The sequence below is a fragment of the Rhodococcus tibetensis genome, from assembly GCF_024438035.1.
GTDB classification, from domain to species: Bacteria; Actinomycetota; Actinomycetes; order Mycobacteriales; family Mycobacteriaceae; genus Rhodococcus_F; species Rhodococcus_F tibetensis.
Window position 1 is genome coordinate 1 of sequence record NZ_JANFQF010000003.1, and the last position, 57,671, is coordinate 57,671.

Consider the following 57,671-nt stretch of genomic DNA (forward strand, 5'->3'; position numbering starts at 1 on the left):
ACGGGCAGGGGCACGATCTTTTTCAGGACTCCAGGTCCAGGGGGGAAGAGTGCTCACCTGCCCGCCGCTACCGGTGACGAGTCTGCCGTATGAGCGGACTCGCTGACTCTCATTAGGGGCCTGCCCATCTTTTCGATGGGCAGGCCCCTTGTTTCGGTGACGATCAGCGGCGGGCGCCGGAGCGTCCGGTGACCAACTTGACCAGGAACAGGAGAATGACGGCCCCGAGGAGGCAGGTGAAGAAGCTGAACCAAAGACCGCCCCCTTCGACGTCCACGTCGAAGAACTTGAGCAGGAAACCGCCGAGGAGCCCGCCGATGATGCCGACGACGATGTTGAGAATGATGCCCATCTGAGCATCCGTCTTCATGATCTTGCTGCCGATCCACCCGGCGAGACCGCCGATGATGATCCAGCCGATAATTCCCAGTCCTAGCACGGAAGTGTCCTTTCAGAAGCGAGCGATCCCGGTGCTGGGATCCCTCGGTCAGGTGTAGCTCGAATGGGTGACGCTTGTTGAGATCGGACAGAACCGTCGACGGTCAACGGGCCTGCGCCGCGGCCTGTTTCTCCGAGTGTGCGCCTTCGTTGGCGAGCGACCCACCCGAATTCTCGAGATGAGCGCGAACGAACCACTGGAACTTCTCGAGTTCCGCGGTCTGCCCGATCAGCAGGTCCTCGGTGATGGGGTCGAGATCCCCGAATTCGTCGATAGCCTTGCGGTTGTCCTCGATGACACCGGTGTAGACGAGGTCGAGTGCGGCCAGGTGTGCCTGGGCGGTGTCGCGGCCGACGGAGTAGTCGTCCCACGTGCGGTCCCGGCCGATGGCGGCGGGAGTGCCGTCCGGCGAATTACCCAGAGCGGCGATGCGCTCGGCAACTGCATCCGCATATCCGCGCACCAGTTCGACCTGCGGGTCGATCATCTCGTGGACGCCGATGAAGTTGGGGCCGACCACGTTCCAGTGAATGTGCTTCAGCGTCAAGTGCAGGTCGTTGTAGGCGCTCAACCGCTTCTGCAAGACATCGGCGACTCGTGATCCCTGATCCTCGGACAGGCCTGGCACGGTGAATTTCGACATTCTCGATCCTCTCGTTCGCTACTGCCTTGTACGGGCAACGGTGTCGGTCGCGGTGGCCGCGACGTTCAGGACCACGATTCGGCAGTCTCGGTGGCGGTGTGCTCGAACATCCACTCGAGACGGTTCGTCAATCCCTCCCGTCGGCAACGTCCAACTGCCGGCCCAGGCCGATCCGGCGATGTATCCACGCGTACCCCAGGTAGTGCACTCGAACCAACTGTGTGGGCCCGCCAACCGTGGCTACCTCACGCCATCACGCCGTCGCCCTTTCCAATCTCTGGAACCTCTTTACGCAAGAACCGGGGTTCTTCCCTGCTCCCTTCAGATTCGAACGATACGACCGTACAACAAAATCTATATCTGTCAAAACAGATCTTGTGTGGGCGCGCCCGCTCATGTGTTCTGGCGGGCACTGCAACATGATGACGCCCCGAAGATTTCGATTCGGCAACCTCTGTGTCCAAACATCGCTCGTGCCGGGTTTCGAGAACCTATCTTCGGGGGAAATCGACAGCACACGGTCGTGTCCGGCGCTCGGAGGAGGAGCAATGCTCAACGTAGCTTTGTTGGTGGCCCTGCTGGGATCGAGCATGTGGGGAGCGGCCGCGCTGCACGGCCTGGCCGATCGGAGGTCGATGCGATGAGCACCGGAGACACACTGGCCCGATCGACCGACCGGGCTCTGCGCACAGGGACCGTGCGATGGTTCAATACAGATCAGGGGTTCGGGTTCATCGCCCCCGATGACGGATCCGAGGATGTGTTCGTGCACATCTCCGAGATCGTCGGGGACGGCCATCGCCGCCTCGTCGACGGGCAGTATGTGCGATTCGAGGTGTGCCGGACGGCGACGGGGGACCAGGCACGCAACGTGCAGATCCGCTGACAGTTGATCTCCGCGACGCACACCTTCGGTTATGTTGCGCTCGGACCGGTCTGGGCACCGATGTTCCGGCCACCATGGACGAGGAGAAAGTGGCGGACTTCGGACAACGGGCCTCCTGTGCACAGGCCGCGCAACCGGACGAGATCGCCCCCTGTTCCGTGTCCGTCGCGGCGGGCCTGCTGTCGTCCTACTACAGCGGGGAGGTTCTCGCGCCCCTCGGCGACGAAACGACGTCCGGCCGAACCGCCCGGACCGACGATCCCTCCTTCTCTGCGTTGTGCACTTGCGTCACGCCGTTGTCGTCCTTGCCGGAGCAAGGCAGACTGTTATCGATGCCGGCCTGCTGACCCGCGGGCAATTGAGGAGGCGATCATGGAGTTGCACATCGTGGCGGTCGACAAGCCCGACGACATGAATGTGATCGTCGGGCAGGCCCATTTCATCAAAACCGTCGAGGACCTGCACGAAGCACTGGCTGGAGTGAGTCCGCACCTCCGGTTCGGCGTGGCCTTCTGCGAGGCCTCCGGGCCTCGCCTCGTGCGCTGCTCGGGCAACGACGACCGTCTCGTCGAGTTGGCCACGCGTAACGCGGTCGCGGTCGGTGCGGGCCACTCCTTCTTCGTGTTCGTGGAGGAGGGCTATCCGGTGAACGTGCTGAACACCCTGAAGCAGGTACCGGAGGTCTGCGGCATCTTCTGCGCTACAGCCAATTCCGTCGAGATCATCGTGGCCGAGACGGAGCTCGGCAGGGGCATCGCCGGAGTGATCGATGGGTACCCACCTGCCGGGGTCGAGGCAAGTGCCGATGTAGTCGACCGCAAGGCTCTACTCCGCACAATCGGCTACAAGCTCTGAGCGTGGCGACGCTTGTCGTCGAGGTGGACGGGCAACCAGCAGGACAAGCCCCTCAATGGTCAATCGGGCAATCTCGTGGTCACTCTCGAGGAGATCCCCCCAGACCTGCCCGAACACTTGTCCGCTCGCCGGCGCTGCGGCGGGCGGACAAGTGCTGCCGGTGATGGGCAGCTCGCTTTCGTGGGGGAGACCCGCTCAGGTCAAGCTCGGCGTCACCGGCGGAGAGCGCTGTGTCGGGCGCTCGCTGCTTTCACTTCACTGCTGCCGTCGTCGCGGATGCCTCTGTAGCCGTACCCTGCAGGCGCTCGGGCCCCTTGGCTTCGTGAGCGTCGAGCTTGTACCGAAGGGGTTTGCCCGATTTAGCCAAACGACGTCCTGCGACAGTCAGCATCGGTCGCGGAATCCCGATACCCATGACCGGCACGCCTGTCACATACCCCTCCTTGAAGAGAAAGTTCGAGGCCTCGGACACTTCGTCGTGGATGAGAGGCGAAGCCACCCAACCAACTTCGACTCCGATAGCGTCCGCATCTAGAATCGGGCTGCGATACCCCTCCGTTGTCTTTGCAAGAAGCCATCGCAAAACAGCGTCACGAACCGCCCACTGACGATCGGTAGCTGCACTCACATTTCAGTCCTCCAGTAGATGTCATTGATTGATGCTGCCATGCACCATAGCTCTCGGTCAGGAATAAGCAAGTCTGGCGAAATTTACTGCGTACCTTGCACCTCGGGGCATCCCGTCTGTCGGTGTAAGACGATCAGGGAGGTCGCAACAGGGGTGCTGCGAATGTCGGTTGGGTGAACCGTTCGGCGATCGCCTTCCGTCGATCTCGTCGAGGCACGCACAACCGAGCTGCCCACACTCGAGCCCCCGCGCAGCGGACCTGAGCTGGACTTATTTCTTTTGTTGGGTATGGTCGAAGGTCAGTTCGCGGTTGCCGATTCGGAAAGGACCGACAATGGCTGACAAGTCCGCTGTCAAGAGTTCAAAACAATCTGCACGTGCGCTCAAGGAGCGCCGAGCGGAGAAGCGAGAGAAGGCCCTCGAGTCCACTCACATCACTCGTAAGCGTAAGAGCTGAAGGGCTGTTGGGCGCTCACGGGCGTTCGAATGAAGGCCTATCGAATGCGAGAATTTCGGGAAGAAAGACTCCTTTCGATTTCTGCTTGGTGTGGAAAGGGCGGAAAAGATCCTGAAGAAATGGCAGTTGTATCCATCTGCCTTGCGTGACCACCTGATCGGGGGGGCACCTTTCGGCCCCTGTAACGTCGTCCCGGCCTCTCCGCGGTCGGGACGACGCTTTTCCCGGAGTTCCGGGTATGCGATACCGTGACTCGGCAGCGTTGCTGAGTCGATGGGCGCATCGCCGAACGCCCACGCCGACAGTATGATTCATCGACGCGGTGACGGTAGGCGGTGTGTTTCAACGTCTTTCGATGGTTTCGAGCGCGACTTTCGGGGACGCGTCCTTTTCGAGGTTTGACCGCGTCTGCATCACTTGTGGCGCCTCCGAGCCAGTTGAATTGCCGGGCATTCCGGAATGGATGTATCCCGTGTTCGGTGCGCGATTGTTGCCTTCGTGTACCGCAACCAGAGCGAAACGCGGATGGACCAGAGTGTGTCGCTCAGCGTATCTGGGTTTCTGTCCGAGTGCCCAGGAGCTGTATCTCAACGCCGCTGCTCCTGCACCCGGCGCGCGCATATTTGCCGGTGTGCGGCGGGGCCCCGCCGCGCACCTGGCCCGATCTGATGTCAGGCGTTGCACGCCTCGGCGTGCCTGGTGTTTCGCGGTGGCCGAGCTCTGAGTCGAGTGCTTCAGAGCCGGCGGGGTCGGAACCGTGTAGGTCCAGGCCCATACATCCATGGAACCGGTGAAGGCGGTAGAACACGTCGCTCCGACCAAGCTCCGGTGGGACTCGAGTTCCGTCTCCGTGCTGACGGGAACGTAGTCGGCGACCGCAACGAAATTCATCACACACGGGGCGCGATCCCCGTGAGCGGTTCGTTACCGGCCGGACAATCGTCGGGTTCAGATAGTTAACGCGTCGTTCCTACTGTCGCTCGAAATGCCGAACATCCGGTTCGGCAAGTCCGTCGAGGAGAGCTACGTTGTCCTACGTCAAGCCACCCGACTTGGTCACGGCGATGATCGACGCCGGTGCGTCGAAGGTGTTGATGTCAACACGCGACACCTGGTCCGCGCGTACATGGGCGGTGCGATACTTGCCCTCGGCGCGGTCTTCGCAGTCACGGTCGGCGTGCAGACCGGGCAACCTCTCATCGGGGCTCTGCTCTTTCCTGTCGGTTTCTGCATGCTGTACCTGCTCGGCTACGACCTCCTCACCGGTGTATTCGTGCTTGCCCCGATGGCCTGGCTCGACAAGCGGCCGGGAATAACTGGTTTCGGGGTGCTGCGGAACTGGGGCCTGGTGTTCCTCGGGAACTTCCTCGGCGCGTTCACCGTCGCTGTGATGATGGCAATCGTCTTCACCTATGGATTCGCGACCGACCCAAACCAGATCGGCGAAGCCATCGGCCATCTCGGCGAGTCGCGCACGCTCGGTTACGCCGAGTACGGTGCCTCGGGCATGTTGACCCTCTTCATCCGCGGCGTGCTGTGCAACTGGATGGTGTCGACCCGCGTTGCGGGCGCGATGATGGCCACCGATATCCCCGGCAAGGTCATCGCGATGTGGATGCCCGTCATGCTGTTCTTCGCGATGGCATTCGAACATTCTGTCGTCAACATGTTCCTGTTCCCCTCAGGCCTGCTGCTCGGTGGCGACTTCACACTCCTCGACTACCTGATCTGGAACGAAATTCCCACCGTGCTCGGCAACCTGGTCGGCGGACTGGCATTCACCGGCCTGGCCCTGTATCTAGCGCATCGCGCACCTCCCAGACACCTGTTGTCGCTCGAAGCAGAACTCGAGACCATCTGAAGCAGTGCGATGACATGCGCCGACGTGGAATGCGCTGCGTCGGCGCATGTCATCGCGGTGTGCGCGGGGTTGCGACTCCCTTCATCCAAGGGCCTAAAGGACCACCGTCAGGGGTCGCACACAACCGGTCGACTGGGCAACTCGACTGGACGGCTGCCGACAAATAACGGTCGGAACCTCCCTGGGCGACGACAGTCTGCGCCTAGAATCCTAGTGACCAGCGATTCTCACTCGACCCTGCGCACGAAGGGATCGACCTCATGGGTTTGTCGACTCATAGCTGGCTGCGCCGAAGTGCGGCTGCCGGTCTCAGTATCGCTCTTGTCTTCGCCGCCGTTTCTTGTGGATCGGACGATCGCAGCGGCCAACGGCAAGCAACGGAGCACGGAACGGACGTCATGCGCACGGACGATCCCGATGCCGACAAGATCGTCGATATTGTTCGCCACAAGCTGGCCGAGCTCGATCTCAGCGGCGCCGTATTCGGCGTATGGCGCGGTGACGAGGAGATCGTCGCCGGAGCAGTTGGAGAGTCGCCGCTCGGCGTTCCCGCTACGCGTGACATGCAGTTGCGAGTCGGCCAGCCGATGGAACCGATGCTGTCGACAGTTCTGTTGCAGCTCAACGAAGCCGGAACGCTGAGCCTGGACGAGTCGATCGACAAGTGGGTGCCCGACTTTCCGCGCGCTGACAAGATCACCCCGCGGATGCTCGCAAACAGCACGACAGGGATTTCGGATTATGTAACCAACCCTGAGTTCTTGAAGATCTTCTATGCAAATCCAATCAAAGGATTTACTTCTCAGGAGATTTTCGACTTGGCGAACTCTCGCCCACCACTGTTTGAGCCGGGGACCAGCTTTGCCTACGCGCACAGCGATTTGTGTCTGCTCGGCGTGGTACTCGAGAAGGCGACGGGAAAGCCCCTGGGTGATTTGCTGAAGGAGCAGATTCTCGAGCCGCTCGGGATGGGCGCGAGCAGCGTCGTGCTGACACCCCAGATGAGTGAACCGATTCTGCACGGCTATACGAACGAACGTGGCGTCTTCGAGGACTCCACGTTCTGGAGTCCAACAGCGTTCCTCAACAGCGGCAACATGAACTCGACGGTGGCCGACGTCGCTCGTTGGGTTCGTGCGCTCGGCACCGGCGAGCTCCTGTCCGACCCGGCGCACAAGGAGATGATGGCGGACAAGACCGCCGGGCTGGGCCCGCTGACTGCGGACAAGTACTTCGCATTCGGAACCGTTCACTTGAGCAGCTGGCTGTTGATGAACCCGGCATTCGGGGGCTACAACGGCGTCGCTCTCTACGAAACGGACTCGAAGACCACGATCGTCGTATACGTCACGCTCGGACCGACGGCTAACGCAAATACCAATAACGCGGTGCCGATCGGCAACGATATCGGTGCCCTTCTCCTCCCCGACAACCCACCAAACGTGCCCTGACCGATCCGACACCTGCTCGGTCGGCCAGACACTCCCGGCGGTTGCGAAATGCGATGCCCTGTATCTTTGCCGCCGAAAGCACAGCTAGACTCCTCGGCCTCTATGCGAGGTGGGCGAATCCCGCTGAAAGTCGTCGCGGAGATACATGCCCGGACCATGATCGAAGACTCCAGCCAAGATGGTCGGGTCTTCGTCCCACAGCGCCTCTTGCCGGACACCCTGGAAACGGGCGGTGGCGGCCTCGAGGTGCGCTTCGAACGCGTCACGTGCGCTGGGAAGCCGGAGGTCGACCGAACCGACAATTCCCGCTGCCACCCGTATCCCGTGGTAAAGACCACTTACGCCCATGGCCCCTGGCCGTTGAAGAACTCGGTTTGTCCTACAGTGCGAAGCTCCTCCGGTCCGTCGGTTCGGTACATGGCCTGGGACAAAGCGACGCCGAATTGCCTGACCTGGTCCTCGCTTACGGCACGAACGGCGAAACCGGCTACGTCAAGTCCTCGGCGCTCACTACTGCCCCGGCGACGGTCGAGGAAGTGACGAAGCTGCCGACCACGACCCTGGCGGACGGCACCACCGTTTTCTCCGCCGGCCCCTCCACCGTGCCGCTCTATGCCGAAGACGGAGTGACCGTCATCGGCGAGTTCGCGTTCAGCTGGGTTTCCTCCGGGTGCTCTGGCTCCAGCTGGCTTCTCAACCGGAGCCAGAGCATTCCGCACGTTCCGCACTAATTATGTTGACGCTTCACCGGCAGATCCGGTTACGACTAGCTCTTGGAGGAGGGTCCCGACATGGGAAAAGCATCGAGTGCAACGCGCAAGAGTGCGGTCTTGGCGGCGTCAGTGCTCGCGTTCTGCGTAGCTGGGGTCGCCAATCCCACCATCGCCGGCGGCCAGCCGACGGGATCCGCAGAAGAGCCGACAGTGGTGGAGACGATGACAGCACAGACCCTCACCACTACGAAACCACAGCCTGACGGCAGCGTCATCGCCACCCTCGACAACGGTGCTCAGATCACGATGACTCCGGACCAGTTCCGCGTCTGGCAGGAAGCAGAGTCCCGGCCCCAGACGCGCGAGCGCGGAAAAGTATGGGTGGCGTGTCCAGGTGGTCGAGTCGGTCGAGTTCGGCGAGGAGGGCCTCTCGGCTGGTGTAGGTCTCGGCAGGGGCGCGAAAGTCCTCATCTGGGGCGGGATGGTGGACCTCCCACCGGGGTCCATCGGCAGCGGTAAAGCCGACCGCGATGTGTAATGGTTGGGAACTCACCCCAGGCTGTCGCGACGTGTTCCCGGGTCGGAACGTGATCCCACGTCCCGTCTTCGTAGCTCTCCCACTCACGGCGACGGGTGAGCATGCGCGTGAGGGTGGGATCGACAACGTCGTACTCATCCGGCTTCGGGTTGTCGCCGGTGTCCCGGAGTTTGTGGCAATCCTCGACGGGCAGCTTCGGTGCCAGTTCGATGAGCGCCCGCTGTGCGGTCGCGTCGAATGGGTTGCTGAGGACCATTGCCCTGGAGTCGGGGAAGCTCACGGTCGCGATCGGGTTTGTACCGCGGGCTGTCGTTGGCCTTGTTCCGCCTCTTTTTCGCAGCCTGTGTGGCCTGCGTTGCTTTCTTCGAGCGTCCCATGGATGTCCCTACGCGGTCTCTCACGGCGTCGTTGATAGGCAGGGAACAATACTGTACTGACGGTTGGCTTTTCATGGGCTTGTCTCTCACACCCAACACCGGTGACAGACAGTGGGAGATCGACGTAGACGCTTAGATGACGGTTGCGTTGTATTTTGCGAGATGGGATCTGACCAGCTCCATCCCGGCTCGGTCATCGAGCACGATCGGGCCCCGGGAGACGGCCATCAGATCATGCAGCCCCACACCGGCATCAGGCTTGATCGCCATGACGACAGAGAACCTGTCCTCATCTTTACGTGCCCGGTACTTGATCCCGAGAACCCCGCAGGTCCCGTGCAGGATCGATGCCGCCCAGTCCCGGGTGATCCGGTAGTCGACGGGGTCGCATTTCGTCAGCCAGGTGTCCTGACCGATCGCCGCCAGATGTGAGCCGTGCACCAGGGCGACGGGGACGTCGTCGGTGACGGTGACCTGGGACAGGACTCGACCGGCCAGCTTGGCCTTGCGCAGGATCCTCGGAACGTGACCATCGAGCGGCAGCGACCGGCAGTAGGTCTCCGCGATGCAGGTGGAGATGTCCTCCCCGAAATAGCTGTAGTGGTACGACCCGTCGGAGGAGTCGAACCGTCCGCCTCCCGCTCCCGCCGGGGTCGGATTCAGGGTCAGGACGCCCCGGTTCGGGTCGCCGGAGTGGATGCGCCAGAGCTTGGTTCCGGCGGTGAGCGACCCGACGTGCGCGGTCACCGAGGCCGGTGGTGGGCGGTTAGGCAATGTCGTCGGCGATCTCGGCGCGCAGCAACGCGCGCACGGCGTCGAACGATCCCTCGCCGAGCAGCTGGACCGGGGACTTGCGGTCGTCGGTCGACGGGTTCGGGGAGAGCCACCACGACGCAACCCCCCACGGATCGTCCCGGGCACCGAGCGCCACGTTGCCTTCCCGCACGACCTGACTCGCCTCGTCGGACAGGGAAAACTGAAACTCCGGATACCGGAACTTCCCGGCCCGCTTGAGCCCGATGACCTCTCCTTTGGCGCTGAGTTTGCGCAGCGCATCGCTGGGATTGGCCCAGTTCTTGTCGTAGTTGTCCGCGACCTCCTTGGCGGAGAGATGCGGGAACGACAGGATGCGTTCGACGGCGTCACTGAGCACCGTCTTCTCGTCGAGGATGTCGTCCGATTCGATGAGCTCGAGAATCGGGTCGTCTCGATCGATCCGCCCGGCCAGCAAGATGTGGGTGACCCGGTCGGCGACCAGTCGCATGCTCGGCCTCTTGTACAGCTCGGCTCGCATCCGGGCGATGAACTCGTGGTCGCTCACGCCGCCGCGCTGCTGTTGCGGATCTGCCTCGTAGCTCGAGGCCGCGGTCTTGTGCGCCATGTCCCCTCCTCGGTGCCGGGGCCGGTACCCCCGACTCGCTTCTATATAGAATTCTACCGTAGATATGCGCTCGCCGGAAAGGGGGCTCCGATGTCATAGCCCGCCGAACCGGCCCGCACCTGGGCCGCTGCCGGCAGACGCCTTTCGTGCGCAGTGCGGGCGCCATGCCCCCGGGACCGGCGAGATCGGCGCGGCCGAGATCCGACGTGCCGCCCGAACGTCCCCGCCCCCGCTGCTACCACCGCTTCCGGTCGACCTCGACGAACTCTCGTCGCTGCTCGAAGGCGACCCCGTCTACGGCGGCGGCCGCATCGACCTGCGGACCGCGACACCTGGCCGACAATGATCGCGGACGATCTCTTCGCCGACGACGACCCCGAGTGGTTCGGCACATTGCATCTCGGTCCTCGTCGGAGTGAGGTCGGTGTTCGTTCACTGCGTCGGATTTTTGCGACAACGCAGTCGGTCACGCTAGTCGTGCAGCCGGATCACCCCCGAGTGCTCGTGGTCCACGAACAGCAAACTCTCGTCCCGGAGAACCCGGGTGGCGATACGATCGCACCGATAGGCGAACACCCCGACATGTTCGGATGCGGTGACGTCCTCCGCAGCCGCAGGGGAAGGCGCGCAATCCGGTAGCCGAGTCTCAGCGCGCTCAGCGGTAGCGACATCATCGTCGTCATTTTCACGATGTTAGGCCGGGGCTGCGGCCAGTGGACGAATCAACCCGCCGGTAGGCGGGACCAGCGGGAAGCCTTAGTTGTGCTTGCGTCGCACGCCGCAGGGGGACGCTGGGATGCGGTGGAATCCCATCTGCGTTCCGCGGCCAGTGCTCCGCTGTGATCAATGCCCGCTCGCGAGATGCCTTCTCACGGGCGGTGGGCCCGCCTCAGTTTGTGCTCGGGGTCATCGTCTTGCCCCTCCTTCGATCGAGCGCTGGTGTGCAAGCAGCATTGTTGTGGCTTGCTCCGAGAGCGCGCGAACTGTGGGCGCATCGAGTAGCCATGTCCATCGCCGGTAGCCGAGCAAACACATGATGCGCTCCCAGAATTGCGTTCGATCGATCCCGAATTGAACCCAGATGTCTTCTGATGAGGGTCCATCGAACGGTAACCATTCGACGGCGAGTTCGAGGATCAGTTGATCGTCGCAAGGGCGGGCGGCAGCCTTCGCCCCTCTACCGACGCCGCCGCCGCGTCGATTTTCATTGCTCATGCGGATGTTCAATCTGTGAGTGCCCAGAAGGGATCGATGGCCGCGAATGGGAGGCCTGCGCGGTTGTTCCGCAAGGAGCGATTCTCGGTGTCGTGTGTTCTGGGGTGTTGCTCCGCGGGAACCGAACCCGCTCACTGAGATGGGTTCGGTTCCCCTCCAGACCGGTGGGGTGCCAACGCGTCGGCGGCTGAAGCAGGTCGTTGGGGGGCCTACTGTTGGGTGGCGTACTCGGCGAGATTCGTTCGAACCCTGTTTGTGTTCCGAGGGCCAAGACTTGACCGTTGTCGATATCTTCTTGCCATACGAGCGATCCCGTCGAGGTGTGCAGGGGGTGGTCTTGGACGGTGAGGATGCGGGCCCCTTCGCCGCTGATGGTGTGTGCGTGCGCGGCCCATCCGGGTGCGGACAGCATCAGGTCGCCTGCGGACCAGTCGAAGCGTTGTCCTTCGACGATGCTGTAGCCGCTGCCGGCGAAGACGGCGGGGTGCCGAGCCGGTGGCCAGGACGGTGCTGTCGTAGCGGAGGACGCTCCCGTCGCTGAGGGACACGGTCGACGCCGCAGTATCCACGGCGACGGCCGGTGTTCCCCGGCGGTAGTCGATGCCTTGTCCGATGTGGTCGGTCAGGGACAGCGACGGAAGGGTGGTGCTGGACAGCACTGCCTTCGACAGTGGCGGCTCGTCGTACGGATCTTCGTCTTCACCGTCGACGAGGACGATGCGGCAATGAGGGTCGTGGTGTCGTAGCGCCGCCGCCGCTCGGATTCCCGGCGACGGAGGCGCCGACGATGACGGTGGTGGCCACGGCGTTCATGGTCAGGACTCGGAGACCGCTTTTACCGTCACCGTCGACCACACGGGCGCCGGAACCGGAGTGTCCGCCAGCAACCGCGCGATGACCGTGCGCGCCCTCGCCCGCTCGACCAGTGCGCCCGGTGATTTCCGTCGCCCCGGACATGTCTTCCCGCTTCGCGCGCGACCGGGGGGCGTCCGCGAAAGGCCTGGACACACGGAGGCCGCGATCGACTTACTCACCCTCGCTGACCGTGCTCCTGTCGGTGTGATCGGGGAGATCGTGGCAGAGGACGGCTCGATGCGGCGGGGGTCGGATCTGCGCGGATTCGCGGACAGCCACGGGCTGCCGGTAGTCACCATCGCCGACCTCACAGCATTCCTGCATCCCGAACCAGGACCCGTGCAAAGACTCTCGACCTCGCGCATGCCCACCGCCTTCGGAGAGTTCCAGGCAATCGCGTACCGGTCGAACGATGACGGAGTCGAGCATCTGGCGTTGGTGATGGGAGACGTGGCAGCGGCCGCCGAAAGTGAACCCGGTGCCCTCGTCCGCGTGCACAGCGAATGCCTCACTGGGGACATCATCGCCTCGACCCGGTGTGGCTGCGGCAGCCAGCTCGAGCAGGCACTGTTGGCGGTAAGTGAAGAGCGATGCGGTGCGGTGATCTACTTGCGGGGGCACGAGGGCCGCGGCATCGGGTTGGCGCACAAGATTCATGCCTACGCGCTCCAGGACCGCGGGATGGACACCGTCGACGCCAACCTCGCCCAAGGACTCGCCGCCGACGGACGCTCGTATGCGGTCGGCGCCCACATCCTCGAGGAACTCGGCATAGGGAGAGTGCGCCTGTTGACCAACAATCCGGCCAAATGTACGGCATTGACCAACTTTGGGCTCGAGGTCCTCGCCCGCGTCGGGCTCGCGACCAACGCGACCACAGACAATGTCCGTTACCTCCGCACCAAACGCGATCGCATGGGCCATGAACTCGACATCCCCGACCCCACCGACCACGAAAGAAGCGTGCTGTGACCGCTCATCTCGGCGACCAGGTCCTGACACCCCTGAACTTTCTCGAACGCGTGGACGCCGTCCACGCCGATCGCACCGCTATGACGTACCACTCGCAGTCGTGGTCGTACGGCGAGTTCGCGGTCACCGTCCGCCGCATTGCCGGCGTACTCGCAGGCCTCGGAGTCAAACCAGGTGACCGCGTTGCCGTCCTGGCCTCGAACACCCCGCTGATGCTGCTCGCACACTTCGCCGTTCCCTTGGCAGGCGGTGTGCTCGTCACCCTCAACCACCGCCTGGCCGCACCGGAACTCGAGTACATCGTCCAGCACTCCGGCGCATCACTCGTCTTGTTCGACACTGAATTCAGCTCCGCTGCACACTCCTTCGGCATCCAGACACTTGCCGCCGAACAGGTGCTAGAAGCCCACGGACCCGAGTACGCACGCTCGGTTGACGACGAATTCGGCCTTATCTCGCTGAACTACACCAGCGGCACGACCGGCAGGCCCAAGGGCGTCATGTATCACCACCGCGGTGCGTACCTGCAGGCGCTTGCCATGACACACCATGCCAAGCTCGGCCTCGACACTGTCTACTTGTGGACCCTGCCGATGTTCCACTGCAATGGCTGGTGTTTTCCGTGGGCAATCGCCGCCGCTGCAGGAACACAGGTCTGCCTCGACCGCCCAGACCCCGATACCGTATGGGCCCATCTCAGCAGCGGCGGCATCACCCACTTCAACGCCGCTCCCACCGTCCTTACCAACCTCACCCAACATCGTGAGGCGGACAACGGACCACTCGACAGGATCGTCGAGGTAGGAACCGGGGGAGCGCCGCCGTCCCCCACCCTCCTTTCCGAATTGACCGCACTCGGCATCCACACCACCCACCTCTACGGTCTCACCGAAACCTTCGGGCCTGCCGTGGTGAACGAACCGCGCCCCGAATGGACACGGTCAGCCATACCGATCTCTCCAAAGCAATGGCTGTACAGGGCAACTCCAACATCGTCGGCACAGGACTCAGGGTCCTGGACACCGTCGGCAAGACCGACGACGCCCCAGTCGTCGACGTCACCGCCGACGGCACAACTCTCGGGGAAATCGCCGTCCGCGGAAACACGGTGATGTTGGGCTACTACAACGACGACGTTGCGACCGAGGCCGCCCGCATAGGGGAGTGGTTCAAGACCGGCGATCTCGGGGTCATACATCCCGATGGATCGGTGGAAATCCGGGACCGGGCAAGAGACATCGTGATCTCCGGCGGAGAGAACATCGCCACGGTCGAAGTCGAACACGTACTCACCTCCCAGCCCGCGGTCGCCGAGGCAGCCGTCATCGGCGTCGCTGATGCGAAATGGGGCGAAGTCCCGGTGGCTGTCGTCACAGCTACGGCCAGGCGTGGACGTGTCCACCGAAGAACTCATTGCCTACACACGGACCCAACTCGCGGGATTCAAGACCCCCAAACACGTGTACTTCCGTGAACTGCCCAAGTCCGGGACGGGAAAGATACTCAAACACCGGCTCCGTGAGCTCATTTCACCGGAATCTCCGCAAGCACTGTCAACGACCATCAACTAGCGCAGCCCGTTGGTATGCGTTGTTGAGCGCCACGGACTCCTACGTCGATGGTCTCCCGAGTGGACCACCCGGTCGGTGACACCGGGTACTCGTGGGGGTAGTGCCTTGCCTCGTGATCTACGCGGTGCTGCGCCGACCATCCTGACCATTTGTAGCGGTCATTCCCGCAGGTAAGAGGACTTCTGCACGTTTTGTCAGGGGTTGGGTCCCCGTTGGTCGATCGAAACTGAGCGGCATACGGATAGGAGCCGCGCAATTAGGATAGCCGCCACCTCCCTGGGTCGCTAATGTCGGCGCTCACACTCGAAGGGAGATGTGGTGCAGAACGAAGTCGATGCCATCGTCGTCGGATCCGGGATCAATGGACTCGTCGCCGCGTCAATGCTCGCGCGATCAGGCTGGAAAGTGGCACTCCTGGAGAGTAATCCCGAGATCGGCGGCTTTGTCGGCAGCGGTGAGCGCACGGTGCCCGGCTACGTGCACGACACGTTCTCATCCTGGTACCCGCTGTTCGTGTCGGGCCCGGCGCACACAGTGCTCGGCGACGACCTGGCCCGTCACGGGCTGCGGTTCTGCAACACCGACGAGGCCGTGACCGCGAGCGTTGCCGACAACGGCCGTGTCACCTTGGCGTACCGCGATCCGGAGCTGACGGCAGCGGGCTTCGGCAACGAAGAAGACGGGAATACGTACCTGGAGGCGTTGCAACGCTTCGGCCGCAACGCGCCGGTGATCGGCGGAATGATGGGCAGCGAAATCCGAAGCGCCGGAGTCGTTCCACTGCTGGCGCGCTTCTTCAAAAACAATGGGCGGCGTGGCTCCGAGCAGTGGCTGCGAGACCTCGCTGCGTCCGGCCGCGCCTACTGTTCTCGGGAGTATGTCGGTCCCGAAGTGGATCACCTGTGGGTGCCGTGGCTGCTGCACGCAGGTCTGTCGCCGGACAATGCCTCCGGCGGCTTCATGATTCCGGTGCTGGCGGCAACCGTCCACGGTTTCGGTCTGCCTGTTGTCGAGGGAGGCTCTGCACGACTGCTCGAGGCCTTTCGAGGACTACTCGACGAATTGGGTGTCGAGGTGCATACCGGATCCCGCGTCGAACGCATCATTGTCGAGGGGGGCCGCGCGACCGGTGTGGAGGCAGCAGGGCGGCGTTACCGGGCCCGGCGCGCCGTGCTGGCGTCGGTAACACCGACTGCCTTGTACGGGTCGCTGCTTCCCCGGGACGCCAGTCCTGCCCCGCTGCGTGCCCAGGCACGGCGATACCGGTACGGGCGCGGTGAGATGCAGATCCACATCGCATTGTCCGAACGACCCCAGTGGCGCGATGCCCGCCTCAACGAGGTGCCGCTGGTGCACATCTCAGACGGGTCGGCGAGCACCGGCATTGCCCGTGCCGAAGCGGAAGCCGGTCTTCGTCCCAGGAAACCGACAGTTGTGGTCGGGCAACAATCCCTCTTGGATCCCTCGCGCGTTCCGGTCGGTGCCGCTTCGCTCTGGTTGCAACTGCAGGAAGTTCCGTACGAACCGCTCGGCGATGCCGCCGGCGAGTTGGACACCGCGGACGGTTGGACCCCGGAACTGGCCAAGGCCTACGCCCAGCGGGTCATCGATCGCTTGGGCGCGCACACCCATGGTCTGAAGATCCTCGGAACGGATGTAATCTCGCCCGCCGATCTCGCGGCATACAACGAGAATGCCGTCGGCGGCGACCCGTACGGCGGCAGTTCGGAGCTGGATCAGAGCTTTCTGTGGCGCCCACTGCCCGAGGCGGGGCGGCATCGGACCTGCGTGGACGGTCTCTGGCACATCGGGGCGTCCACTCATCCCGGGGCCGGACTGGGCGCCGGTTCCGGCCACCTCGTTGCCACCAAACTTGCTGCGCAGCGGCACCGTAAATCCAATTAGGAGTTGACATGTCAGTAATCACCGACCTTCTCGCGTCCATCGCCGGCGCACGCATCGAGCTGATCGACCTCACGGCACCACTGACCGACAAGACCCCGGTGCTGGCGTTGCCGGAACCGTTCAAGAACACCCTTCCCTTCCAACTCGAGTTGATCAGCCGATTCGACGGCGACGGGCCGGGCTGGTACTGGAACAACATTCATACCGGCGAACACACCGGCACCCACCTCGATGCCCCGAACCACTGGATCACCGGCAAGGACGGACTCGACGTGTCACAGGTGCCGTTGCGTTCACTGCTCGCCCCCGCGGTCGTCCTCGATGTCACCGACCGGGTGGCCGACAACCCGGACTTCCTCCTCGATGTCGCCGACATCGAAGAATGGCAATGCACGCACGGTGCACTCCCTGCCGGTGGGTGGCTCCTCTACCGCACCGGGTGGTCGAGCCGGTCGGAGAACAGCGACGACTTCCTCAACGCCGACGAGTCCGGACCGCACACGCCAGGATTCACCGCCGAATGCGCACGCTGGCTCGCCGAAGAGACCGAGCTGGTCGGTGTGGGAGTGGAAACCGTCGGCACCGACGCCGGCCAGGCGACGGCACTGGACCCGGCGTTCCCGTGCCATCACCACCTGCTCGGCGCGGGCAAGTTGGGACTGACGCAGCTGCAGAACCTGGATAAGTTGCCGGCGACCGGGTTCGCGATCACGGTACTGCCGCTGCCCATTGTCGGGGGATCGGGCAGTCCGGCCCGCGTGGTCGCCCTGGTCGAGAAGTAAGGAACGAAAAAATGGCTGAACGTTCGTTCGCCGCCGAGGTCGAACAACTCCGCAACGGCGCCGGCACCACTTTGCATGTCGAGGGCATCCTCGCCGTCACCAAGGCGCTGCTGCAATCCGGTGTCGCCTATGTGGGCGGCTACCAGGGCGCACCGATCTCGCATTTGATGGATGTCCTCGGTGACGCCCACGAGATTCTCGACGAACTCGGCGTCTATTTCGAGAACAGCGCGTCGGAGGCCACCGCGGCCGCGATGCTGGCGGCATCGGTGCACTATCCGCTGCGGGGCGCGGTGACGTTCAAGTCCACCGTCGGCTTGAATGTCGCCTCGGACGCGCTGGCGAACCTGGCCAGCGGCGGCGTCACCGGCGGCGCGCTCGTCATCCTCGGCGAGGACTACGGCGAGGGCTCGAGCATCATGCAGGAACGCTCACACGCGTTTGCGATGAAGTCGCAGATGTGGTTGCTCGATCCCCGGCCCAACGTCTCGGCGATCGTCGACGCGGTCGAGGTCGGCTTCGAGCTGTCCGAGGCGAGCAACACCCCGGTGATGCTCGATCTGCGGCTGCGCTCATGTCACCTGCACGGGGCCTTCGAGGCCAAGGACAACAAACGCCCGCCCATGACGGTCACCGACGCCCTCGAAAATCCGCTGCGGGATATCGATCGGATTGTGCTCCCGCCGGCCAGCTTCCTGCACGAGAAGGAGAAGGTCACCGAGCGGTGGCCGGCGGCGGTCGAGTTCATCAAGGACCGCGGTCTCAACGAGGTCTTCGGGAACGACAAAGCCGACATCGGCATCATCGTGCAGGGCGGCCTGTACAACACGCTGAACCGGTCGATGGAGCTGCTCGGCTGCTCCGACACGTTCGGACGCACCCAGGTACCGACCTACGTCATGAACGTCACCTACCCGGTCGTCGACGACGAGATCATCGACTTCTGCCAGGGCAAACGCGCCGTACTCCTCGTCGAGGAGGGCCAGCCGGACTACATCGAGCAAAACCTCAACGCGATCCTGCGCCGGGCGGACATCCCCACCGCCCTGCACGGCAAGGACATGCTGGCCGTGGCCGGCGAGTACACCTCGACTGTCGTCACCCACGGCGTCAACGAGTTCCTCCAGCGGTACCTACCCGATGCCGTCCAGCACCAGCCGGCGCTGCTGCGTGACCCCGACGACCCGACGAGCCCCACAGCCCCCCGCGTATCGTCCGACGTCGTCTCGCCGCGGCCGCCGGGATTGTGCACCGGCTGCCCTGAGCGCCCCATCTTCAGTGGCCTGAAACTCGCCGAGCGGGAGACCGGCAAACACCACGTCAGCGCCGACATCGGCTGCCACCTCTTCGCAGTGAACGCACCGTTCGACCTCGGCGCCACGACGATGGGATACGGCCTCGGATCGGCGGGCGCGTCCGCCCTGAACTCCAAGGACACCGACCGGCGCAGCATCGCGGTCATGGGTGACGGCGGGTTCTGGCACAACGGGCTCACCAGCGGCGTCGGCAACGCAGTGTTCAACAAGAGCGATCAGGTCCACCTCATCGTCGACAACGCCTACGCCGCCGCGACCGGTGGACAGGACGTGCTGTCCTCTCCAGCTGACCTCCCCACCCGGTCGACCCAGCACCCGATCGAGAAGGCTGTCCGCGGTATCGGCGTGAAATGGGCGCGCACGATCAAGAACACCTACGACGTCGGCAAGGTGCGCGACACGTTCGTCGAGGCTCTCACCACCGACGAGGCCGGGCCCAAGGTGCTCGTCATGCAAAGCGAGTGCCAACTCAACGCCCAGCGCCGCGTCAAACGCGACCGGACCAAAGCGCTCGCAGCCGGCAAGCGGGTAGTGCGCGAGCGGTTCGGGGTGGACCCCGAAACCTGTACCGGCGACCACGCCTGCATCCGGATCTCCGGCTGCCCGTCGTTGACGATCGCATCCAATCCGGATCCGATGCGAACCGACCCGATCGCCGAGGTCCTCGACAGCTGCGTCGGCTGCGGAGTGTGCGGGGCGAATGCACACGCCGCGGTTCTGTGCCCGTCGTTCTATCGCACCGACGTCGTCGACAACCCCACCCGTCGCGAACAGCTCCTCGCCGGCGTTCGCTCGTGGTGGATCAAGATCGCATCCCGCGGCCTCGAGCGCCGCGCCGCACAATTCGAGGCTGCATGATGTCCAACTGGTACAACGGTCAACGTCCGATCACTCTGGCAATTGTCGCCCTCGGCGGCGAAGGCGGCGGCGTGCTTGCCGATTGGATCGTCGCTGTCGCCGAGAACGCAGGCCACTACGCGCAGAACACCTCCGTCGCCGGTGTCGCTCAGCGCACCGGGGCGACGGTCTACTACGTCGAGATCTTCCCGCCCGGCGACGAGCCGGATCGTTCATCGGCAGCTGACGCCCGAATCGAGCCGGTACTCAGCGTGTTCCCGAGCCCCGGCGAGGTCGACGTCCTCATCGCCTCGGAACTGATGGAATGCGGCCGAGCCGTCCAGCGCGGGTTCGTCACACCCGACCGGACCACCCTGATCGCCTCCACCAACCGTGTGTACTCCATCGACGAAAAGATGGCCCTCGGTGACGGCCGCGCCGACAGCTCCGAACTCGTCGCGGCGGCCCAGCGCGCCTCGAAACGGCTGATCGCCGCAGACTTCATGGACATGGCCGAGCAGAGCCGCAGCGTCATCAGCGCCGCGCTTTTCGGTGCCCTTGCCGGATCCGGGGCGCTTCCCTTCAGCAGGGAACAGTTCGAGGCCCCGATTCACGTGTTCGGAAAGGGCGTCGAAACCTCTCTGAAGGCCTTCGCCGCGGGTTTTGACGCTGCGGCACAGCAGAAACCACGCCCCGCACGCAAGTCGAATCCGATCCCGATCTCCATCGGACCGCGCCCGGTGACGCCGGAGGAGCGAAAGGCGAAGGAAGAAGCTCGGCGCACGACGGTCGCGGCGACCACGCCATCCGCCCTGGTCGGGGCAGCTCTGCAACCTCTCGCCGACCGCGTCCTGGACCTCCCGCCTGCGGCGCGGTCGATGATCCTGCACGGCCTCGTGCGGGCCGCGGTTTATCAGAATCTGGACTACGCCGAACGGTACCTGTCCCGGGTGACCCGCTTCGCCGAGGTCGATCCGGACGCCGCGGGAGCGGCACGGTTGACCACCGAGGCGGCGCGGCACATCGGGCTGTGGATGTGCTACCAGGACACGATCCAGGTGGCGATGCAGAAGACCCGTCAGGCGCGGATGGACCGAATCCGTAAGGAAGCGCGGGCGGAACGGCACCAATTGATGCAGGTTCGTGAGTATCTCCATCCACAGATCGACGAGATCACCGACACGATGCCCTCCCGGCTGGGGGCCCGCATGCACCGTTCGAAGTGGTTCCAGCGTCTGGTCGGTGCGATCACCCACAAGGGGATGATCCTGAACACGAGTTCGGTGACCGGATACACGATGTTGAGCACGATGGCGCGAATGCGTCCCCTCCGCCCGCGTTCACTGCGGTTCGTTCGGGAGCAGGCGGCGATCGAGGAGTGGATCGACCAAGCCCTCCGGACTGCAGCAGTTGATGCCGACCTCGGACGTGAGATCGTCGAGTGCCAACGGGTCCTCAAGGGCTATGGCGCCACTTACGAGCACGGCGGCGACAGCTTCGGCAAGCTGATGTCCGCGGCCCATGCGTTGGTCGGCTCACCCGATGCGGTCACTTCGCTGGCAGACCTTCGTGAGGCCGCGCTCGCCGACGAAGACGGAGTCCGACTCGACGCCAAGCTAGCCACAATGAAGCTGGGGGACAACCTTGTCCAGGCTCTGGAGGCCACCTCGAACTGATTTGCGGGATGCACGGGTAGCCGCTTCTCTGAGGACGCTGATCGGGTAGGCACCGCAAGGGGGCGACCTGCAACACTCCAGGCTGACGGCGTGCCCTTCGCGAGGAAGACTGCAGGATGGTCGATCCCGCACACCGTGTGGGGACACTACGGCGGCCGCTGCGGGTAACCGACGTGTGACGCGCAGGGCCTGCGATTCAGTGTCGCCTTCGGTTACGGGTGTCCGGCAGATCGGAGTCGTCGCCCACGACTTCGATCGGCGGATCGGCAGGGTAAGTCGGGCGGGCGAGCCCGGCCTCAGCCGGTGCACCGGGGCCCCGTACATCTCGCGGGTGGAGAGTGCATTGCGTCTGCAGGCGGTCCCGACGGGGCAGTGTAGGCACAGCCGCTTCGCTGCTGTTCACGGTCTCGGCGGGTAGATCTGTTCTCGTCCTCGGAGGCGAAAAAGACTCGAGGACCGCATTTTCGGCAGTTGGCGTCCTGTTGCCAGTTCACGTGGCCTGCAGGTCGCCGTAGGGTTGCCTGCGGGGGTCTGGGGTTCTCCATGACAAATGCTCGGTGGCTGATGATGTCGTCTCGGCAGGCCGGTGGGGCACAAGGTGTACCACCGGCTTGCCGACGGGATTCTCGTTTTTCAATGCCGGATGGATTGGCGTGGAGGCTCGCGGCCCTTCTCGGCTGCGGTAGCGGTCAGGGCTGGTGGATGATCGTCATTGCGTGTTCTCTGGCTGGACCGCTGAGGGCGGCGTTCAGTTCGTCGAAGAGCCGGCCGGCAGTGACACCGTTCCATCCAGGTGGAAGTAGGGGAAGCGGGAGGCCGGGATCGAGGTACGGTAGCCGACGCCACTCGGTGAGCATGGGCACGTATTCGGCGAACGCGTGTTGGGGGGTGAGCGTTCCCGCTGTCGACCGTTCGAAGACCGGACGATACTTGTCGAGGAACGCGGCGTAGAGGGTGGTGAGTGCGTCGAGATCCCACCAGGTGCGCACCTTCGTGCGGAGGTCGCCGAAGCCGAGGTGTTGCGCGCTGTACATGTCGACGTATTCGCTGAGTCCTCGCCGTTCCAGCGTTTCCCTGGTCTCGCGAACGAGGCTTCCCGGTGCGATCCATACCCCCGGCGCGGTAGTGCCGAAGCCGAGACGGGTCAGGAACGTACGGAGAACGTGCCGCTTGTCCCGTTCGGATTCGGGGATCGAGAAGACCACCATCAGCCAGCCGTCTTCGATCGCGGCGCGCTTGCGATCGAAAATCCTGACATCGCCCTCGGCCAGAGCATCCAGAGTCGGCTTGGACAGCGAATAGCCCGCTGCTCCGTCGTGACGATGGGCTTCCAGCGTTTCGCGACGTTTGAGCCGGGAAATCGACGACCGGACCGCTGCTCCGTCCACGCCGAGATGGGCCATCAGTCGGACCACGGAGGCCACGGACAACCAATTCGATTCGGCCCGAGCGTAGAGCCCGAAGATCGTCACGATCAACTCACGCGGTTGCAGCTCGTTCGAACGTTCGTTGACTAAATCATCGGTAAGGATTCCCGTCGTCATGAATACACCATAGCGGCTGCCACGTCTGCACTCGGCTCAAGGCGGGATACGTGCCCATCATTGTTTCGCTCGCTTGACGGACGTCACGAATCAAGCATATTATCGACCGCGTTCATATCCATAGTGGGAAGGTCAAATATGACGCTGTCTCCGTCGGCGCACTTGGACTCGTTCTGCCGCGACAACCTCCCGCCGGAGAACCTGTGGCCGAACTTCGAGTTCACCCTCCCGGAGTTGCGGTACCCGGACCGCCTGAATTGTGCATCCTCGCTTCTCGACGACCAGGTCGCGGCGCTGGGCGGTGATCGCCCGGCGCTGCTGTCGCCGTCCGAAAGCTGGACTTACGGGGAGCTTCTTCGCCGTGCCAACCAGATCGCCCAGATACTCATCGAAGACTTCGGGCTGGTGCCGGGCAACCGCGTGCTGCTCCGCGGGCCGAACAACCCCTGGTTGGTGGCCTGCTGGTTCGGGGTGGTCAAGGCCGGCGGTGTCGCTGTGACGACCATGCCGCTGCTCCGCAGCGGTGAACTGAGCAAGATCATCGAGCTGACCAAACCGACACTCGCGCTGTGCGATTACCGGTTCGCCGCCGATCTGATCGACACCGACCAGATCGGCGCGCTGTTCTACGGTAGTACCGAACCCACCGACCTCATCGCCCGCACATCCGCCAAATCCGGGGACTTCACCAACGTCGTCACCGCGGCCGACGATGTCGTTCTACTGGCGACCACGTCCGGAACCACCGGTCCTCCGAAAGCGACGATGCACTTCCACCGCGACATCCTTGCCGTTGCGGACACATTCTCGGCGCGGGTTCTGCGCCCGAATCACTCGGATGTCTTCACGGGAACGCCGCCACTCGCGTTCACCTTCGGGCTGTGCGGTCTGGTGGTCTTCCCCTTGAGGGTGGGGGCCGCGACGTTGTTGCTCGAGAAGGCAACTCCGAGTGAGCTGGCCGACGCGGTACGAGAACACGCTGTATCGGTACTGTTCACCGCCCCGACGGCGTACCGTGCAATTCTCCGCGAGAACAAGGCACAGAGTCTCGCCCCGGTTCGTCGCTGCGTGTCTGCAGGCGAGCATCTGCCCGAAACGGTGTGGGAAGAGTTCTACGAGGAGACCGGAACGCGCATCATCAACGGGATCGGCGCCACCGAAATGCTGCACGTCTTTATCGCGGCCGGCGACGACGACATCAGACCGGGGGCAACCGGGAAGGCCGTACCGGGTTATACGGCAGCGGTACTCGACGACGATGGTCACCCCGTTCCCGACGGCACACCGGGGCGGTTGGCGGTGACCGGTCCGACCGGCTGCCGGTATCTTGCCGATGAGCGCCAGCGCCAGTACGTCCAGAACGGGTGGAACATCACCGGCGACACGTATATTCGCGACTCCGACGGTTACTTCTGGTACCAGGCGCGCAGTGACGACATGATCATCTCGTCCGGCTACAACATCGCGGGCCCGGAGGTCGAGGAAGCGCTGGGCGGGCACCCCGACGTCAAAGAATGCGCGGTCGTGGGCCTGCCCGACCGTGATCGGGGAATGATCGTCCACGCGGCAGTCGTACTGATCTCGGACGCAGTCGGCAGCGACACCAAGGTCCGCGAACTCCAGGACTTCGTCAAAAACGAGCTGGCACCGTACAAGTACCCCCGCAGTATCGAATTCCTCGCCGAGTTGCCGCGCACCCCGAACGGCAAGATCCAGCGTTACCGGCTGCGGGAATCCCGACGGGCCCTGCGCTAGCAGCACGCCCGCCCACAGCCACCCGGTGGTGCTGGTTGCCGTCGGAGCGAGTGCGATCCCGGTACCGAGCAGATCGCAGTACGCAGTACTCGCTACCCCCGGTCACCGGCGACAGACCTGGACACGCGACCGTGGCGCCGAGGTCGGGTTCTCCGCTAGACCTCAAAGACAGGATATTCGGTTTCGTTATCTGAAAAGAGGCGTAACCGATAGCCGTCACCATGGAAAGCCCTCCGGGCACGCGGATCCGTCTCGATGGCTCTCTCACGTTCGGGAACGAAAGGACCGCAATGCTGCCCGTAGGACCCTCATCGCCGCCGCCCGCCGAGGAGATCACCCACGGTGACCGGGACTGGAGGGAGGACGCCGCGTGCCGCGGTATCGAATCGTCAGTATTCTTCTCCCCGGACGGGGAACGCGGTCACGCCCGCGACCGACGCGAGGCGCGGGCACGGCGGATCTGCCAGGACTGCCCCGTACTCCGCCGGTGCCGCGACCACGCCCTGGCCGCGGGCGAATCATACGGAATCTGGGGTGGCATGACCGAAACCGACCGCAGACGACACGCCCACCGGCTGCGTCGCGGCGAGCACCGGCCCCTCACGTCGCGGCACCCGCGACCGGCCACCTCCGGCACCGGGGACGCGGCCCCGCCCCCAGTGAGTGCTCGGGACGAGCCCGGAAGCCCGGCGCCCGGCGGAGTGCACGATGATGATGCGTACGCGGACGAAGTTTACGAGCAGCTCGACGCGCTGATCGACCGGTTGGCGCCGATCTGCCACCTGGTCGGGTAGGCCGTCGAGAGGGCCACCGACGCCCTCATCCGGGCCGACCTGACCATCACCTGGCTCGAACCAGACAACACCGGAACCCTCACCGTCACACACCACTGCGCCGCCTGAACGCCCGTCGGACCCGTGACAGACCTGGCCTGCAACACCACCGTCAACCACGGCATGCCACATCAGCCCCACCGCCGCGGACAAGCGGACATCACACAAGTCACCGTCACGGCGGCAGGTTTGTCCCGTATCCCAGTCTGCGCCGACTGAGGCCGATCGGCCGTCGGTCACTACCGCGGCGCGCCTGCGACTGAAGTACCCGGGAGGGCCGAATCCGGCACCGCTGGCGGACAACCACCGTCAGCGGTCAGGCGCATTTTTCCAGTGCTCCCGTACCTTTCAGCGTTCCGTCGGGGCAGCAAGACTCAGCGTGATCAAAGTGAGCGCAATCTGCACAGCTGACGCGTCCAGCGGATAGATCATCACCCGGAATGTTCGTAGTGTTGCGGATCACATCGTGAGCGAAGTCAGGAGATCTAGACCATGAGCGACTATCTCGGCATCGGCGGCAAGACCGCCATCATCACTGGTGGTGCCACCAAGATCGGGCGTGGTGTCGTCGACTCTCTGCACGAGAGTGGTGTCAACGTCGTTGTCGCCGACATCGACCGGAACGGTGGCAAGCAGGCGGTCGAAGGCAAGGGCCACGCTCTGTTCAGCGAAACCGACATCACTGACGACGACGCGATCGATACGTGCGTGGCCGCTGCACTCGAGTCGTTCGGGTCCATCGACATCCTGGTGAATCTGGCATGCACCTACATCGACGACGGCGCCGAGTCCAGCCGGAAACAATGGACCACCGCTCTCGATGTGAACGTCGTGAGCGCCGCCATGTTTGCCAAGGCGGTGCGCCCGCACATGGCCGCGCAGGGCGGCGGTGCCATCGTGAACTTCGGATCCATCTCCTCGAAGGTCGCCCAGACCGGGCGATGGCTGTATCCCGTCTCCAAGGCCGCGGTTGTGCAACTGACCCGGAACATGGCGATGGACCTCGCCGGGGACAACATTCGCGTCAACTCGGTGAGCCCGGGCTGGATCTGGTCGAAGGTGATGGACGAGCTCTCGGGATCGGACCGCGCCAAGACCGACCGGGTGGCCGGCAAATTCCACCTCGCGGGCCGAGTCGGGGATCCCACCGAAGTCGGCGACGTCATCGCCTACCTGTGTTCGCCGCGCGCCGCATTCGTCACCGGAGCCGACTGGGCCATCGACGGAGGGTACTCCGCAATGGGGCCCGAACAGGCATCCCCGGCCATTCCGCTTCTCGCCCAATAACCTCGACAAAGGATCCTCTTCCCCATGCGCAAAATCACCATTGTTGGAGCTGGCCAGGCAGGACTCCAGCTCGCCATAGGCCTGGTCGACGCCGGATACGACGTGACCGTTGTATCCAACCGCACTCCGGAGCAGATCCGTGAGGGCAAGGTCATGTCCAGCCAGTGCATGTTCGGCGGGGCACTCGCCCGGGAGCGTGCTGTCGGACTGGACCTCTGGAGCGATGAATGCCCCTCAGTCGAGGGCATCTCGTTCACCGTCGCCGACAACGGAAACCAGGCCTTCTCCTGGGCATCGCGGCTCGACCTCCCCGCCCAGTCGGTCGATCAGCGCGTGAAGATGCCCGCGTGGCTCAAGGAATTCGAATCACGCGGCGGCAAGCTGGTCCTCCAGGATGCCGGAATCGGCGAGCTCGAAGAGTTCGCCACCGACTCCGATCTGGTCATCGTCGCCGCAGGCAAGGGGGAGATCGCGAAGATGTTCGAGCGGGACGCCACGCGGTCGGTGTTCGATCGCCCGCAGCGCGCGCTCGCCTTGACCTATGTCAACGGAATGGTGCCGCGGGAGGAACATTCCGCGGTGGCGTTCAACATGATTCCCGGTGTCGGTGAGTACTTCGCGTTTCCTGCGCTCACCACGAGCGGCCCCTGCGAGATCATGGTGATGGAGGGCATCCCCGGCGGGCCGATGGACTGCTGGGCGGACGTGACGACCCCTGAAGAGCATCTCGCAAAGTCCAAGTGGGTCGTCGAGACGTTCGTCCCCTGGGAGGCCGAGCGCTGCGCCGACATCACCCTCACCGATGACAACGGGATCCTCGCCGGACGCTTCCCGCCCACGGTTCGCAAACCGATCGGAGTCCTGCCGTCGGGTGCGAATATCCTCGGTCTTGCCGACGTGGTGGTCCTCAACGATCCGCTCACCGGCCAGGGCTCGAACAACGCGAGCAAGTGCGCGGCCTCCTACCTTGCCAGCATTCTCGAGCATGGCGACCGACCCTTCGACGCCGAATTCATGACCGACACTTTCGAACGGTACTGGGACTACGCACAATACGTGGCGTCCTGGACGAACGCGCTGCTCAGCCCGCCGCCGGAGCATGTGCTGAAACTGCTCGGCGCCGCCGCCACCGAGCCGCGCATTGCTCGTCGGTTCGCCAACGGGTTCGACGATCCGCGTGACTTCTTCCACTGGTTCATGACGCCCGAATCCGCCGCACAGTACCTCACCGACGTCGCGAACTAACACTCGCCCGAATCATCGATTGGAAGCCGTCAGTCATGCGCAGCATCGCTATCGTGGGAGCCGGACAATCCGGGGCACTACTGGCCCTGGCCTTACTCAAGTGTGAATTCCAGGTCACCCTGGTGACCGACCGGACGCCGGAGGAAGTTCGGGTCGGACCTGTCATGTCGAGCCAGTGCATGTTCGACTCTGCACTGCAGATCGAACGGGAGCTAGGGCTCGACCGCTGGGAGGAGCAGTGCCCGCGCATCGACACGATGGCGCTGACTGTGGCGAAAACGCACGGCAGTAACGAAATCGCGATGTCGACCCCGCTGGTCGGCTTCGCGCAATCGGTCGATCAGCGAGTCAAATGCGCGGCATGGATCGATGAGTTCGGAGCACTGGGCGGCAATCTGATCATCAAGAAAGCGGGTCCCGCGGACATCGACATCCTCGCCCAGAGCCACGATCTGGTCATCATCTCCAGCGGCAAGGGCGACCTCGGCAGACTCTTTCCTCCGGATCCGCTGAAATCGCCGTACAACCGACCGCAGCGCGCCCTCGCGCTCGCCTACGTGAACGGTCTCGCGCCCCACCCCGACGGCGCGGACCTCTCACTGAACATCGTCCCAGGGGTCGGCGAGTACTTCGTCCTCCCGGCGCTGACCACCACCGGGCCCTGCCATGTGATGGTCTTCGAAGGCATCCCCGGTGGACCGATGGACTGCTGGGACGATGTCCACACTCCACATGCACACCTCAACCGCGCCAAGGAGATACTGGCCGAGCACTTTCCCGCGGAGTTCGCCCGGACCGCCGACATCACCCTGACCGATGACGCCGGGGCCCTGCTCGGCCGGCTGACACCGACGGTCCGCCGCCCCGTGGCCGAGCTCACATCGGGCCGGGTCGTGTTGGGTATGGCAGACGCGGTCGTCCTCAACGATCCACTCACCGGCCAGGGCAGCAACAACGCTGCTCAAGCCGCCGCCGTGTACCTCGAGGCGATCGTGGACCGGGGTGACCGGCCATTCGACGCGCAGTGGATGCAACGCACCTTTGACAAGTTCTGGCGCGGATGGGCTCAATGGGCCGTGTCGTGGACCAATGACATGCTCCGGGGACCATCCGATACCTTGCTCGGACTGTTTGCGGCGGCGCAGGACTCGCCGGCCCTGGCGTCGGCAATCGCAACCGGATTCGATGATCCCCGCACCGTCCACAACTGGTGGTTCGACGACGCCGAGGCGCAGCGTTTGATCGAGAACGCACAGGCCGCCGAGCAGGCCCAATTCGATCCCCGTGATCTACGGCGTGCGCTCGGGCAGTACGCCACGGGCGTCACGGTGATCACCGCGCGGGCCCCAGATGGTCGGAAGATCGGTGTCACGGCGAACTCGTTCACCTCGGTTTCCATGGATCCGCCCCTGGTGTCGTGGTGCCCGGCGAGTAAGGCACCGAGCCTCCCCGACCTCACGGCGGCAACCCATTTCGCCGTCAACGTCCTGGCGGCCAACCAACACGACCTGTCCCGGCAATTCTCGACGCCGGCCGAAGACAAGTTCGCGGGTGTGGCGACCACCGAAGGAATCGCCGGCGTTCCGCTGATCGACGACGCCATCGCGCATTTCCAGTGCCGAACAGTCCAACGAGTAGAGGCCGGCGACCACATCATCTTCCTCGGCGAGATCGAACAATACGATGCCGACCCCGGCGAACCGCTGGTCTTCCACTCCGGGTCCTACCGCCTGGTGACCAAACATCCCGACTTCTGACCGCTGCCGCGGCTGCACCTTTGACCGAAAGCGATACGAATCAATGGGTAAGTACATCGAGATCAGCAAGAGCTCCGGTGAGTCCTTCGCCGCGTACCTTTCTGAACCGGCCCAGGGCTCCGGTCCGGGACTGGTTCTCCTACAGGAAATTTTCGGAATCAACGATTACATGCGGGACATGGCCGACCGCTACGCCGAGGAGGGCTACGTGGTCTTGGTCCCCGACCTGTTCTGGCGCTCGGGTGCTCGGCAGGAGCTCGGTTACGACCAGGCCGGATTCACCCGCGGACTCGAGCTGCGGGACGAACTCGACGAGGATCTGGCCGTCACAGACATCGGCGACACCGTCACCGCCCTCCGGGGCCTGACCAAACAGGTCGGGGGCGTCGGACTCATCGGATACTGCCTCGGCGGGCTGCTCGCCTACCTGTCCGCGGTCCGGCTCGACGTCGACTGCGCCATCAGCTACTACGGCGTCGGGGTGCACGATCACCTCGATGAAGCAAGTAGTTTGACCGTGCCCATGGTCTTCCACCTGGCTGAACTCGACTCCTACTGCCCAGAGGACGCCCGAAACTCCATCCGAAAGGCGTTCGGCGACAACGACCGGGTGCGCCTCTACGACTACGCCGGCGTCGATCACGCCTTCGCCACCCACGGCCGCGACGTGTACGAGCCGCTCTCCGCCGGACTCGCCTACTCGCGAACCTTCGAGGTTCTGCACGCCACCATCGGACCCAGACACGATCTGTCCGCACTCTGGGACCGGCACATCTATTACGAGTTCGAGGCCCGCGACGTCCCGGCCACCATGGCGACCATGGTCGACGAACCTTACGTCAACCACATCCCGACGCTGACCGGTGGCGTCGGCCAGAAGGACCTCGCACGGTTCTACGCGCACCATTTCGTGCACAACAACCCCGACGACACCAAGACGATCCCGATTTCCCGCACCGTCGGCGCCGATCGTATCGTCGAGGAGCAGCTGTTCTGCTTCACCCATGACCGCGAGATCGATTGGATGCTTCCCGGTGTCGAGCCGACCGGACGATATGTCGAGATCCCGCTGGTTGCTGTGGTCACTCTGCGCGGCGACAAGCTGTACAACGAACACATCTACTGGGATCAGGCGGGGGTACTGGTGCAGATCGGGCTACTGAATCCGAACGGGCTCCCCGTTGCAGGGATCGAACAGGGCAAGAAACTTCTCGACAAGACGCTGCCCTCGAACGAACTCATGCCCAGCTGGGCGAGCAGCGAGGGCAAGCCGATCGATTAGCGACCTGCCAACGGTAGGTTGGCGCAGTAGGTCGATGCAGCCGGCGTACGGCGCCTGCCGAGCGAGGGCGCGACCGTACGCCGGCTGCTGACTGCTCGCACCTGACGTCCTATGTTGCCGTCACCCTGATCCCAACCACCATAGCGAACCGATGCGGCCCCGTGCCGCGGCTTATGGCGTGGACACCGGCGGATCACCACTGTCGCTGGAGCCGGAGTCATCGACCAATTGCGTGAGAAATGAACTCGGGACACGTTCCCATCCGCGTTGCCATCTGCCGAGCCGCAGATCGGTCTCGAGCGAGGCGACCACCTCGGCCACCGCTGACCCTGCGTCGAGCACGACGCGGGGGAGTTCGCGGTCGGCGCAGAGCGCCAAAGCCGGTACCAAGAACTCTTTCGCCTCTGACGTACGCCCTGCTGCGAACAAACACGTGGTGTGCAGAAGCCTCGCTCGGAGCAGCGCTTTCGGCCGAGCCTGTCGGGAGATTCGCTCCACCAGCGCCTGCGATCGACGGCACGCGGCCGCCGACGATTCCCGATCCGTCGGCGAGGCGGCGTGGAGTAGGAGCCGAATGTCGGAGTCTTCATGCAGCTCCTGCGTGATCAGGTCGATCCCGCTCGTGCGTGCGGCAGGGTCGGCACTGTCGCGGGGACCTGCCCGTGCCCACCGCGGATGCTCGTCGAGAACCGAAGGGTCAGCGAGCGACAACCGTATCCGCTCATTCCGGATGCGGGCGGCCAGGCGCGGCAGCGTCAGCATGTCGGCGATCTCGGCCCCTTCGTCGAGGAGTCGGTACGCGGCGCCGAGATCTCCGCGCAGCGCCTTGATCCGAGATCCGGTGCCGTAGGTCGCGAGCATGAAATCGACGATGCCGCCCTCGGACCGAAGGGTATGGCTGGCGTCGAGAAGTGCTTCGGCGTCGGACACATGGCCCTGCTCGTACAGCAAGTCACCCAAGATCGCGCCGGCCACGCGGGTTGCATACGATTGCCCGCCGCCGGATTGTTTCGCCAGCCGTAGCGCCATCCGGAAGTATCTCTCGGCCGCGGTGATGTCGAGCTGCTCGTGTGCGGCGATCCCGGCGAAGCAGTATCCGTACAGGACGCTGAACGGTCCCGATGTTTGCTGGTTGTAGGGCGTCGCCCACTCCTGCCAACGGCGTGCCGCGGCGAAGTCGAACCGGTAGATCGACTCGAAGGACGCGACATTCGCCGCCCCCGACACGACGAACGGCCGCACGGTCTCGGGCCGCTCGAGGCAGGCCGAGATCCGCTCACTGAGCGTGTCGGAACGATCGGCGAAGAGCTCGACAACGCCCCTGATCAACGAAGCCTCGATCAACAGGGCGGCCGTGTCCTCGTCTGCGCGGGCGGGCGGGGTCAGCGATGCTTCCGCCCGGTCAAGTGCCCGAAGCGCGGAGGGCGCCGGGTGATGCAGCAGTACATGCGACCACGCCAACGCGATCTGTAACACGGGGTGTGCGATCACCTGTTGTGGTGGGAGCTTGTCGATCAGTCCGATCAGCGTCGCCATCTGGGACTGTTCGACCAATCGCATTCCCTCGCGTTCGACCCACTTCACCGCCAGGTCGGGATCACCCGATGCCAAGGCATGGTCGACGGCCTCACTGAGCAGGTGGTGCTCACCGAACCAGTGGGAGGCACGGTGATGAAGTTCGCCGACCGTGTCCGGTTGGTCCCGTTCGAGCCGGCGGCGCAAGAACTCTGCGAACAAGTGGTGATAGCGGAACCACTCACCGTCCTCGTCGAGTCGTCGCAGGAACAGGTCCCGGTTCTCGATCTCCTCGAGCCGAGCCTGACCGTGACTGCTACCTGTCAGCGCCGACGCGAGTCCGCCACAGATGCGTTCGGTCACCGACGTCGCGAGCAGGAAGTTGAGCAGCTCGGGTTCGAGTGCGGTCAGGACGTTCTCGGCGAGATACTCGCCGATCGCGTGGTGGCGGCCGGAGAGTTGACCGATCAACGTGGTCGGATCGGTGTGTCCGCGTAGGGAGAGGGAGACCAGTTGCAGGGCGGCCACCCATCCGTCCGTCGTCTCGCGAAGATTGGCCACGTCGGCGGTGGTGAGTGAGAGCCCCCGTTGGTCGGCCAAGAATGATCTCGCCTCCGGCAGGTCGAAACGTAGGGCAGTGGAGTCGATTTCGATCAACTCGTCGCGTACCCGCAGCTGGCTGAGCGGGAGCCCGGACTGTGTTCTGCTGGTCACGGTGAATCGCAGGTGGTGGCAGTCGCTGTCGAGCAGTGCCGCCATTGCAGAGATCGTCGCCGTATCGGAAACTCGGTGCCAGTCGTCGATGACGACCGTGATCACCTCGCCCGTGTCATGAATCTCTTCGACCAGTGTGGAAAGGACGTATCTTGCGGTTTGCGCACCCTGCTCTTGCAGGACCTGCGGGAGATCGCGTGCAAGTGACGGTCGTACCCGCGTAATCGCTTCGAGGAGGTGCGCCAGGAACCAGACGACATTGTTGTCGTCGTGGTCGACACTGAACCAGGCGACGGGAACCCCGGAGTTGGTCAACAAGTCGCGCCACTGGGCGGCGAGGGTGCTCTTGCCGAATCCTGCCGGTGCATGAATCAGCGCGAGCCGCCGATCCCCGCCGGCGTTCAGGGCCTCGATCAGGCGGCGCCGCTGCACCGGGGCACGGGGCTGGGTACGTGGCCGGTACTTTGTCGAGAAACTGGGCGGGGTCACCGAGGGCGGCCCCGCGTGTTCTTCGGAACGCGCCAGGTCTGCATGCTCGCGCTGCGTTACTTCCGCGTCTGTCGGGGTAACCAAATCCGGGGATCCGGCGCTGGTGCGTCGCAGGGCTGTGCGGAGGTCCTGCTCAAATACCTCTGCAGACTCCTGGCGGCGCGCGGCGTCGTCCGACATCGCGCGCTCGATGACGCTGCACACCTGCGCGGGGATGCCGCTCTGGCGGAGATCGGGCACCGGTTCGGAGGTTATTCGAAGAAATTGCGCGACCAGTTTTTCACCGTCGCGGCGCTGGAAGGCGGCGTGGCCGGTGATGAGACAGAAGAGAGTCGCGGCCAAGCTGTAGAGATCGGACTGCACGGTCGGTGCCCGTCCGGTGAACACTTCCGGTGCGGTGAAGGCAGGCGAACCCAGCACCACGCCGGTGCCGGTCTCGAAACCACCGTGGATGCGGGCGATGCCGAAGTCGGTGAGCTGGGGTTCGCCGTAGTCGGTGAGCAAGATGTTGGAGGGTTTGACATCTCGATGAAGGATCCCGGCCTGGTGCGCTCTGCCCAGGGCCCGGGCGATGTTGATGCCGACACCGAGTGCCCTCTCCCAGCCGAGCGGTCCGTCGCGGCGGATGATCTCCTCCAGAGAGCCGTGGCGGTGATACTCCATCACGATGTACGGCTGACCGTGGGGCGTGCTACTGGCGTGGTAGATGGTCACGATGTTCGGATGGCCGGAGAGCCGGCCCATGGCCTGTTGCTCGCGGACGAAGCGATTCCGGTCTTCTTCGTCCACCCCGGAGAGCACCTTGATCGCGACGGTCCGATCGAGTGCAGTTTCCATGCACCGGTACACGACACCGAATCCGCCGCGTCCGATCTCTACGGGGTCGTCGAAGCCGTCCAGGATCAGGTCGCCGGCGACAGTGGGGTGGACGTCGGCTTGTGTTGCAAAAGGATCGAGATTATCCACCAGTTCGCGCCTTCAACGAACTCGGTCGGGGCAATCCAGCTCAGACCATGACGTCCGCCGGTGCGGCCCGGTGCCGTTAGGTCTCGAACGCCGATCTATCGTGGGCTCGCACATGTCACCACCTCTGCCCCAGTATCACACCAGCGTGGCGGCGGTGGCACCCCGTTGATCGCGGCGACTCGAGCCTGGTGTCAGCGGAGACCGGAGCCACCTGCAGCGACAGGTCCGATTACGGGTGTGATCGGACCTGGTCGACTCGGTCCGCACCCGTCAGGGCGCCGCTTTGCAAGTCCGGGGCGGGCGGTGGGGGCCGGCATGCGACTAATGAGCGGTCCACGGTTCCGTGTGGGCCCCGGCGGATCGCGCCGAGGCCCACACGGTCACACTGCGCCGAAGGCCGGAAGGATCACTTCACGGCGATCGGCAGGCTCGGGCTGTAGGGAGCGTCGGCGTACTTTCCGGACAGCAGAGCCCCGGCGCCGGGAGCGATCGCGGGCAGATCCAGCGCCCGCATCATCTGATGCGCGGTGGAGATCGCCGCCGAGACCACCGGCTTGCCGAGTTCGTTCTCCACGATCTCGATCGATTGCAGTGACGGCATCTGGACACAGGCCGAGAGCACAATGACGTCGGCGTCCTGGTGGTCGAGTTGTTTGGCGATACCCACCAGGTTGCGCGGATCGTGCGCGGCCACGTCGAGATTGTTGGGAATCTCGAGCGCTCGGTAGTCGCCGACGTCGATACCCTGATCCTTGATGTACTCGACCACGAGCTTGGTGAGTGGCTTCATGTAGGGCGCCACCAGGGCGATCTTCTTGGCTCCCAGCACCTCGAGCGCTGAGACCAACGCGCCGGCGCTGGTGACCACGGGCGCCGGGGCAGCATTGTCGAGGGTGATCTGCGCCAGCTTCTGCTCGGAGACGCAGTGGTACCCCTTGCCCATGCTCATGATGGCCACCAGGCACGCGTATCCGAGGACATCGACTCTCGCGTCGGAGAGTTCGGCGGCGCATCGGGTCGAGTCGGCGTCCATCGCCTCGAGTTCCTTTTTGGTCACCTCCTTCATCCGCATGCGGCTGGAGTGGAAGGTGAATCGCTCGGGGGCGACGGCTTCCCGCGCGCGAAAGAGGGCGGGGATCTCCGTTTCCATTGTCACGTTGGAGCTCGGCACGATCTGGCCGATGCGGTAAGGGCGGTTGTTCACCGGGATTCCTTTCTTGATCGAGCAGGTGTCAGCGAGCATCGATGACTGGATTGCTCAGCGTCCCGATGGATTCCACGGTGCATTCGACGACGTCACCGGGGGAGAGGAACTGCTGGGGGATGAAGCTGGCGCCGACGCCGGCGGGGGAGCCGGTGGCGATCACGTCTCCGGGCTCGAGGGTCATTCCGGAGGTGATGTCCTCGATCAGTTCGGGGATCTTGAACAGCATGTAGCGGCTGTTCGACTTCTGCTTCACTTCACCGTTCACGCGCAGAGACAGGTCCAGGCCGTGCGGGTCGGCGACGTCGTCCGCGGTACGAATGACCGGCCCGAACGGCGCGTACGAATCCTGCCCCTTGGAGAAGAACCACTGTCCGCCGCGGCGCTGGTCCCGGGCGCTGATGTCGTTGATGATGCTGTAGCCGAAGACGTAGTCGAGTGCGTCTGCGGCCGAGACGTTCTTCGCGGTGCGACCGATGACGACGGCCACCTCGCATTCCCAGTCGAGCTGATTGGTGAGGTTCGCGTTGTGGCGGATCGGCTCGCCGGGGCCGACGACGGCGGTCCCGGGCTTGCTGAACAGCACCGGGCGCTGGGGCAGATCCTTGTCGGTGTCGAGGGTGCGAGCCGACTCGGCCACGTGTTCGGTGTAGTTGAGGCCGACACCGATGATCTTGCCCGGGCGCAGCGGTGCGTGCACGGTGACATCAGCGATCGGGAGGCTGAACCGCGGGGCCTGGTTACTGGCCACCAGCGCGGTCAGCGCGGCGAGACCCGCACTGCCCTGGTTGATCAGAGTCGACAGATCGGCCGGCACCTCGGCGCCGGTGCTCCTTGCCAGTGCGGTGACGTCGATGATCGTGTCGTCGCGCTGGACGCCGAGCCGGGGGGTGTTGTCGCGAGTGGAGAAGGTCAGAAGAATCATGAACGGTCCTTGTTCTGAGGGTTGGTGAAAGTGGTGTGCGAGGCGAGTTACTGAATCAGCTGGTGACCGTCGTTCTCCAGATATGCCTCCTCGCGCCAGAAGGACAACGAGCGCATGACAGGGAAGTCGTTGAAGGAGAACAGGACCGCGTCGTCGCTGGTGCTGAGGTTGGCGTGCTCATGCCATGCCCAGGAGGGCACGACGAAGATGTCGCCCTGCTTCCAGTCGAATCGTCGGCCCGCGATGACCGAGTAGCCTTCGCCTTTGGCCACGTTGTAGACGACCGATCCGGTGTGCCGGTGGGCGCGGGTGTGCTGGTCGGCTCGGAGCAACTGGATGTGAGCGCTCAGCGTCGGCATTACCGACCCGCCGGTCCGCGGGTTCGAGTATTCGAGCAGGATGCCGTCGTAGGGCGATCCCTCCGACGCTTTCGCGGCGTTCTGCAATGCGGCGTAGGTGGGTTCCCAGGGGTAGGCGAAGAGCGGCGAGTAGGGCTTGGTCCAACCGTCCTCGAAGCCCACGGGACGCAGTTGGCCCGCGCCATAGGTGAGCAGCGAGGAGTTGACCACCGCGCCCCGCTCTTGGTAATGGTTCGGGTGGACCTCGTAGAACCCGGCGTCGAGGGCATTGACCAGGGGGATGTCGAGTCCGTCCTGCCAGATGACCGGCTCGTCGGAGTCCTCGTTACCGTGCTCGTGCCAGGTGAAGCTGGGGGTGATGGCGAAGTCGCGGGGGCCGACCTTCAGCTTCTGTCCGTCCACCACCGTCCACGCGCCCTGGCCTTCGACGACGAAGCGCAGGGCGGCCGCCATGTGGCGATGTGCGGTCATCGACTCTCCGGGACCCATTCCCTGCAGGCCGGTGTACAGCAGGCCGACAGCCGCGGTGACGTCCTTGCGCTCGGGGTTGACCAGGGCCACCACCCGTCGGCCGGCGTCTTCCGGCTTGACCAGGTCGAGCGAGTCGATGACGAACGGGCGGATGTCCTCATAGCGCCAGAGGATGGGCACGGACGCCGGCTGCGGGAACCACGGCTCGATCTTGTTGGCCACGGTCCATAGCGCCACCGTGTCGCGCTTGCCGAGTTCGTCATAGAACGCTTCCAAGGCTTCGGTGTCCTTGACCCGAGCCCGACCGAGAACGTCGTCACTGAGTGACATGTGTGTTCCTCCCTTTCGTCGGCGACGCATGTGTAAGGCAATGGGCGCGTGCGGCCGACCTGAACCTGCGTGGATTTCGATCGAACTGCGCAAGCCGTCACCGCCCTGCCGCAATACCGAATATACACCTACCTTGACGATCGTCACAATAGCGCTATACAGTTCGCTCATCGGCTTCGATGAAAGGTGGTCAGTGACAGATGGCGAAAGTGACGATCGAGCGGACGGTGGAGTGGTACGACACCGATGCTGCTGGCCACCAACACCATTCGTGCATCGTGCGATTCGTGGAAGCCGCCGAGGCGGCGCTGCTTCGCGAGCACGATCTGGCGTGGCTGTTCGGGGAGACTCCCCGTGTCCGCCACGAGATCAACTACCGATCGCGGCTGTGGTTCGGCGAAACGGTGACAGTGACCCTCGAGGTTGTCCGCCTGGGTAACACCTCTCTCCAGTACGACTTCGAGGTGCGTGGCAAGGAGGGCGTGGCGGCGGACGGAACCCTCATCGTCGCCCACGCCACCCCGCAGTCGCCGACGTCGACGCCATGGCCGCAACCCGTAATCGACGCATTCGGCACGATTCGTGCCCAGGAAGCAGTGGTGACCAAGTGACCAGTCAAGAAGCAACAGCGCGTTCTGCACGAGTCGACGTCGGCCTGCCGTCGTTGAAGATCGCGGTGATCGGTGGCGGCCCGGGCGGCCTGTATTTCGCCGCTTTGGCCAAGCAACTGGACCCGCGACGGGAGGTCACGGTATTCGAGCGTAACGCCGCCGACATGACCTTCGGCTTCGGCGTCGTCTTCTCGGATGAGACCCTCGACGGAATCACTGCGGCGGATCCGGCGATCTTCGCGGAGATGGAAGCGCAGTTCGCCCGGTGGTCCGATATCGACATCCACTACCGGGGTCAGGTGCTGACCTCGGGAGGACACGGGTTCGCGGCTATCGAGCGACGGACTCTGCTCAACATCCTGCAGACGCGGTGCGCACAACTCGGTGTCGACGTGCGATACGAAACCATCGCCCCCACCGCCGAGGAGCTCGCCGCCACGCACGACCTGGTGGTGGCCGCCGACGGGGTAAATTCGGTCACCCGCAAGGCGCGTCCCGAAGCATATGGGCCCGACCTCGATGTTCGGAACTGCCGCTACATGTGGCTGGCGACCGACAAGATCTTCGACGCGTTCACCTTTATCGTTGCGGAGACAGAATTCGGGCCGATGCAGGTGCATGCCTATCCGTTCAGCAGTGAACGCAGCACCTTCATCGTGGAAATGAGCGAGAAGACTTGGCGTAATGCGGGATTCGACACCTTCGACGCCGAGGACCTCGCCGTCGGGCAGAGCGATGCGAAAAGCGTCGAGTTGTGCGCGGGCCTGCTCGGCGAGCATCTCGATGGGCACCAGCTACTGACCAACAATTCCCGCTGGATCCAGTTCTCGACGGTCCGCAACACGTCGTGGCGCGACGGCAACATCGTCCTCCTCGGCGATGCCGCGCACACCGCGCACTTCTCCATCGGCTCGGGAACCAAACTCGCCATGGAGGACTCCCTCGCTCTCGCAGCGAGCCTGACAGTCGACGACCGGGACGTCGGACAGGCATTGCTCCGCTACGAGCAGGAACGGCGACCCGTCGTCGAATCCACGCAACGTGCGGCGCAGGCGAGCCTGGAGTGGTTCGAGTCGATCGAGCACTCCGTCGGGCAGGCACCTCCGCAGTTCGGGTTCAACCTCCTCACCCGCAGCCGCCGCGTCACCTACGACAACCTGCGCGATCGCGATCCGGAATACATCGACATCCTCAACGACTGGTACCACTGGGCGCAGTCACCGGACTCCACCGAACAGCCGCCCCGTCCGATGTTCGAGCCCTACCGCATTGCGAATACGCGGCTGAAGAACCGCATCGTCGCCGCACCCGTGGCCACCTACTCCGCCACGGACGGGATAGTCGGCGACCCGGAACTCGCACGCCTGGCCGGCGCGGCACTCGGCGGCGCCGGCCTGGTGATGACCGGCATGACGGCCGTCAGCGCTGCCGGACGCGTCACCCCCGCGTGTGCCGGCCTGTACGCCCCCGAACAAATCTTCGCGTACCGTCGGATCACCAATTTGGTCCACAACAACACCACCGCGGCCATCGGCGTCCAGCTCAACCATTCCGGACGCAAGGGTGCGACCACCGTTCCCGCCGCCGGAACCCTCGGTACCTCCCTCGGTGAAAAGGGCTGGGAGACCGTCGGCCCGTCCGCGATCGCTTTCGGTGACCTCCCCGCGCCCCGCGAACTCGACGCTTCCGAGCTGGAGGGCATCGCCGAGGACTTCGCCCGGGCCGCCCGTGCCGCCGACACCGCCGGATTCGATGTCGTCGAAATCCAGGCCGGGCACGGATTCTTGCTCTCGACCTTCCTGTCGCCGCTGACGAACCAGCGAACCGACGACTTCGGCGGAAGCCTGCGCAACCGACTCCGCTTCCCGCTGCAGGTCATCGATGCGGTACGGGCGGCCTGGCCGAAGGGCAAGGCCCTGCTGGTGCGTATCTCGGCCGTCGACTGGCACCCAGGCGGCACCACCATCGACGACGCCGTTGCCATTGCGCGGGCGTTCGCCGAACACGGTGTCGACGCCATCGACGTCTCCAGCGGTGAGGTCGTGCCCGAGGAGCGCCCCGAGTACGGCCGTGGCTACCAGACCCCCTTTGCCGAGCGAATCCGCGCCGATGTGGGCATCACCACCATTGCCGTCGGTGCCATTTCCTCCGACGACGACGCCAACTCGATCCTTCTGGCCGGTCGCGCCGACCTGATCGCAATCGGCCGCGCGCACCTGCACGACCCCTCCTGGACCCTGCATGCCGCCGCCGAGGTCGGATACCGCGGAGCTGGTGGCCAATGGCCGACTCTCTACGCTGCCGGATCGGCGAAACCGCCCTCAGCGGGACGGGCGCGGCCTCAGTTGGCCCTGTTCGGGGAAACGCCGCAGGACATCCACCACCGGTGGCGCCCGGGTGCCGGCGTCGTGACGGAGGTGGCCCGCTGATGGACACCTTCCCGCGTTTCACCGCGGCGGCCGTGCAGGCCTCACCGGTGTATCTCGACCCCGCAGCGACAGTGGAAAAAGCGGTCGGCCTCATCCATGAGGCCGCTGCGGCGGGAGCCACCCTGATCGCCTTCCCCGAGGTCTTCGTCCCGGGCTATCCGTACTGGAACTGGACGATGAACCCGGTCAAGGGAGGGGAGTGGTTCGAACGGCTGTATCGGGCCGCCATCGACATTCCCGGCCCTCACCTGGACACCCTCCGTGCCGCTGCGGCAGCGACCAAGACCACGGTTGTGATCGGAGTCAACGAGCGTGGCCGGTACAGCCTGGGAGTGCTGTACAACAGTGTCCTCACGATCGGGCCGGACGGCTCCCTGATCGCAGTTCACCGGAAACTGGTACCGACCTGGGCAGAGAAGCTGACCTGGACCAACGGCGACAGGTCGACGCTCCGGGTGCATCAAACCGAGGTCGGCCCGCTCGGCGTACTCGCATGTGGGGAGAACACGAACACCCTCGCCCGCTTTGCGCTGCTGGCGCAGGGAGAGCTCGTGCACGTTGCCAACTACATCTCCCTCCCGGTAGCGCCGAAGGACTATGACATGGCCGACGCCATCGCCATTCGTACAGCGGCACACGCTTTCGAGGGCAAATTATTCTCGGTCGTCTCATGCTCGACTGTCTCCGAGGAAATCATCGACATCGTCGCCGGGGACGACGAGGAAGCGGCGCAGATGCTACGGCGCGAACGCAGCGCTCTGTCAGGGATCTTCGGACCCGACGGGCGCCCGGTGTCCGAACCTCTGGTGGACAAGGAAGGGATCGTCTACGGCGAGATCGACCTGGCGCGGTGCATCGCACCGAAGCAGATGCACGACATCATCGGTCACTACAATCGCTTCGACATCTTCTCTCTCAACGTCAACACCGCACCGTTGCAGCCGCTCACCTTCAACGGGGCGGGAGGACCACCACCAGAGCCGGAAGGCGCACTGATCGGCCCCTGGGGCGAGGACGAGATCCCGGCGAGATAGTCACCCGGCGGCACCCGCCCGCATAGCTCGGATCTGCGGAACAACGTTCCCAGGGCAGGGCTATCCCTAGATCAGCTACGGCGCGGGTGCCGCACCGAGTTCGTGCGCTCGACGTGGTTCTCCTCACCGCTCCGCGCGGGAGCCCCTCCCGCCTGATTTCGACGGGAACTCGCCGGAAAAGCGCCAGAAAACTCTCCTTACGATAAATCCCACGGCAGGTACGATGGCGTAAGTAGAGATCGTGACGATCGTTCCGACGTCGCAATCTCGAATCCGCCGGAAGGGTAGGAGGGCGATGAACCCGACACTGACTGCGGACGAGGCTGCGCTGCCCATCGCCCGGTTCGAACAGGTTCACACCAGCGATCTGGACGAGGCCCGATCGATAGTCGGTTCTGCCTTCTGCCCGCACATGCTCGTACCCACCGATACCGAGGGTACGGCGCCCATCAGGTTTCATTCGGCCACCGCCGGGAAGATCGGTCTGCACTACCTCGACTACGGCACCGACATGTGCATTCGCCCGCGCGAACTCGACGACTTCTATCTCATTCAGATACCCCTCTCCGGAGTAGCTGAAATAAAGTGGGGTGCAGAAACTTTCGAGTCAACACCTGCCGTCGCGTCGATCCTTCAACCGGGAGGGCCGATAGCCATGCAATGGCACGAGGGAAACCGGCAGCTGATCGTTCGCGTCGATCGTCAGAACATGGAACGTCAGTTGCAGGAGGCGCTCGGGGCACCGCTGCGCGAGCCCTTGCGATTCGATATTCAACTGGAGCTGAACCGACCGGGCGTCCGCTCATGGCGCGGCGTGCTCGAGCTCCTGCGCACTGAGATGGAGAACGGAGGATCTCTGCCGGATGACCCGATCGTCATGAAAGAGTTCGAACGTCTGCTGCTGAGTCAACTCATCGTCGCCCAACCCAACAACTACTCAGAGGCGCTGCAACGATCAGTTGCGGCGGCGCCTCGAACAATTCGTCGCGCCGTCGAAATCCTCGAACACCACGCCGACGAGACACTCACCGTTGAGGACGTCGCATCGGCGACAGGAATCAGCGTGCGGGCGCTCCAAGACGGCTTCAGAAAGTACTACGGCACGACCCCGATGGGATACTTGCGCGAAGTTCGCATGAAAGCGGTTCGGGCATGGCTGCTCCAAGCCGATCCATCGACGACGACGGTGTCCGATGCGGCCGCCAGGTGTGGGTTCGTCCATCTCGGACGATTCTCGGTGCAGTACCGCGAAAAGTTTGGCGAGACGCCCTCGGCGACCCTCCGCAGATGAAGGTCGGGACCGGCACAGAGGATGTTCCTGTCGCGACGATCGGTGGGCAGGGATGGTGGCAGCTATGACGGGTTGATCTTTTGGTCGTCAATGCCGCACAGGCGTGCTCCCCACTTGTCGATCGCATCCCAGATTGTGCTGTCGACTCGTTCGAGGCCTCCGTGCCACATTTCCCAGGTGCGCCCGGTGTTTTCGCGTATATCCAGTGTGACTGTGTTGTCGGAGGCGTCTCGGCAGATTCCGACGAGCTGGTCGATGTCCGGAAGCTCGGATTCCGGGAACTTCACGAAGCGTAGCTCGTTGCTCGCCGGGTCCCTTGATTGGCTGACGTACTCGAAATCGGCTGCCTCTCCGAAGTTCGATATGCGCGGCATCTGCTGCGCGGACATCAGGCCGATGGGGTCCTCATTGAAGAATCCGTTCTGCACAGTCGAATGGAACGTCCTGAGCCCTGGTTCGATCCCGCTGCAAATAGCGGAAGTTCCCTCTGCGGCAACGGCGCCAGCGCGTATGCGATCCGGTAGTAGGAGAAGGCTTCCCCGAAGATGTAGGCGAGAACAATCGCGGTTCGGCCTGTTCCCTCGTCGTGCGACGGCATCTGGCGCCGGAGAGCATGCGCGCAGCGCAGCCTCTCCGGCCTTGACCTTAGCGAGTGTTCTCTGTGCCGATGTCAGTGTCGTGTTCGCGGTGAACCGTCACAGCCGCTGCGCATTTGGTGATAAGTGTCCGTTCCCGATGCCGTGCGGGGGTTCGTGGGGCATCATCTTCCGGCGTGCCAACCCCTCGATCACGTGTTCACGAGGGGGTTTTCTGCGTCGGTTGCTGTCAGAGTACTGCGCGCATTGCGTTGCGGGTCGGTTGTGGCTGTGGGGGCTGTTGTCCTTGCTGCCGAAGGAGTTTGGCTGAGCCGAATACGGTTCCCGATGCGTTCGAAACCGAGACTACCGCGATGGCTGGGTATCAAGACGGACGAGGTGGTCAATCAGGTTCCAGTCTGGCTGCCTCGCAGTTCAGCCGAGAAGGGATCCTCTCGTACTGTGCAAAGGCCGATATCGCCGGTGACAGTGACGCCCCGGTGAACGTGGCGTCGGGTGCTCACATCGACATCGCCTCGGATGACCCGACTCCCGCTGACATGGCTGCCGCGCTCAGCGATCGACTGGGGCGCGAAGTCCTTCTGCGCACGGTCGAGCCGGACCAGATCGGTTCGGCGGACATGCGGGCGATGTTCCGCTTCCTCTCGGAAACCGGTTACGCGGCCGACCTCACGAGCTTGCACGCCATCTATCCCCAGGTCGGATGGCAAACGTTCGCTCAGTGGGTGGACGAAGCCCTGCGACCGCCGACGACACAGAAACCGCGACCCAAGTGTTCGCTTGGGTGCCTGTGCGCAGCAGTCTCTATCGCTATCTCTGCATAGACCAGCTCGTCTCCTAATCGGCCTGTGGTTGCAGACCTCGACCGACGGCGCCTGCGCATCGCGGTGAGCACATATACGGCAATCGGGCCGCGGTCACGACATCTCTGGCCTCGACGCCGGTCGTGTCAGTGGTGCTTCGCGCCGACTGAGGCCGGCGCTGTTACCTGACCCAGAGCTGACCTTGGGTCGTGCCGATGTTCGACGCCTGGCTTCCGACCTGATTCTGGGACCGTGAACGGGATCCCGGCGTTGGGTCGCCGCACTTGCCATTTTCTCGCGTCGTGTGCCCGCGGGAGGAGGTGCGGCGAAGGAGTTCAGTTGTGTCGGTGGGGAGTTGTGACCATTCGGCGCGGACGGTGTGGAGGGCGTCGGGCGCGGGAATGGGGAGTCGGGTTTGGCCGGCGAGTTGCGATTGACATTCTTGTCGCTGGGCGGACGGGTGAAGACATAAGCTCCGGGTCCTTCCCAGTCGGTGTCTGCTCGGTCTCAGATCCCTGGCCAAGAGGACGGCATAGGGCTGCATCGGCCCGAACTGACCGCAACTGATCGATCAGCCTGCCGAGAATCGAGCTCGTTCCGTACGGCCGGAGAGATGGGGTCAAAAGATGGTGGCCCAGTTGTTGGCCCAGTTGGTGTCCCAGCTCGTCGTGAGCAATGCGATGGTGGTGGGAGCTGGGTAGATCCCGCAGTCACCGAAGGACACCACACGGCTCTCTCCCGGGGCGAGAGTGCCGACGAAATTCGGTGAGACGGGGGCGAACAGGCTGGTCGGCACACCCACCACGTTCGCCGCGGCCACGGTGCCCAGATTCGACACGGTGGCCGTGCAGCCGAATCCCTGCCCGCCAGCGCGGATTGCGACATCCACCGTTCCAGAAGCAGCGCTGGCAGTGGCCTGCGAAGCGAGCAGTGCGACGACACAAGCAGTAACCGAGCCCGCGTCGGCCAGCAATCGAGTGGATATCGTCATGGTGAGGACTGTCCATTCCGTTCGGTGAGTACATCATTGAGGAACCCTGCACGCCAGTTGGTAGGTACCGTGCACCCTCGAGGAAGAACATCGACTGATTTGTCTGTTCGACCAAGAATTTCGTGTCCCACTTCCGAGTGCCAGCAACCGAGGTGGACGGTCCGGCCGATCGACGAGGACTATTTCGATCACCACGATGTGTAACGGATCCTGGTTCGTCTCCGAAAATGGAAGGGGGCGGCGGACGTCTTCATTTTCGGGTAACGAAGGAAACGGAGTGCTCATGAGCAAACAGTTGGGACGCCGCGTATGTGCGGCCGCACTCACTGCTGTCGGGGTGGGAACCGCAGTGGCGGCCGGAGGAGGCGCTGTCGCAAGTGCTCAGCCCGCGCCACCAACGTCGACAACAATGACGTGCTCGAGCGCGAATCCCCTCGTCTGGGCGCCGCCGTTCACGTGGACCATCAACGCCGCCTCCGGTGAGTCGCTTCGTCCGGGTGGGTCCGCGCTGGAGCCGTCAATTCTACTGAGCGGTGGCAATGAACTGCCCACTCCGCCCGGCGGTCTCATCCCGAGTATCGGCGTCAACTGGTACGGCACGCGGGTATCAGTCGACTGGCACAACACGACAACAGGCGCGACGGGACACAGCGTCAGCGATGAGGCGGCCTGGCAGCAAAAGCCTGGAATCCCGGTCAACCGAACCTGGACAGGAACCGGTGCGGTGGCGTTCACCGTTACCGTCCAGACCGGCGCGGGATGGTGGTTCGTCAACCCCCAGAACGCCGTCTGTCAGGGAACGATCTCGGTCGTACCCGGACGGTAACTCGGAATCGTTCGATCGGCGATGTGTCCCGATGGGCATCGCCGATCGACAACCACTGCTTCCGATGTGGGCCCGTTGAGACCTTCGACCGGTACCGAGCAAACATCCTGCAAAACTTGGACTGCGAGACAAGCTTGCGCTGACTCGTTTCGCGATCCGTGCCGGACTGGTCGAGCCGTGATCCGCCGAGCCGGTCACCCGACTTCTCGCAATGGGTGTGTCGCTCGCAGGCTCGCCGAGCCCGACAACGGTTCCTGAGTCCGTCCGCCGATGTACGGTCGGACCACTGTCCGACGACTGTCTGGAGCACTATGTCTCGTCTCGAGCTCGGAAAAGCGACCGCGATCGGCGGAGTGGTGCTGGCTGGGTTGCTCGGTACCAGTGCCCCTGCTGCGGCGGATCAGACTCGAGACAGGTGGGTGAACATTCCAGACACCGCGACCGCCGCTGACGGAATTGCCTGTGGCGGCCGCATCGGCGGCGTCACCGTTGCTACGGACAGCCTGCCTGGGCTGGTCTATGTTCGACTGAACGCGACATTCGTCGGCATATCGACGACACCCGGAGTGTTGTGCTCGGTACCTGCAACGTTGGACTGGCGCAACCTGGATTCCGGCGTTGCAGGATCGTGGTCTACCGAGGTCAGCGGAGGGCTGATCGACTTCCCGGCGGAGCCGTGGACACACCTCGAGACGGGATCCGGTCGGGTCGAGGTCACGCTGACCACCGATCGTCCACACATCTCCAGCTCTACCGAAATCAACGTGTACTGAGTGGGATCCGAAAGGCGCATCAACCCTGCCAACGGCCGCTTCTCGCGATGTGTAGTGGCCGGTGCATGCGGCCTTCTCATCGCGGGGTCGGTCGCAGTGGCAGCGCCCGGCACCGCATGCGCTTGCTCATGCGCCAGCAGCGAGACGCCAGAAGAAGCTGTTTCCCACGCTTCGGGGGTCTTTGTCGCCCGCGCCGCTGACAAGATTTCGGATGGGTTCACCGATATCTACGAGTTCGAGGTGTCAGAAGTGTTCAAAGGCGACGTGGGCTCGACTACGACTGTGGGCACCCTCGCGAATCACAATGGGTGTGGGACCAGCTATCAGGTGGGGGAGGAGTACCTGCTGTTTGTCTCCAAGCCGCACCAGGTCGATGCCGCTTGGGAAAGCTACGCGTGTGGCCCGTACACCGGCACCCCTTTCGATCTTCGGTCCGCGACCGAGAAGGTATATGGATCACCCCATCGACCTCGTGAATCCGCACCTGAGACGGAGATCAGTTGGCAGACCCGGATTACCGCCGCAGTACCAGCGCCGGTACTGGCAATGACTGGCATCCTTTTGCTCGGATTGATCGCGTGGACCATCTCGGTTCTCCGCCGACGGCGGTCCCGAGGACTGCAATAGCGCTAGCGCCGTCAGTGCAAGTGCACGAGTCTGCGTCATGTGGTGCAGTGGAATCATGCCGTGGGATCCCGAAACTACTGATAGCCAGAACTGGGACGAGCGCGGCCTTCGATTGGCAGCCCAGACCACTGCCGGCGCCTGGATCTTCCATCCCGCGAACACCATTGACGACGAGCCCGTGCTCTGGGCCGACGTGGCCGAAGCCAACGCCACCATCGCGCACCCTGTCATGGAATGGGGGTCGATCGTCGGGAGTTGGCGCACCTGCGAACAGGAGGGCCTGTGGCACGACTCGCCGGCCACCGGGTCGCTGCCCGCGCCCGAAGCTCGCGCGCTGGCCGACATTCTTCGACAGTTCACCCGGACACCGGACAGCTGTTGGTTCGCCCACTGGGAAGGATCCGGCTACATCACGGCCCCGTCGACTTACCCGCGGCTCCCCATGCCTGGTCGAGGCATGGTCCTCTTCGCAGGAAGTCTCGACCTCGCAGACACCCAATTCGGGGCCGGCACGCAGTTCCCGGGAGGAATGAGTGCGCACCTGTGGTGGCCCGAGGACCGCGCCTGGTGTGTGGCGACGGACATCGACCTGATGACGACGTATCTTGGGGCGTCCGCGGAATGCGTCGATGCGGTTCTCGCCGAGGCCGCACTCGAAGTACTCCCAGCGACCCCTGATCAGAGGGTCACCTGGGACAGCGACACGATCAACCCGCTGCCCCCGAGTCCATCGGGTTGAGCGTGGCATGGCCTGTGACACTTCGCGGAGATTGGGCGATACGCAGACTATGAGGGGCGAATCGAGCAGGGTGATTCCGATCCTCGCGGTGATGACGTGGATCGCCCTGGCGACGGGCTGCCAGTCGACCGCCGATCAGACCGCAAGGCTCGACAGAACGCCGATTCCGTCGCGTGAGGTCCCCCGGCAGTGCCCGTTCGGTCACCATGCCGCGAAGGGAGTCGCTCACAGACTCCGCGCCTCTGCTGCTGTGATCGCATATGGAGGGCTACCGGCGATAAATTCAATGTCCGCGCGTGTTCCTAGTTGTTACCTTCAAATGATGCTGATCCGCTACCACGTCACCTCGGTGCTTAACCGTGCATCCATTTCGCGATATGGCTTGGACTGGACGCGAATGGGTGCTGCCCCCGGTATTGCAGGAAGCCGTGTGCCGGAGCAGGAGGGCTGCTTCCTCGCTGCCGACGAGTTCGAACGCGACTGGTTCGTGCGGATGAACAACACGGGCGGAGCAGTGGACGTGTGGGAGGTTTACAGCATCGATGCTGACGACCTGATCGAGTCTCCGGAGGGCCACTACTACTTCCCTGGTGTCGTCGCAACCTCCAATTTGCGGTTGGTGCAGCAAGATCTGCCGCCGGTTCGGCGGCACTGATCCGTGCTGTTGCCGTTCCCGGCGAAGGATCAGTCGAGGTCCACGCCGACAACGGCGCAATGATGTTGCGAGGTAGTCGCATTGGTGATCGGAACTCTTCGTGGGGCGAAGTGGCCCACGCGACGAACGGGGGTCGACTACGTCGATGGGTGGAATCAGGTGGATTCTCCCGATTGGTGATTGTCCCCACTCGGGCGACGCGGAGATGGGTCGATGACACCGTTGTTCGTCGCTCCGGGCATCCACCCATCTCTTGCCTTCGGGGGTGACGTGCGAGATTCAGAACTGAGATCAATCCGACTACCGGTCGCGTTCGCTCACCGTCACGGCGTCCCGTCACCCGATTGCCGGCGCTGTCGTCGTCCGCGGTCCTGCACGCCCAGGATCGCTGCCGCTGTGGACGCGATCGTTCGGTCGCGGTCGTGGGTCAGCCGGGTGAGTGCCCTTCGTGCCGCCGTACCGGGAATCTCGGCGAGGGCCTGGGTGATCCGCAGCCGCGTGGGCGAGTCATCGGTGTTGTCGAGCGTGTCCTGCAGGACCTCGACGAGGTCGTCGGCCCGGGGCGCGATGGTCGTCAGCTTGCCCAACACTTCGGCGGCTTCGACATCGCGTCGCCCCTCGATCACCATCTCGAGGAGGGCGGGTATCGAGTCGATGTTTCCGCGTGAGCCGAGAGCGAGGGCCGCATACCGGCGGACCGTGCCGTCCGAATCATCGAGAGCTCGTCTCAGATGTTCGGCAGCCTCCGTGGTGTGGATTGCAGCTATTGCGGCGGTGGCGCGACGCCGGACCTCGACCTCCTCCGCGTCGAGACTGCCGGCCAGGTCCGCGAGTCCCGGGCCGGCGACCCTCGCCAACGACCACTGCAGCGCGCCGGCCACATTCGGGTCGTCCTCCGCCAGGGTGGCCTCGACGAGCGCTTCGACGGGTAGCGACGCATTCGCATTCTGAGACAGGATCGCTTGTTGACGTCGGGCGGCGGATTCCGATTCGAGCGCGCGCAACAGAGCGACGATGCGCAGCACGTCTTCCCACCGCGCTGGAGAGGCGTCGTCGATGCGTTCGAGCTTGCCGAGGAGTTCCTCCTCGTCGGCGATCCGCCGGCGTGTGTGTCGGATGAGGGCTCCCACCAGATCGGCCGGTGCGAACTCGGGCTCGTCCAGGGCGCGTTTGGCCTCGTTCAACGACAATCCCAACGTCCTCAGGCTCTCGACGTGGAAGAGCCGTCGGATGTCGTCGGCGGAGTACTCGCGGTAGCCGCCGGACGTGCGATCCGTGGGCTTGACCAGTCCCACCGTGTCGTAGTGACGCAACATCCGCGTGCTGACACCGCAGCGCCGAGAGACCTCGCCGATCAACATTGCACCTCCTCCCGCTATAGGTCCGGACCGGCGACCGCGACGCGCTTCGCCAGCTCGAGCGAGCGAGTGAACCCGCTGTCGGGGTCGGAACAGAGCTGCTGTGTAGCAGCCGCATGCGCCCGAATGCGCGGATCGGGACTCATCCCGGCGGTGTCGAGGACCGGTAGGACCGCTTCCCCGAGTCCCACCAGCGCACGGCTCAGACTGAGCTGCGTGTGCTCGTCGCCCTGCCCGAGTTCGGTCGCCAGTTCGGCCGCGAGTGCAGCCTCGTCGCCGGGCGGCACGAGTGCCACTGCCGCCCGCCACGCGGTGCTCGTGACCTCGTCGTGCTCGTCGTGCAGCAGTGCCGACACCGCCGGCCAGGCAAGCCGGTCCCCGATCTTGGACAAGGTATGCAGCGACTCACTGCGGGCCTGCGCAGAGTCGGAGCCGAGCTCTCGGACCAGTCTCGGCACTGTGCTCGCGGTCGGTAGGCGGCACAATGCCCAGGTCAGCATGTCGCGGACGAAGAAGTCCGGTTCGACGGCACACCGATCGACGAGTGTCTCGATGAGATCAGGGTCGGGGTGCGTGCCGGCTGCGAGCGCCGCCTGCAGCCGGCACGACGGGTCGGCTGCGGCCAGAGCGTCGACGAGGTGAGCATCCGGCCCACTGTGGTTGGTTGTATTCACGACAACCACCTCCTTCGTCGACCATTCGAGTCCTTGTCACTGTGTCAGGGTCAAGCCTCGCTGTCAGTTCGCGTTGAATCATTCGCAGATGCGGTTGGGGGGAGGTGCGGCCCTGTTCCGGAATCCGGCGACGCCGATCACCGTCGCCTCACAGAAGTCCGCGCCTTCGCTGCACCCTGCCGGCTTCGGTCCGTGTGCCCTACTGCGGGCGGATCGGATTGCAGCCGACGCTGACGTAGGTGACGATCCCCTCCTGCAGTCCGCAGGTCGTGAAGGCGCCCGACGGGACGCCGACCTCCCACCACGGGGCGCCGATCCCGCCGACGCACGACCCGGTCGACGGTGTCCCGGTCGGCACCCACAGGCCGTCGCGGCGATAGCCCTGGATCCAGGGAATGTGCGTGACACCGCCGGGTCCGGGAATCGCCCGTGGCGTCAGGCCGAAGCACTCGACGGTCCCGATGTGGACGGCGGTCCTGCCGTCGGGAACGCCGTGCGCTGTGCAGTGCGAGGTACCGGATACGGGCGTGGTGGTGGTGTGACAGTCGGCTGAGGGTTCGGCCTGGGCGGGTGCGGCGCCCACCGCGACCATCGCGGCGGCGAGGGCGGACGATGCGGCCGCTCCGGCGAGGAACCTGCGGATCCTGTGGGTCATCGGATACTCCTTCGGGTCCGGCGGCCCGCCCCTGACGGTCGGGTCCACATGTAGCTTGTGTCGGTGCGGCACCGGATTCCGTTAGCCATACCGCGGCACGCCCGTGTTCGAGAGTGGTCGGCGCCCTCCGAAAGCTGATAGGAAGGTCTCGATCGAGGACCCCGATTACGTGCGTTGACCAGGCAGCGCGAACCCACAACTCACCCGAACGCCGCGCCACAGGGGTTGACCAAAGTCGTCTGCGGGGATTCATGCAGTCTGCCGATGGCCCTCTCAGTGTGTCGCCGCGTCGGACTGCATCGGAAGGCGAGCTGTGGGGAACCTACGAAAAAGGTACACGGGCAAGTGACGCACCCGGAGTGGTTCGCTCCACCGATCCCAGCCGGCGAAGCGTCCGGACTCGTTCCTGTTGCTGGGCAAACATATTCGGCGAAGTTGCAACGCTTTAGGCGGAGTCTGAACAACTTTCGGCGACGCCTGCACGGCACCGCCTGGGCCGAGCCGGTCGCGCTCCCCGCCTCCACCGCGTCGATACCCCTCGCCCATGCGCGCCGTGAGGCCGACCGCCGGCCGATACGGAGCCCCCAAGGCGCGCGCAGAAGCGATGGGAGTTTCCCCGTTAGGCGAGTTCTTTGACCCGGTGAACTTGAGTGACGAAAGTCTGCTCGAATTCGCCGAGGTCGGAGAGTTGGTCGACCTCGCCGCTCTCGGTGTCGGTGAGGGAGGCGACGACGTTGAGCTCACCGACGCGGGCGATCAGCATGACGGTGGCGGTCCGGTTCCCGTCCCCGTCGGTCGTCGTGACGGCCAGTCCTGCGGATTCGTCGGCGCTGCTCGGTGGAGGCTCGTAGGCCGAGGTCCGGGCCGTCGAAGTGACGCCGAGTGCGGAGACGGCGACGGTCGAACATTGTTCGAGGTGCTGTGGGATTGCGCCGACGTTCGCTGAGCCCTCGCCGACCACGATGGACAGAACGTACATGTTGCCGGTGTCAGCGTCCACCGCCCATCCACCGGTGAGGAGGGAGGTGGCGGGGTGGGTCTGCTCACCGGGGCTCATCGCCCCACATTCGGGGGGGCTGACCGCGATGTCCTCCATTGGTACTTCCACGTCAGGTATTTCGGCGCCTTCCACGTCGTCGGGTCGCTCGAGGAGAGCGGAATCGAACAGAACGTAGCCCGGTGGTAGGTCCTGCTGGGTGATCAGCACGCTGCTCGGTGGGGGTCGGCCGCCGCGGTCCCAGTTCCCCCGGCGAGCAGCACCCCCGCCGCCACGACACCGATCACCGCCCGCTGCCACAGCGAACGCTGTCGTGGAACCGATACCGGGTCGTTCATGATCTCGAACACTTCGTCAGGCCTCTCGTGCCGTTGGGGTTGGTCAGGACCCAGTGTTGTCGGCCAGAGCCGGCGAAACAGCCCCCATAGGGGTGGTTCGCCGCCACCCGGCAGCGGGCCGAGATGTGCTGGTGGCGGTGGGTGGGCCCGCGAGTGGGACGAGTTCGGGACCCATCCGGAATCGCCGTGACGGGGATGCCTCCCGCGGCGGGGTATGTCGCCGATAACGGGCACAACTGGGCCGTGATGCTCTCCCGGTTTCGAATAACAGACCGTGTGGGTGGGGTGGTGCCCTGCGGCGGTTGCGTCGATGCGTTCCTTCGGCGCGGTCGCGGGAGCATTTGGCCTCGCCAGCGTGATGGCCGGCCACAGGGCCGTATCGATTGCGGATCCAACCTTCGCCTTCGGCGCGCTTGCGGGTGCGGGGGACCTGGGGTGCCCGGTGCCCGCGACCGACTCGGACCCGTATGGGGCAAGCGAGAACCTCGAATCGTAGGGTTCCGTGTAGGCATCGCCGAACGTCGTTGCCCGGCACCGGCGATGCATCGGGTGGATCAGTTCTGCGGTCGCACTGAGGGCGTCAGAGCCAGACGCGACACCGCAGCACTTCCCGTAGAAAGTCCGCGTATCCGGTCCGGTACTCGTTGCCGGAATCCGCGATCGCGGAATAGGCGAGCGCCGGATCGTCGGCCGTCAGTGAGTCCGCTCAGTGGCGAGAGGCGCTCCTCAGCAACACCACCCGTGCGGGTCCCGCGGACCAGCGGGGTGGGGTGGTGACAAAACTGGGGTCAGGTGGTGCGGGGAGCGAGGATGTTGTTGGTGAGAGCGAGGGCGACGAGTCGGGTTCGCTTCTGATTTCGGGGGAGCTCGTCGATCTGGAATTTGGCGCAGAGGGCGCGCAGGTGGGTTTTGACTGTTTCGGGGCTCAGGTGCAGGGCGTCGGCTATTTGTTGATTCGACGCAGGGAAAGGATGGGTGGTGCCGTCGTGAAATGGCCGACACAGTTCGGTGAGGACGCTGTGTTGGGCGGGCGTCAGGTCGAGGGGGCCGTCGATGGTGTCGCCGATATTGGTGATGCCGCAGTTCGTCGCCGGCTCCCCGTGGTAGGTGAGGGTGTATTCGCCGATCTGGATGACATCTCCTGGGTACAGGGTCTGGCGTCCCCGTATCCGGGTGCCGCTGACGAAGGTGCCGTTGCGGGAAAGGCTTTCGTCGGTGATGGTCCAGTAGGTGCCGATGCGTTCGAGTGTGGCGTGTAGGCGGGAGATGTCGGGGTCGGTGGGCAGTGACAGGTCGGCGTAGGCGGAGCGGCCGATGACGATGGGGGAGCGGTCCGGGGTCAGGGTCAGCTCGTGGGCGTGTCCGCCGTGGGTGTAGGTCAGAGTCGGGTCTGTCACAGGGGGTGATCCTTTCGGTGTGGTTGGCGGTCGTGGTCGCGGGTGCCTGTGGGTGTTGTGTGTGCCGGTGCTTCCATCGTGGTGGACTGGCGCTGTTGGCGTTAGCCACCCTGGGGGTGGCTGTGGTCACCCCCAGGGCCTGTGCGCCTTTGCGTGTGTGGTTCCGGTTCGGTCAGCCGAAGGCGGAGGACAGGCACCAGGCGGTGAAGAGGCCGCCGAGGCAGAGCGACCGGGCCCGCGAGGATGCGGCGTGGGCGCCGTCGAGGCCGCCGTCGAGGCCGCCGCTGTACCAGCGGGGGAACACTTGCAGTGCGGCGCCGAACGCGTGGAAGGTCAGGGGCCAGAAGAACACCACGGCGGCGTCGGCCCACCCGACGTTGGAGGGCGGGGCGGAGACGACGGCGGGGTGTGCGGTGTGGTTAGTTCAGGCTGGGTCATGGGGTTCTCCTCAGAGTGTGTGGGTGTCGGTGTGGTTACCCGGTCCACTCTGGTTCACGCCGATCTCGACCCGCATCCCCTTCGGGTTGGGTGTGCTCCCACCCCGTGGTGGGTGCGGATACGCTCGGGGACTCCCATTTCGGCGGATGGGGGGGTGTGGCTGCGTTCACCCCCGAGGGGGATGAGACGTCCCCGCCCGGTCCGGCACCGTTAATGGCATCGAAAGCACCACCACCCCAATCACACCGGAGGAACACACCATGTCGAATACCACGAAGACCGCCAAGTCCACCCTGCGTGCCCTCGTCGTCAGCGCCGCCGCGGTGCCAATGCTGATCCTCGGTGCGGGTGCCGCGTCCGCCGCCCCGTTTCCGTTCGATGTTCCGATCAATATCGGTTTCGAGAACAACCAGCAGGGCGGCAATGGTGGCAACGGCACCGGCGGTAACGCCGGCAACGGCAACGCCAACACCGGCGGCAAGGGAACCGGCGGTGCGGGCGGCAACGTCGGCGGCGGCGGAATCAACATCGGTTTCGAGAACAACCAGCAGGGCGGTAATGGTGGCAACGGCACCGGCGGTAACGCCGGCAACGGCAACGCCAACACCGGCGGCAACGGAACCGGCGGTGCGGGCGGCGGCGTCGGTACCAGGTAGCGCGCCATGTCGAACAGGACCACGATCGGTGCGATCGTTACATGTGCCGCGGCGGCGGTCCTCGCCTGTGGGTGCGGGGGCGCCGCCGGGTCGGACGGCCCGATTCTCGGCCGGACCGCGGTTGCCGGAGTTGCTGTCCCGCACACCTCGGGCGCCGGGGACTGTCAGCCGGGTGCGCCCGGGAGCGGCGGCCAGGGCGGGGACGGCGGTGACTGCACGGGCGGGTCCGCCGGTAACGGTGTCGGCAATCGCGGCGGCAGCGGCATCGGTGGCGCCGGCGGTAACGCCGGATAACCGGCCGGGGTGAACAATGGGAGGAGTAGATAACCCTCCCTACCGTTCACCACCACTGCCGACGACCGGTGTCACCTGGCCGCTGTGGCCCGAGGGCGCACCGGTCGTCGCAGCGTCCGTCCGCCGGACGAACAGCGGTCGGCGGACGGCGTTCCGGTACCGAGACACCGATGTCACTTCCACTGTTGTTCTTGGTCTTGGTTTTTCGTCATGTTCGGGCGGGGTCGGAGTTGCGAGATAAGCCGGTCGACCTTGCGGCGGTGATGGTCGAACGCGAGCGGTAGTGCATGAGCCAGATCATCGCGGCGGCGATCAGTGTGATCAGGCGCATCCGGCCGATTGTGGCGCGTTTGTCGGCAAAGAGCGGCCCCCACACGTGTGTGGGCGTATCGAGCGGCACGGGCTTCTTCTTCAGTGCAGTGTCGACGGCGCGTTGCATGGGGATGCGTTGGAACATCTGACTCCTCGGGCCGGTCGTGGGAACATCGACAATTCTCGGTTCGCGCCACCGCCGCGAACCTCCCCTTCGGGTCCGGGAGGTACCACCTACCCGACCTGGCTCCGTGCCGCCCCAGGATCGCGGGTGCGGGGTCGTGCGCGGGGTTTACGTGGAGGTCGTGGGTGCGTTTCACTGAGGGAGGTCGAGAGGTGGTGAATGCGGTGTGAGCGACGCTCTGGCCCCTGGCGTGACGGTCGCGGGCTACACGGTCGTGCGTGTTCTGGGCCGGGGTGGGATGGGGACTGTGTATCTTGCCCGGCATCCGACGTTGCGCCGGAAGGTGGCCCTGAAGGTTCTCGATTCGTCGTGGCTCGAGAACGATTACGTGCGCAGTCGCTTCGAGTCCGAAGCCGACCATGCGGCGCTGCTCGACCATCCCAATGTTGTAACCGTCTATGACCGAGGCCGGGTCGGGGACCGGTTGTGGATCGCGATGCAGTACGTTCCGGGCATGGACGCCAGGACGGCGGTGGCGTCCGGGCCCATGGAGATCGGCCGCGCGGTGCACATCGTCACCGAGACTGGACGGGCACTGGACCACGCGCACCGGGCGGGGATCGTGCATCGTGATGTGAAGCCGGCGAACATTCTATTGACCTCCGACGATCCCGAACGGGTGTTGCTGACCGACTTCGGTACCGCCCGGGCGCTCGATGACACCGCGCACTTGACGAAGACGGGGATGCTGGTGGCGACTTTGCACTACGCCGCCCCGGAGCAGATCACCGGTGGGAATCTGGACCATCGGGTGGATGTGTATGCCCTCGGATGTACGCTTTTTCATTTGTTGACCGGCGCCCCACCGTATGGCGGGGGATCGGCGCCGACGGTCATGCACGGTCACCTGCACGGGCCGATTCCGCGACCGAGCGCACTGCGTCCGGGCCTGCCCGTCGGCTTCGACCTGGTGGTGCGTCGTGCGATGGCGAAGAACCGCGACGATCGCTACCCGTCCT

The 57,671-nt window shown here is 64.4% G+C and carries 53 protein-coding genes and 3 pseudogenes (1 of these 56 running past the window's edge); 33 read left to right on the plus strand and 23 right to left on the minus strand.

Features of this window, described 5'->3' with window-relative positions:
* Positions 1 to 163: 163 nt before the first annotated feature.
* Together NOF53_RS04205 and NOF53_RS04210 are read right to left on the minus strand one after the other, a co-directional pair.
* Positions 164 to 439 (minus strand): GlsB/YeaQ/YmgE family stress response membrane protein, encoded by a 276-nt coding sequence (locus NOF53_RS04205; RefSeq protein WP_255965821.1) that lies wholly within the window; start codon positions 437 to 439, stop codon positions 164 to 166.
* A 103-nt stretch (positions 440 to 542) separates the two neighbouring features.
* Entirely contained in the window at positions 543 to 1,082 is a 540-nt protein-coding gene (locus NOF53_RS04210; RefSeq protein WP_255965823.1) for a Dps family protein, read from the minus strand.
* 640 nt (positions 1,083 to 1,722) lie between these two features.
* Here NOF53_RS04210 and NOF53_RS04215 point away from each other — a divergent pair.
* From NOF53_RS04215 to NOF53_RS04225, 3 genes and pseudogenes are all read left to right on the plus strand, one after another.
* Positions 1,723 to 1,968 carry a cold-shock protein gene (locus tag NOF53_RS04215; RefSeq protein WP_374212563.1) on the plus strand — a complete coding sequence of 82 codons (246 nt, stop codon included), beginning with the start codon at positions 1,723 to 1,725 and terminating at the stop codon, positions 1,966 to 1,968.
* A gap of 33 nt (positions 1,969 to 2,001) precedes the next feature.
* Positions 2,002 to 2,207: pseudogene (locus NOF53_RS04220) on the plus strand (NAD(P)-dependent oxidoreductase); the annotation flags it as partial.
* A gap of 133 nt (positions 2,208 to 2,340) precedes the next feature.
* Positions 2,341 to 2,823, plus strand: coding sequence for an adenosine-specific kinase (locus NOF53_RS04225; RefSeq protein WP_255965825.1), 483 nt, complete (start codon positions 2,341 to 2,343; stop codon positions 2,821 to 2,823).
* A gap of 250 nt (positions 2,824 to 3,073) precedes the next feature.
* Here the strand turns inward: NOF53_RS04225 and NOF53_RS04230 are convergent, their stop codons facing one another.
* Positions 3,074 to 3,451 carry a serine recombinase gene (locus tag NOF53_RS04230; protein WP_308213778.1) on the minus strand — a complete coding sequence of 126 codons (378 nt, stop codon included), beginning with the start codon at positions 3,449 to 3,451 and terminating at the stop codon, positions 3,074 to 3,076.
* 1,485 nt (positions 3,452 to 4,936) lie between these two features.
* Here NOF53_RS04230 and NOF53_RS04235 point away from each other — a divergent pair.
* A pseudogene (locus tag NOF53_RS04235) lies at positions 4,937 to 5,769 on the plus strand (formate/nitrite transporter family protein).
* 260 nt (positions 5,770 to 6,029) lie between these two features.
* On the plus strand, positions 6,030 to 7,220 hold the full coding sequence (locus NOF53_RS04240) for a serine hydrolase domain-containing protein (RefSeq protein WP_255965828.1): 1,191 nt from the start codon (positions 6,030 to 6,032) through the stop codon (positions 7,218 to 7,220).
* A gap of 84 nt (positions 7,221 to 7,304) precedes the next feature.
* Here the strand turns inward: NOF53_RS04240 and NOF53_RS04245 are convergent, their stop codons facing one another.
* Positions 7,305 to 7,535, minus strand: coding sequence for a hypothetical protein (locus NOF53_RS04245; protein ID WP_255965829.1), 231 nt, complete (start codon positions 7,533 to 7,535; stop codon positions 7,305 to 7,307).
* A gap of 59 nt (positions 7,536 to 7,594) precedes the next feature.
* On the opposite strand from NOF53_RS04245, the gene NOF53_RS04250 reads away from it, so the two are divergent.
* Positions 7,595 to 7,951, plus strand: coding sequence for a hypothetical protein (locus tag NOF53_RS04250; protein ID WP_255965831.1), 357 nt, complete (start codon positions 7,595 to 7,597; stop codon positions 7,949 to 7,951).
* A gap of 376 nt (positions 7,952 to 8,327) precedes the next feature.
* Positions 8,328 to 8,471 carry a hypothetical protein gene (locus NOF53_RS04255; protein ID WP_255965833.1) on the plus strand — a complete coding sequence of 48 codons (144 nt, stop codon included), beginning with the start codon at positions 8,328 to 8,330 and terminating at the stop codon, positions 8,469 to 8,471.
* Between the two features lie 509 nt (positions 8,472 to 8,980).
* On the opposite strand, the gene NOF53_RS04260 is transcribed toward NOF53_RS04255, so the two are convergent.
* From NOF53_RS04260 to NOF53_RS27880, 3 genes are all read right to left on the minus strand, one after another.
* Positions 8,981 to 9,595, minus strand: coding sequence for an RES family NAD+ phosphorylase (locus NOF53_RS04260; protein ID WP_255965835.1), 615 nt, complete (start codon positions 9,593 to 9,595; stop codon positions 8,981 to 8,983).
* A gap of 19 nt (positions 9,596 to 9,614) precedes the next feature.
* Positions 9,615 to 10,229, minus strand: coding sequence for a hypothetical protein (locus NOF53_RS04265; RefSeq protein WP_255965837.1), 615 nt, complete (start codon positions 10,227 to 10,229; stop codon positions 9,615 to 9,617).
* Positions 10,230 to 11,653: 1,424 nt separating this feature from the next.
* Positions 11,654 to 12,208 (minus strand): FAD-dependent oxidoreductase, encoded by a 555-nt coding sequence (locus NOF53_RS27880; protein WP_374212566.1) that lies wholly within the window; start codon positions 12,206 to 12,208, stop codon positions 11,654 to 11,656.
* On the opposite strand from NOF53_RS27880, the gene ribA reads away from it, so the two are divergent.
* The 7 genes from ribA (at position 12,207) to NOF53_RS04300 (ending at position 21,358) form a co-directional block, all read left to right on the plus strand.
* Positions 12,207 to 13,271: a GTP cyclohydrolase II gene (ribA, locus tag NOF53_RS04270; RefSeq protein ID WP_308213782.1), complete on the plus strand. Its 1,065-nt coding sequence runs from the start codon at positions 12,207 to 12,209 to the stop codon at positions 13,269 to 13,271. The genes NOF53_RS27880 and ribA overlap by 2 nt on opposite strands.
* Positions 13,268 to 14,383: an AMP-binding protein gene (locus tag NOF53_RS04275; protein WP_255965839.1), complete on the plus strand. Its 1,116-nt coding sequence runs from the start codon at positions 13,268 to 13,270 to the stop codon at positions 14,381 to 14,383. The genes ribA and NOF53_RS04275 overlap by 4 nt, the downstream gene beginning before the upstream one ends.
* Positions 14,383 to 14,745 carry an AMP-binding enzyme gene (locus NOF53_RS04280; RefSeq protein WP_374212567.1) on the plus strand — a complete coding sequence of 121 codons (363 nt, stop codon included), beginning with the start codon at positions 14,383 to 14,385 and terminating at the stop codon, positions 14,743 to 14,745. The genes NOF53_RS04275 and NOF53_RS04280 overlap by 1 nt, the downstream gene beginning before the upstream one ends.
* A 415-nt stretch (positions 14,746 to 15,160) precedes the next feature.
* Positions 15,161 to 16,747 (plus strand): phytoene desaturase family protein, encoded by a 1,587-nt coding sequence (locus tag NOF53_RS04285; protein ID WP_255965841.1) that lies wholly within the window; start codon positions 15,161 to 15,163, stop codon positions 16,745 to 16,747.
* 8 nt (positions 16,748 to 16,755) lie between these two features.
* Entirely contained in the window at positions 16,756 to 17,529 is a 774-nt protein-coding gene (locus NOF53_RS04290; RefSeq protein ID WP_255965843.1) for a cyclase family protein, read from the plus strand.
* 11 nt (positions 17,530 to 17,540) lie between these two features.
* A complete protein-coding gene (locus NOF53_RS04295) occupies positions 17,541 to 19,703 on the plus strand; it encodes a thiamine pyrophosphate-dependent enzyme (protein ID WP_255965845.1) in 2,163 nt (720 codons plus the stop codon).
* On the plus strand, positions 19,700 to 21,358 hold the full coding sequence (locus NOF53_RS04300; RefSeq protein WP_255965846.1) for an indolepyruvate oxidoreductase subunit beta family protein: 1,659 nt from the start codon (positions 19,700 to 19,702) through the stop codon (positions 21,356 to 21,358). The genes NOF53_RS04295 and NOF53_RS04300 overlap by 4 nt, the downstream gene beginning before the upstream one ends.
* On the opposite strand, the gene NOF53_RS27885 is transcribed toward NOF53_RS04300, so the two are convergent.
* On the minus strand, positions 21,299 to 21,742 hold the full coding sequence (locus tag NOF53_RS27885; protein ID WP_374212568.1) for a hypothetical protein: 444 nt from the start codon (positions 21,740 to 21,742) through the stop codon (positions 21,299 to 21,301). The two genes, NOF53_RS04300 and NOF53_RS27885, sit on opposite strands and share 60 nt — an antisense overlap.
* 305 nt (positions 21,743 to 22,047) lie before the next feature.
* Complete coding sequence (locus NOF53_RS04305; protein WP_255965848.1) at positions 22,048 to 22,902, minus strand: PaaX family transcriptional regulator; 855 nt, start codon at positions 22,900 to 22,902, stop codon at positions 22,048 to 22,050.
* Positions 22,903 to 23,040: 138 nt separating this feature from the next.
* Here NOF53_RS04305 and NOF53_RS04310 point away from each other — a divergent pair, with 138 nt between their 5' ends.
* The 6 genes from NOF53_RS04310 (at position 23,041) to NOF53_RS04335 (ending at position 31,061) form a co-directional block, all read left to right on the plus strand.
* Positions 23,041 to 24,657 (plus strand): AMP-binding protein, encoded by a 1,617-nt coding sequence (locus NOF53_RS04310; RefSeq protein WP_255965850.1) that lies wholly within the window; start codon positions 23,041 to 23,043, stop codon positions 24,655 to 24,657.
* Positions 24,658 to 24,947: 290 nt separating this feature from the next.
* Entirely contained in the window at positions 24,948 to 25,451 is a 504-nt protein-coding gene (locus tag NOF53_RS27890) for a WhiB family transcriptional regulator (protein WP_305086453.1), read from the plus strand.
* Between the two features lie 531 nt (positions 25,452 to 25,982).
* On the plus strand, positions 25,983 to 26,777 hold the full coding sequence (locus tag NOF53_RS04320; protein WP_255965851.1) for an SDR family oxidoreductase: 795 nt from the start codon (positions 25,983 to 25,985) through the stop codon (positions 26,775 to 26,777).
* Positions 26,778 to 26,801: 24 nt separating this feature from the next.
* A complete protein-coding gene (locus tag NOF53_RS04325) occupies positions 26,802 to 28,022 on the plus strand; it encodes a styrene monooxygenase/indole monooxygenase family protein (RefSeq protein ID WP_255965853.1) in 1,221 nt (406 codons plus the stop codon).
* 35 nt (positions 28,023 to 28,057) lie between these two features.
* Positions 28,058 to 29,779 (plus strand): flavin reductase, encoded by a 1,722-nt coding sequence (locus NOF53_RS04330; RefSeq protein WP_255965855.1) that lies wholly within the window; start codon positions 28,058 to 28,060, stop codon positions 29,777 to 29,779.
* A gap of 43 nt (positions 29,780 to 29,822) precedes the next feature.
* Positions 29,823 to 31,061: a dienelactone hydrolase family protein gene (locus NOF53_RS04335; protein ID WP_255965857.1), complete on the plus strand. Its 1,239-nt coding sequence runs from the start codon at positions 29,823 to 29,825 to the stop codon at positions 31,059 to 31,061.
* 171 nt (positions 31,062 to 31,232) lie between these two features.
* Here the strand turns inward: NOF53_RS04335 and NOF53_RS04340 are convergent, their stop codons facing one another.
* The 4 genes from NOF53_RS04340 to NOF53_RS04355 all read right to left on the minus strand — a co-directional run bounded on the left by NOF53_RS04340 (position 31,233) and on the right by NOF53_RS04355 (position 38,034).
* The gene (locus tag NOF53_RS04340; protein WP_255965859.1) at positions 31,233 to 34,745 is read right to left on the minus strand and encodes a protein kinase domain-containing protein; all 3,513 of its coding nucleotides are present in this window, start codon (positions 34,743 to 34,745) and stop codon (positions 31,233 to 31,235) included.
* Between the two features lie 406 nt (positions 34,746 to 35,151).
* Positions 35,152 to 35,949, minus strand: a complete 798-nt coding sequence (locus NOF53_RS04345) for a maleate cis-trans isomerase family protein (RefSeq protein ID WP_308213779.1) — start codon at positions 35,947 to 35,949, stop codon at positions 35,152 to 35,154.
* Between the two features lie 28 nt (positions 35,950 to 35,977).
* Positions 35,978 to 36,874, minus strand: a complete 897-nt coding sequence (locus NOF53_RS04350; protein ID WP_255965861.1) for a fumarylacetoacetate hydrolase family protein — start codon at positions 36,872 to 36,874, stop codon at positions 35,978 to 35,980.
* 47 nt (positions 36,875 to 36,921) lie between these two features.
* The gene (locus tag NOF53_RS04355; protein WP_255965863.1) at positions 36,922 to 38,034 is read right to left on the minus strand and encodes a cupin domain-containing protein; all 1,113 of its coding nucleotides are present in this window, start codon (positions 38,032 to 38,034) and stop codon (positions 36,922 to 36,924) included.
* A gap of 200 nt (positions 38,035 to 38,234) precedes the next feature.
* Between NOF53_RS04355 and NOF53_RS04360 the strand changes: the two genes are divergently transcribed.
* The 4 genes from NOF53_RS04360 to NOF53_RS04375 all read left to right on the plus strand — a co-directional run bounded on the left by NOF53_RS04360 (position 38,235) and on the right by NOF53_RS04375 (position 43,399).
* Complete coding sequence (locus tag NOF53_RS04360) at positions 38,235 to 38,645, plus strand: acyl-CoA thioesterase (RefSeq protein ID WP_255965864.1); 411 nt, start codon at positions 38,235 to 38,237, stop codon at positions 38,643 to 38,645.
* Positions 38,642 to 41,074: an oxidoreductase gene (locus NOF53_RS04365; protein ID WP_255965866.1), complete on the plus strand. Its 2,433-nt coding sequence runs from the start codon at positions 38,642 to 38,644 to the stop codon at positions 41,072 to 41,074. Before NOF53_RS04360 ends, NOF53_RS04365 begins: the two co-directional genes overlap by 4 nt.
* Entirely contained in the window at positions 41,074 to 42,108 is a 1,035-nt protein-coding gene (locus NOF53_RS04370; protein ID WP_255965868.1) for a carbon-nitrogen hydrolase family protein, read from the plus strand. Before NOF53_RS04365 ends, NOF53_RS04370 begins: the two co-directional genes overlap by 1 nt.
* 295 nt (positions 42,109 to 42,403) lie before the next feature.
* A complete protein-coding gene (locus NOF53_RS04375; protein WP_255965870.1) occupies positions 42,404 to 43,399 on the plus strand; it encodes an AraC family transcriptional regulator in 996 nt (331 codons plus the stop codon).
* Between the two features lie 62 nt (positions 43,400 to 43,461).
* Here NOF53_RS04375 and NOF53_RS04380 read toward each other — a convergent pair whose 3' ends face one another.
* A complete protein-coding gene (locus NOF53_RS04380; RefSeq protein WP_255965871.1) occupies positions 43,462 to 43,827 on the minus strand; it encodes a hypothetical protein in 366 nt (121 codons plus the stop codon).
* Positions 43,828 to 44,348: 521 nt separating this feature from the next.
* Between NOF53_RS04380 and NOF53_RS04385 the strand changes: the two genes are divergently transcribed.
* Positions 44,349 to 44,819 (plus strand): hypothetical protein, encoded by a 471-nt coding sequence (locus NOF53_RS04385; protein ID WP_255965873.1) that lies wholly within the window; start codon positions 44,349 to 44,351, stop codon positions 44,817 to 44,819.
* Positions 44,820 to 45,417: 598 nt separating this feature from the next.
* Here the strand turns inward: NOF53_RS04385 and NOF53_RS04390 are convergent.
* Positions 45,418 to 45,789, minus strand: a complete 372-nt coding sequence (locus tag NOF53_RS04390) for a hypothetical protein (protein WP_255965874.1) — start codon at positions 45,787 to 45,789, stop codon at positions 45,418 to 45,420.
* Between the two features lie 283 nt (positions 45,790 to 46,072).
* Between NOF53_RS04390 and NOF53_RS04395 the strand changes: the two genes are divergently transcribed.
* The 5 genes and pseudogenes from NOF53_RS04395 (at position 46,073) to NOF53_RS04415 (ending at position 49,409) form a co-directional block, all read left to right on the plus strand.
* Positions 46,073 to 46,615, plus strand: coding sequence for a hypothetical protein (locus NOF53_RS04395; protein WP_255965876.1), 543 nt, complete (start codon positions 46,073 to 46,075; stop codon positions 46,613 to 46,615).
* Positions 46,616 to 46,692: 77 nt separating this feature from the next.
* Positions 46,693 to 46,796, plus strand: a pseudogene (locus NOF53_RS04400) (DNA-binding response regulator); the annotation flags it as partial.
* Between the two features lie 130 nt (positions 46,797 to 46,926).
* Entirely contained in the window at positions 46,927 to 47,388 is a 462-nt protein-coding gene (locus NOF53_RS04405; RefSeq protein ID WP_255965878.1) for a hypothetical protein, read from the plus strand.
* Positions 47,389 to 48,070: 682 nt separating this feature from the next.
* On the plus strand, positions 48,071 to 48,754 hold the full coding sequence (locus NOF53_RS04410) for a hypothetical protein (RefSeq protein WP_255965880.1): 684 nt from the start codon (positions 48,071 to 48,073) through the stop codon (positions 48,752 to 48,754).
* 430 nt (positions 48,755 to 49,184) lie between these two features.
* Positions 49,185 to 49,409 (plus strand): hypothetical protein, encoded by a 225-nt coding sequence (locus NOF53_RS04415; protein ID WP_255965881.1) that lies wholly within the window; start codon positions 49,185 to 49,187, stop codon positions 49,407 to 49,409.
* Positions 49,410 to 49,732: 323 nt separating this feature from the next.
* On the opposite strand, the gene NOF53_RS04420 is transcribed toward NOF53_RS04415, so the two are convergent.
* From NOF53_RS04420 to NOF53_RS04450, 7 genes are all read right to left on the minus strand, one after another.
* Complete coding sequence (locus tag NOF53_RS04420) at positions 49,733 to 50,770, minus strand: MerR family transcriptional regulator (RefSeq protein WP_255965882.1); 1,038 nt, start codon at positions 50,768 to 50,770, stop codon at positions 49,733 to 49,735.
* A gap of 14 nt (positions 50,771 to 50,784) precedes the next feature.
* Positions 50,785 to 51,450, minus strand: coding sequence for a HEAT repeat domain-containing protein (locus tag NOF53_RS04425; RefSeq protein WP_255965883.1), 666 nt, complete (start codon positions 51,448 to 51,450; stop codon positions 50,785 to 50,787).
* 190 nt (positions 51,451 to 51,640) lie between these two features.
* Positions 51,641 to 52,096 carry a hypothetical protein gene (locus NOF53_RS04430; RefSeq protein ID WP_255965884.1) on the minus strand — a complete coding sequence of 152 codons (456 nt, stop codon included), beginning with the start codon at positions 52,094 to 52,096 and terminating at the stop codon, positions 51,641 to 51,643.
* A gap of 619 nt (positions 52,097 to 52,715) precedes the next feature.
* Positions 52,716 to 53,303 carry a hypothetical protein gene (locus tag NOF53_RS04435; protein WP_255965885.1) on the minus strand — a complete coding sequence of 196 codons (588 nt, stop codon included), beginning with the start codon at positions 53,301 to 53,303 and terminating at the stop codon, positions 52,716 to 52,718.
* Positions 53,297 to 53,431, minus strand: a complete 135-nt coding sequence (locus tag NOF53_RS04440; protein WP_255965887.1) for a hypothetical protein — start codon at positions 53,429 to 53,431, stop codon at positions 53,297 to 53,299. Before NOF53_RS04440 ends, NOF53_RS04435 begins: the two co-directional genes overlap by 7 nt.
* Before the next feature lie 788 nt (positions 53,432 to 54,219).
* Positions 54,220 to 54,828: an FHA domain-containing protein gene (locus NOF53_RS04445; RefSeq protein WP_255965888.1), complete on the minus strand. Its 609-nt coding sequence runs from the start codon at positions 54,826 to 54,828 to the stop codon at positions 54,220 to 54,222.
* Between the two features lie 172 nt (positions 54,829 to 55,000).
* Complete coding sequence (locus NOF53_RS04450; RefSeq protein ID WP_255965890.1) at positions 55,001 to 55,180, minus strand: hypothetical protein; 180 nt, start codon at positions 55,178 to 55,180, stop codon at positions 55,001 to 55,003.
* Between the two features lie 346 nt (positions 55,181 to 55,526).
* Here NOF53_RS04450 and NOF53_RS04455 point away from each other — a divergent pair, with 346 nt between their 5' ends.
* Together NOF53_RS04455 and NOF53_RS04460 are read left to right on the plus strand one after the other, a co-directional pair.
* Entirely contained in the window at positions 55,527 to 55,922 is a 396-nt protein-coding gene (locus tag NOF53_RS04455) for a hypothetical protein (RefSeq protein WP_255966273.1), read from the plus strand.
* A 6-nt stretch (positions 55,923 to 55,928) separates the two neighbouring features.
* Positions 55,929 to 56,216 (plus strand): hypothetical protein, encoded by a 288-nt coding sequence (locus NOF53_RS04460; protein ID WP_255965892.1) that lies wholly within the window; start codon positions 55,929 to 55,931, stop codon positions 56,214 to 56,216.
* 208 nt (positions 56,217 to 56,424) lie between these two features.
* Here the strand turns inward: NOF53_RS04460 and NOF53_RS04465 are convergent, their stop codons facing one another.
* Positions 56,425 to 56,673, minus strand: coding sequence for a hypothetical protein (locus NOF53_RS04465; protein ID WP_255965894.1), 249 nt, complete (start codon positions 56,671 to 56,673; stop codon positions 56,425 to 56,427).
* A 205-nt stretch (positions 56,674 to 56,878) separates the two neighbouring features.
* Here NOF53_RS04465 and NOF53_RS04470 point away from each other — a divergent pair, with 205 nt between their 5' ends.
* Positions 56,879 to 57,671: the 5' portion of a serine/threonine-protein kinase PknD gene (locus tag NOF53_RS04470; protein ID WP_255965896.1), read on the plus strand. 1,052 nt of this gene lie beyond the right edge of the window; 793 of the gene's 1,845 nt are visible here — the first part of the coding sequence; its start codon is at positions 56,879 to 56,881; the stop codon falls past the right edge of the window.

Bases quoted from the DNA above. Each gene is read 5' to 3' on its own strand.
- NOF53_RS04410 (WP_255965880.1), top strand. From the start codon at position 48,071: ATGCCGTGGGATCCCGAAACTACTGATAGCCAGAACTGGGACGAGCGC.
- NOF53_RS04465 (WP_255965894.1), bottom strand. From the start codon at position 56,673: ATGTTCCAACGCATCCCCATGCAACGCGCCGTCGACACTGCACTGAAG.
- NOF53_RS04405 (WP_255965878.1), top strand. From the start codon at position 46,927: ATGTCTCGTCTCGAGCTCGGAAAAGCGACCGCGATCGGCGGAGTGGTG.
- NOF53_RS04440 (WP_255965887.1), bottom strand. From the start codon at position 53,431: ATGAACGACCCGGTATCGGTTCCACGACAGCGTTCGCTGTGGCAGCGG.
- NOF53_RS04225 (WP_255965825.1), top strand. From the start codon at position 2,341: ATGGAGTTGCACATCGTGGCGGTCGACAAGCCCGACGACATGAATGTG.
- NOF53_RS04215 (WP_374212563.1), top strand. From the start codon at position 1,723: ATGAGCACCGGAGACACACTGGCCCGATCGACCGACCGGGCTCTGCGC.
- NOF53_RS04360 (WP_255965864.1), top strand. From the start codon at position 38,235: ATGGCGAAAGTGACGATCGAGCGGACGGTGGAGTGGTACGACACCGAT.
- NOF53_RS04280 (WP_374212567.1), top strand. From the start codon at position 14,383: ATGTTGGGCTACTACAACGACGACGTTGCGACCGAGGCCGCCCGCATA.
- NOF53_RS04335 (WP_255965857.1), top strand. From the start codon at position 29,823: ATGGGTAAGTACATCGAGATCAGCAAGAGCTCCGGTGAGTCCTTCGCC.
- NOF53_RS04290 (WP_255965843.1), top strand. From the start codon at position 16,756: ATGTCAGTAATCACCGACCTTCTCGCGTCCATCGCCGGCGCACGCATC.
- NOF53_RS04325 (WP_255965853.1), top strand. From the start codon at position 26,802: ATGCGCAAAATCACCATTGTTGGAGCTGGCCAGGCAGGACTCCAGCTC.
- NOF53_RS04310 (WP_255965850.1), top strand. From the start codon at position 23,041: ATGACGCTGTCTCCGTCGGCGCACTTGGACTCGTTCTGCCGCGACAAC.
- NOF53_RS04355 (WP_255965863.1), bottom strand. From the start codon at position 38,034: ATGTCACTCAGTGACGACGTTCTCGGTCGGGCTCGGGTCAAGGACACC.
- NOF53_RS04350 (WP_255965861.1), bottom strand. From the start codon at position 36,874: ATGATTCTTCTGACCTTCTCCACTCGCGACAACACCCCCCGGCTCGGC.
- NOF53_RS04455 (WP_255966273.1), top strand. From the start codon at position 55,527: ATGTCGAATACCACGAAGACCGCCAAGTCCACCCTGCGTGCCCTCGTC.
- NOF53_RS04385 (WP_255965873.1), top strand. From the start codon at position 44,349: ATGGCTGGGTATCAAGACGGACGAGGTGGTCAATCAGGTTCCAGTCTG.
- NOF53_RS04395 (WP_255965876.1), top strand. From the start codon at position 46,073: ATGAGCAAACAGTTGGGACGCCGCGTATGTGCGGCCGCACTCACTGCT.
- NOF53_RS04295 (WP_255965845.1), top strand. From the start codon at position 17,541: ATGGCTGAACGTTCGTTCGCCGCCGAGGTCGAACAACTCCGCAACGGC.
- NOF53_RS04430 (WP_255965884.1), bottom strand. From the start codon at position 52,096: ATGACCCACAGGATCCGCAGGTTCCTCGCCGGAGCGGCCGCATCGTCC.
- NOF53_RS04375 (WP_255965870.1), top strand. From the start codon at position 42,404: ATGAACCCGACACTGACTGCGGACGAGGCTGCGCTGCCCATCGCCCGG.
- NOF53_RS04330 (WP_255965855.1), top strand. From the start codon at position 28,058: ATGCGCAGCATCGCTATCGTGGGAGCCGGACAATCCGGGGCACTACTG.
- NOF53_RS04320 (WP_255965851.1), top strand. From the start codon at position 25,983: ATGAGCGACTATCTCGGCATCGGCGGCAAGACCGCCATCATCACTGGT.
- NOF53_RS27890 (WP_305086453.1), top strand. From the start codon at position 24,948: ATGCTGCCCGTAGGACCCTCATCGCCGCCGCCCGCCGAGGAGATCACC.
- NOF53_RS04265 (WP_255965837.1), bottom strand. From the start codon at position 10,229: ATGGCGCACAAGACCGCGGCCTCGAGCTACGAGGCAGATCCGCAACAG.
- NOF53_RS04210 (WP_255965823.1), bottom strand. From the start codon at position 1,082: ATGTCGAAATTCACCGTGCCAGGCCTGTCCGAGGATCAGGGATCACGA.
- NOF53_RS04240 (WP_255965828.1), top strand. From the start codon at position 6,030: ATGGGTTTGTCGACTCATAGCTGGCTGCGCCGAAGTGCGGCTGCCGGT.
- NOF53_RS04390 (WP_255965874.1), bottom strand. From the start codon at position 45,789: ATGACGATATCCACTCGATTGCTGGCCGACGCGGGCTCGGTTACTGCT.
- NOF53_RS04305 (WP_255965848.1), bottom strand. From the start codon at position 22,902: ATGACGACGGGAATCCTTACCGATGATTTAGTCAACGAACGTTCGAAC.
- NOF53_RS04420 (WP_255965882.1), bottom strand. From the start codon at position 50,770: ATGTTGATCGGCGAGGTCTCTCGGCGCTGCGGTGTCAGCACGCGGATG.
- NOF53_RS04460 (WP_255965892.1), top strand. From the start codon at position 55,929: ATGTCGAACAGGACCACGATCGGTGCGATCGTTACATGTGCCGCGGCG.
- NOF53_RS04300 (WP_255965846.1), top strand. From the start codon at position 19,700: ATGATGTCCAACTGGTACAACGGTCAACGTCCGATCACTCTGGCAATT.
- NOF53_RS04370 (WP_255965868.1), top strand. From the start codon at position 41,074: ATGGACACCTTCCCGCGTTTCACCGCGGCGGCCGTGCAGGCCTCACCG.